The organism is Lachnotalea sp. AF33-28 (assembly GCF_003477885.1).
In the GTDB taxonomy this organism is placed as follows: Bacteria; Bacillota; Clostridia; order Lachnospirales; family Lachnospiraceae; genus AF33-28.
In genome coordinates this window covers 1-57,671 of the sequence record NZ_QUEE01000020.1, presented here as the reverse complement: position 1 = coordinate 57,671, position 57,671 = coordinate 1, and the positions used below count along the sequence as shown (strand labels likewise).

Annotated in this window: 53 protein-coding genes, 2 pseudogenes and 1 riboswitch (1 of these 56 running past the window's edge); of the genes and pseudogenes, 5 read left to right on the top strand and 50 right to left on the bottom strand. The window is 49.6% G+C overall.

Annotated elements, in window-relative coordinates; genetic code table 11:
* From DWZ56_RS21090 to DWZ56_RS21055, 8 genes are all read right to left on the bottom strand, one after another.
* A protein-coding gene (locus DWZ56_RS21090; protein ID WP_118558602.1) for a hypothetical protein crosses the window boundary here: on the bottom strand, window positions 1–239 show its 5' portion. 4 nt of this gene lie to the left of the window's left edge; the window shows 239 of its 243 coding nt (coding positions 1–239); the start codon lies at window positions 237–239; the stop codon falls past the left edge of the window.
* Between the two features lie 89 nt (window positions 240–328).
* Window positions 329–766, bottom strand: a complete 438-nt coding sequence (gene rimI, locus DWZ56_RS21085) for a ribosomal protein S18-alanine N-acetyltransferase (protein WP_118558601.1) — start codon at window positions 764–766, stop codon at window positions 329–331.
* Complete coding sequence (gene tsaB / locus DWZ56_RS21080) at window positions 763–1,485, bottom strand: tRNA (adenosine(37)-N6)-threonylcarbamoyltransferase complex dimerization subunit type 1 TsaB (protein WP_118558600.1); 723 nt, start codon at window positions 1,483–1,485, stop codon at window positions 763–765. Before tsaB ends, rimI begins: the two co-directional genes overlap by 4 nt.
* Before the next feature lies 1 nt (window position 1,486).
* Window positions 1,487–1,936: a tRNA (adenosine(37)-N6)-threonylcarbamoyltransferase complex ATPase subunit type 1 TsaE gene (gene tsaE / locus DWZ56_RS21075; RefSeq protein ID WP_118558599.1), complete on the bottom strand. Its 450-nt coding sequence runs from the start codon at window positions 1,934–1,936 to the stop codon at window positions 1,487–1,489.
* Window positions 1,933–2,421, bottom strand: a complete 489-nt coding sequence (locus DWZ56_RS21070) for a YcxB family protein (RefSeq protein WP_118558598.1) — start codon at window positions 2,419–2,421, stop codon at window positions 1,933–1,935. Before DWZ56_RS21070 ends, tsaE begins: the two co-directional genes overlap by 4 nt.
* Window positions 2,422–2,685: 264 nt before the next feature.
* The gene (locus tag DWZ56_RS21065) at window positions 2,686–3,318 is read right to left on the bottom strand and encodes an ECF transporter S component (protein ID WP_118558597.1); all 633 of its coding nucleotides are present in this window, start codon (window positions 3,316–3,318) and stop codon (window positions 2,686–2,688) included.
* Window positions 3,319–3,486: 168 nt separating this feature from the next.
* Window positions 3,487–3,604, bottom strand: a riboswitch (FMN riboswitch).
* A 60-nt stretch (window positions 3,605–3,664) separates the two neighbouring features.
* The gene (locus tag DWZ56_RS21060; protein WP_118558606.1) at window positions 3,665–5,062 is read right to left on the bottom strand and encodes an alpha-glucosidase/alpha-galactosidase; all 1,398 of its coding nucleotides are present in this window, start codon (window positions 5,060–5,062) and stop codon (window positions 3,665–3,667) included.
* A gap of 137 nt (window positions 5,063–5,199) precedes the next feature.
* Window positions 5,200–6,558 (bottom strand): MATE family efflux transporter, encoded by a 1,359-nt coding sequence (locus DWZ56_RS21055; protein ID WP_118558596.1) that lies wholly within the window; start codon window positions 6,556–6,558, stop codon window positions 5,200–5,202.
* A 249-nt stretch (window positions 6,559–6,807) separates the two neighbouring features.
* Here DWZ56_RS21055 and DWZ56_RS21050 point away from each other — a divergent pair, with 249 nt between their 5' ends.
* A complete protein-coding gene (locus tag DWZ56_RS21050; protein ID WP_118558595.1) occupies window positions 6,808–7,665 on the top strand; it encodes an AraC family transcriptional regulator in 858 nt (285 codons plus the stop codon).
* Between the two features lie 150 nt (window positions 7,666–7,815).
* On the opposite strand, the gene DWZ56_RS21045 is transcribed toward DWZ56_RS21050, so the two are convergent.
* The 8 genes from DWZ56_RS21045 to secA form a co-directional block, all read right to left on the bottom strand.
* Complete coding sequence (locus DWZ56_RS21045; protein ID WP_118558594.1) at window positions 7,816–8,145, bottom strand: phage holin family protein; 330 nt, start codon at window positions 8,143–8,145, stop codon at window positions 7,816–7,818.
* Between the two features lie 28 nt (window positions 8,146–8,173).
* Window positions 8,174–10,315 carry a Tex family protein gene (locus tag DWZ56_RS21040; protein WP_118558593.1) on the bottom strand — a complete coding sequence of 714 codons (2,142 nt, stop codon included), beginning with the start codon at window positions 10,313–10,315 and terminating at the stop codon, window positions 8,174–8,176.
* A 55-nt stretch (window positions 10,316–10,370) separates the two neighbouring features.
* Entirely contained in the window at window positions 10,371–10,802 is a 432-nt protein-coding gene (locus DWZ56_RS21035) for a DUF2752 domain-containing protein (RefSeq protein WP_118558592.1), read from the bottom strand.
* Window positions 10,803–10,808: 6 nt separating this feature from the next.
* Window positions 10,809–12,020, bottom strand: coding sequence for an aspartate kinase (locus DWZ56_RS21030; protein WP_118558591.1), 1,212 nt, complete (start codon window positions 12,018–12,020; stop codon window positions 10,809–10,811).
* A gap of 109 nt (window positions 12,021–12,129) precedes the next feature.
* Window positions 12,130–13,347, bottom strand: coding sequence for a homoserine dehydrogenase (locus tag DWZ56_RS21025; RefSeq protein ID WP_118558590.1), 1,218 nt, complete (start codon window positions 13,345–13,347; stop codon window positions 12,130–12,132).
* A gap of 4 nt (window positions 13,348–13,351) precedes the next feature.
* On the bottom strand, window positions 13,352–13,795 hold the full coding sequence (locus tag DWZ56_RS21020; protein WP_118558589.1) for an ACT domain-containing protein: 444 nt from the start codon (window positions 13,793–13,795) through the stop codon (window positions 13,352–13,354).
* A gap of 235 nt (window positions 13,796–14,030) precedes the next feature.
* Window positions 14,031–15,147, bottom strand: a protein-coding gene (gene prfB, locus DWZ56_RS21015; protein WP_118558588.1) for a peptide chain release factor 2 whose coding sequence is annotated in 2 segments (ribosomal slippage) — window positions 14,031–15,071 and window positions 15,073–15,147 — 1,116 coding nt in all. Because the reading frame shifts where the segments join, the coding sequence is not laid out codon by codon here.
* A 36-nt stretch (window positions 15,148–15,183) separates the two neighbouring features.
* Complete coding sequence (gene secA, locus DWZ56_RS21010) at window positions 15,184–17,748, bottom strand: preprotein translocase subunit SecA (protein ID WP_118558587.1); 2,565 nt, start codon at window positions 17,746–17,748, stop codon at window positions 15,184–15,186.
* A 1,144-nt stretch (window positions 17,749–18,892) separates the two neighbouring features.
* Here secA and hpf point away from each other — a divergent pair.
* Window positions 18,893–19,420, top strand: coding sequence for a ribosome hibernation-promoting factor, HPF/YfiA family (gene hpf, locus DWZ56_RS21005; protein WP_118558586.1), 528 nt, complete (start codon window positions 18,893–18,895; stop codon window positions 19,418–19,420).
* A gap of 75 nt (window positions 19,421–19,495) precedes the next feature.
* Here hpf and DWZ56_RS21000 read toward each other — a convergent pair whose 3' ends face one another.
* Both DWZ56_RS21000 and trxB read right to left on the bottom strand, forming a co-directional pair.
* A complete protein-coding gene (locus tag DWZ56_RS21000) occupies window positions 19,496–20,938 on the bottom strand; it encodes a C40 family peptidase (protein ID WP_158584684.1) in 1,443 nt (480 codons plus the stop codon).
* 200 nt (window positions 20,939–21,138) lie between these two features.
* Window positions 21,139–22,056 carry a thioredoxin-disulfide reductase gene (gene trxB / locus DWZ56_RS20995; protein WP_118558584.1) on the bottom strand — a complete coding sequence of 306 codons (918 nt, stop codon included), beginning with the start codon at window positions 22,054–22,056 and terminating at the stop codon, window positions 21,139–21,141.
* A gap of 336 nt (window positions 22,057–22,392) precedes the next feature.
* On the opposite strand from trxB, the gene ymfI reads away from it, so the two are divergent.
* Window positions 22,393–23,130, top strand: coding sequence for an elongation factor P 5-aminopentanone reductase (gene ymfI / locus DWZ56_RS20990; protein ID WP_118558583.1), 738 nt, complete (start codon window positions 22,393–22,395; stop codon window positions 23,128–23,130).
* Window positions 23,131–23,184: 54 nt separating this feature from the next.
* Here ymfI and DWZ56_RS20985 read toward each other — a convergent pair whose 3' ends face one another.
* From DWZ56_RS20985 to DWZ56_RS20960, 6 genes are all read right to left on the bottom strand, one after another.
* On the bottom strand, window positions 23,185–23,367 hold the full coding sequence (locus tag DWZ56_RS20985; RefSeq protein ID WP_118558582.1) for a DUF6472 family protein: 183 nt from the start codon (window positions 23,365–23,367) through the stop codon (window positions 23,185–23,187).
* 62 nt (window positions 23,368–23,429) lie between these two features.
* Window positions 23,430–26,840 (bottom strand): UvrD-helicase domain-containing protein, encoded by a 3,411-nt coding sequence (locus DWZ56_RS20980; protein ID WP_118558581.1) that lies wholly within the window; start codon window positions 26,838–26,840, stop codon window positions 23,430–23,432.
* A gap of 126 nt (window positions 26,841–26,966) precedes the next feature.
* The gene (locus DWZ56_RS20975; protein ID WP_118558580.1) at window positions 26,967–28,328 is read right to left on the bottom strand and encodes an MATE family efflux transporter; all 1,362 of its coding nucleotides are present in this window, start codon (window positions 28,326–28,328) and stop codon (window positions 26,967–26,969) included.
* Window positions 28,329–28,387: 59 nt separating this feature from the next.
* Window positions 28,388–28,654, bottom strand: coding sequence for a hypothetical protein (locus DWZ56_RS20970; RefSeq protein ID WP_118558579.1), 267 nt, complete (start codon window positions 28,652–28,654; stop codon window positions 28,388–28,390).
* Between the two features lie 243 nt (window positions 28,655–28,897).
* Window positions 28,898–30,025, bottom strand: coding sequence for a sensor histidine kinase (locus DWZ56_RS20965; protein WP_118558577.1), 1,128 nt, complete (start codon window positions 30,023–30,025; stop codon window positions 28,898–28,900).
* Complete coding sequence (locus DWZ56_RS20960) at window positions 30,022–30,705, bottom strand: response regulator transcription factor (protein ID WP_118558575.1); 684 nt, start codon at window positions 30,703–30,705, stop codon at window positions 30,022–30,024. The genes DWZ56_RS20965 and DWZ56_RS20960 overlap by 4 nt, the downstream gene beginning before the upstream one ends.
* A 152-nt stretch (window positions 30,706–30,857) precedes the next feature.
* Here DWZ56_RS20960 and DWZ56_RS20955 point away from each other — a divergent pair, with 152 nt between their 5' ends.
* The gene (locus DWZ56_RS20955; protein ID WP_158584683.1) at window positions 30,858–32,804 is read left to right on the top strand and encodes an ATP-binding cassette domain-containing protein; all 1,947 of its coding nucleotides are present in this window, start codon (window positions 30,858–30,860) and stop codon (window positions 32,802–32,804) included.
* A gap of 1 nt (window position 32,805) precedes the next feature.
* Window positions 32,806–34,599, top strand: coding sequence for an ABC transporter ATP-binding protein/permease (locus DWZ56_RS20950; protein WP_118558571.1), 1,794 nt, complete (start codon window positions 32,806–32,808; stop codon window positions 34,597–34,599).
* 89 nt (window positions 34,600–34,688) lie between these two features.
* Here the strand turns inward: DWZ56_RS20950 and DWZ56_RS20945 are convergent, their stop codons facing one another.
* From DWZ56_RS20945 to DWZ56_RS20815, 26 genes and pseudogenes are all read right to left on the bottom strand, one after another.
* Window positions 34,689–35,957, bottom strand: coding sequence for a cation:proton antiporter (locus DWZ56_RS20945; RefSeq protein WP_330424931.1), 1,269 nt, complete (start codon window positions 35,955–35,957; stop codon window positions 34,689–34,691).
* Window positions 35,954–36,568, bottom strand: coding sequence for a TetR/AcrR family transcriptional regulator (locus DWZ56_RS20940; protein WP_118558569.1), 615 nt, complete (start codon window positions 36,566–36,568; stop codon window positions 35,954–35,956). Before DWZ56_RS20940 ends, DWZ56_RS20945 begins: the two co-directional genes overlap by 4 nt.
* A 466-nt stretch (window positions 36,569–37,034) precedes the next feature.
* Window positions 37,035–37,664, bottom strand: a complete 630-nt coding sequence (locus tag DWZ56_RS20935; RefSeq protein ID WP_118558567.1) for an RloB family protein — start codon at window positions 37,662–37,664, stop codon at window positions 37,035–37,037.
* Window positions 37,661–38,830: an AAA family ATPase gene (locus DWZ56_RS20930; RefSeq protein WP_118558565.1), complete on the bottom strand. Its 1,170-nt coding sequence runs from the start codon at window positions 38,828–38,830 to the stop codon at window positions 37,661–37,663. Before DWZ56_RS20930 ends, DWZ56_RS20935 begins: the two co-directional genes overlap by 4 nt.
* A 247-nt stretch (window positions 38,831–39,077) precedes the next feature.
* Window positions 39,078–39,248, bottom strand: a complete 171-nt coding sequence (locus DWZ56_RS22810) for a hypothetical protein (protein ID WP_158584682.1) — start codon at window positions 39,246–39,248, stop codon at window positions 39,078–39,080.
* A gap of 46 nt (window positions 39,249–39,294) precedes the next feature.
* A pseudogene (locus DWZ56_RS20920) lies at window positions 39,295–39,711 on the bottom strand (DUF6017 domain-containing protein); the annotation flags it as partial.
* A 458-nt stretch (window positions 39,712–40,169) separates the two neighbouring features.
* Window positions 40,170–40,544 carry a hypothetical protein gene (locus DWZ56_RS20910; RefSeq protein WP_330424930.1) on the bottom strand — a complete coding sequence of 125 codons (375 nt, stop codon included), beginning with the start codon at window positions 40,542–40,544 and terminating at the stop codon, window positions 40,170–40,172.
* A 148-nt stretch (window positions 40,545–40,692) separates the two neighbouring features.
* Entirely contained in the window at window positions 40,693–41,418 is a 726-nt protein-coding gene (locus tag DWZ56_RS20905) for a DUF4405 domain-containing protein (RefSeq protein ID WP_118558559.1), read from the bottom strand.
* Window positions 41,419–41,446: 28 nt separating this feature from the next.
* A complete protein-coding gene (locus DWZ56_RS20900; RefSeq protein ID WP_118558557.1) occupies window positions 41,447–42,484 on the bottom strand; it encodes an aldo/keto reductase in 1,038 nt (345 codons plus the stop codon).
* A gap of 13 nt (window positions 42,485–42,497) precedes the next feature.
* Window positions 42,498–43,244 carry a carboxymuconolactone decarboxylase family protein gene (locus DWZ56_RS20895; RefSeq protein WP_118558556.1) on the bottom strand — a complete coding sequence of 249 codons (747 nt, stop codon included), beginning with the start codon at window positions 43,242–43,244 and terminating at the stop codon, window positions 42,498–42,500.
* Between the two features lie 349 nt (window positions 43,245–43,593).
* The gene (locus DWZ56_RS20890) at window positions 43,594–44,547 is read right to left on the bottom strand and encodes an aldo/keto reductase (protein WP_118558555.1); all 954 of its coding nucleotides are present in this window, start codon (window positions 44,545–44,547) and stop codon (window positions 43,594–43,596) included.
* Window positions 44,548–44,582: 35 nt separating this feature from the next.
* Window positions 44,583–46,031 (bottom strand): flavodoxin, encoded by a 1,449-nt coding sequence (locus DWZ56_RS20885; protein ID WP_118558554.1) that lies wholly within the window; start codon window positions 46,029–46,031, stop codon window positions 44,583–44,585.
* Between the two features lie 11 nt (window positions 46,032–46,042).
* Complete coding sequence (locus tag DWZ56_RS20880) at window positions 46,043–46,705, bottom strand: flavodoxin (RefSeq protein WP_118558552.1); 663 nt, start codon at window positions 46,703–46,705, stop codon at window positions 46,043–46,045.
* Between the two features lie 23 nt (window positions 46,706–46,728).
* Window positions 46,729–47,070, bottom strand: coding sequence for a flavodoxin (locus tag DWZ56_RS20875; RefSeq protein ID WP_118558551.1), 342 nt, complete (start codon window positions 47,068–47,070; stop codon window positions 46,729–46,731).
* The gene (locus DWZ56_RS20870) at window positions 47,003–47,374 is read right to left on the bottom strand and encodes a flavin reductase family protein (RefSeq protein ID WP_243095409.1); all 372 of its coding nucleotides are present in this window, start codon (window positions 47,372–47,374) and stop codon (window positions 47,003–47,005) included. The genes DWZ56_RS20875 and DWZ56_RS20870 overlap by 68 nt, the downstream gene beginning before the upstream one ends.
* Window positions 47,375–47,449: 75 nt before the next feature.
* A complete protein-coding gene (locus DWZ56_RS20865) occupies window positions 47,450–47,806 on the bottom strand; it encodes a MerR family transcriptional regulator (protein WP_118558549.1) in 357 nt (118 codons plus the stop codon).
* 101 nt (window positions 47,807–47,907) lie between these two features.
* Window positions 47,908–48,798 carry a LysR family transcriptional regulator gene (locus DWZ56_RS20860; protein ID WP_118558548.1) on the bottom strand — a complete coding sequence of 297 codons (891 nt, stop codon included), beginning with the start codon at window positions 48,796–48,798 and terminating at the stop codon, window positions 47,908–47,910.
* A 907-nt stretch (window positions 48,799–49,705) separates the two neighbouring features.
* On the bottom strand, window positions 49,706–49,981 hold the full coding sequence (locus DWZ56_RS20850) for a DUF2442 domain-containing protein (protein ID WP_118558547.1): 276 nt from the start codon (window positions 49,979–49,981) through the stop codon (window positions 49,706–49,708).
* 12 nt (window positions 49,982–49,993) lie between these two features.
* Window positions 49,994–50,254: a DUF4160 domain-containing protein gene (locus DWZ56_RS20845; RefSeq protein WP_118558545.1), complete on the bottom strand. Its 261-nt coding sequence runs from the start codon at window positions 50,252–50,254 to the stop codon at window positions 49,994–49,996.
* 146 nt (window positions 50,255–50,400) lie between these two features.
* The gene (gene rpsI, locus DWZ56_RS20840; protein WP_118558543.1) at window positions 50,401–50,793 is read right to left on the bottom strand and encodes a 30S ribosomal protein S9; all 393 of its coding nucleotides are present in this window, start codon (window positions 50,791–50,793) and stop codon (window positions 50,401–50,403) included.
* Between the two features lie 25 nt (window positions 50,794–50,818).
* Window positions 50,819–51,247, bottom strand: coding sequence for a 50S ribosomal protein L13 (gene rplM, locus DWZ56_RS20835; RefSeq protein ID WP_118558541.1), 429 nt, complete (start codon window positions 51,245–51,247; stop codon window positions 50,819–50,821).
* Between the two features lie 244 nt (window positions 51,248–51,491).
* Window positions 51,492–53,738, bottom strand: coding sequence for a helix-turn-helix domain-containing protein (locus DWZ56_RS20830; protein WP_158584681.1), 2,247 nt, complete (start codon window positions 53,736–53,738; stop codon window positions 51,492–51,494).
* Window positions 53,739–53,876: 138 nt separating this feature from the next.
* A pseudogene (locus tag DWZ56_RS23870) lies at window positions 53,877–54,089 on the bottom strand (hypothetical protein); the annotation flags it as partial.
* 15 nt (window positions 54,090–54,104) lie between these two features.
* Entirely contained in the window at window positions 54,105–55,949 is a 1,845-nt protein-coding gene (locus DWZ56_RS20825; RefSeq protein WP_330424933.1) for a family 78 glycoside hydrolase catalytic domain, read from the bottom strand.
* 123 nt (window positions 55,950–56,072) lie between these two features.
* The gene (locus DWZ56_RS20820) at window positions 56,073–57,008 is read right to left on the bottom strand and encodes a hypothetical protein (RefSeq protein ID WP_118558537.1); all 936 of its coding nucleotides are present in this window, start codon (window positions 57,006–57,008) and stop codon (window positions 56,073–56,075) included.
* Window positions 57,005–57,613, bottom strand: a complete 609-nt coding sequence (locus DWZ56_RS20815) for an extracellular solute-binding protein (RefSeq protein ID WP_118558536.1) — start codon at window positions 57,611–57,613, stop codon at window positions 57,005–57,007. The genes DWZ56_RS20820 and DWZ56_RS20815 overlap by 4 nt, the downstream gene beginning before the upstream one ends.
* Window positions 57,614–57,671 lie beyond the last annotated feature (58 nt).

Genomic DNA, 57,671 nt, shown 5'->3' with positions numbered 1-57,671 from the left:
ACCATCTCGGTCTGTGCGGTTACCGTCACCGGTATCTTAAACTGTTTTATAAACTCGTCATAGCATTCTTCGCAGAGGTCCAGACTGTGTATCTCTCCGTCTTTTTCGGAAAAATAGCCCCAAGTACAAGCTGCGGAAAATACCCCTTCCTTCACCATATCATCCTGAACCGTCATGACCCTGCCGCACTGATTGCAGATGATGGCCACCAGCTCACGATTTTCATTGTATGCCTTCATAACATATCCTCCATTCCCGCCTTGCAGCAGAATTCCTGTACAGATCTATTATAAAGGATGTCCCTCTTATGTTTCAATGGTAATTGTTCTCAAAGCTGGCTCTTCCTCATAATTATGGCATCCTCTGCCGGATTGCGGTAATAGTTTTTCCGGCGGCCTTCCGGCACAAAACCGTATTTCGTATAGAGCGCCAGGGCGGCCCGGTTATGCTCCCGCACTTCCAGCGTCACCGCGCGGATCTTCCTGCTGCCTAAGTAGCACAGCATCATTTCCATCAGCCCGGAGGCAACCCCTTTTTTCTGTTTCTCCGGCAAAACCGCAATCTTTAGGAGCTCCGCTTCATCCAATACCACCATCATACAAAAATATCCGACGATGAGACCGTCCTGTTCCGCCACATAACAGATATCCCTTCTGCCTTCCAGACAGTCCTTCCATATGTTAAAAGACCACGGATCAGTAAAAGCAGCCTGCTCCAGCGCGGCTACCTGTTCCAGATCCGCGCTCTCCATCCTGCGCACCGTCATTTTCCCACCGGGCCTTTCGCCGCCTCATTTCTTTTTGCGAGCTCCCGTTCCGCCTGGGACAGCCGCAGATAATCCGGCGTATGCTCCGCTGCGCTTTCAGTGCGGCCGGCCCGGTAATACATAGCTCCCAGCGCAGCTACGCTGGCCGCCCTCTGCCGGTTCATATGCGGCGGCGCCAGCCTAAAGTTTACGCGGCAGCTCTGACGGATCACATCCAGGCTCACAGGGACGCCGTCCCCAAGAAATACCACCGGTTCGCCCATTCTGCCCAGTTCATCCAGCAGTTCTCCCAAATCCGCCGCATACTGCGGCTTTAAAATCTCCATCCCGTCCTTCATGCGGTAAATTCCCGCATATACCTGTCCTCTGCGCGCATCCATCATAGGGCAGACCAGCCCCTCACATCCGTACATGTTATATGCCAGCGCATCCACCGTGGGGACGTGAATCAGAGGCTTATCCAAGGCAAGGCCCAGCCCTTTGGCCGTCGCCGCGCCGATCCTTAAGCCGGTAAACGATCCCGGACCTCCCGATACCGCTATTGCGTCCAGTTCGGACAGATCCAGTTCCACCATGGATGCCACCGTATCAATCATCGGCAGGAGCGTCTGGGAATGCGTCTTTTTATAGTTGACGGTGTATTCCGCTGTAATGAGTTCATCGGTGAGCAGCGCAACCGAAGCCACCATGGATGAGCTCTCTATGCCTAATATCTTCATCTTATCCTCTTTTCTTATCCGGAGACGCCTCTATTACTGTGATCCTGCGGTAATCAAAGCCTTTTTCCGGATCTTTCTCTATCGTGACCTCCCCCGCTCCCCCGGGAATGATCTCACGGATCAGTTCGGACCACTCGATCAGGCAGACTCCTTCGCCAAAGAAATAGTCCTCATAGCCGATTTCCTCCATCTCCTCCACATCCCCGATGCGGTAAACATCAAAATGATAAAGCGGCAGCCTGCCGCCCTCATAGATCTGCACGATCGTAAACGTCGGGCTGTTCACCGGTTCCTCTATCCCAAGTCCTGCCGCAAAGCCCTGCGTGAACACGGTCTTGCCCACGCCCAGATCCCCGTTTATACAGTATATCTCTCCGGCGCAGGCCGCCTGGCCCAGACGAAAACCCAGTTTTCCGGTCTCTTCCGGAGAATATGTCTCGATTATATTCATCTTTGTGCTGTCCCCCGTCCTGCGGTATGCTCTCCTATTAACGTCAGAAGTTCCTCTGCCCTGCCGTCCAGCTTCTCTGCCGGCAGTATATGGGCATGGATCTTATCCATATAAATCATGATATTGGACCCCGCCTTTTTTACCCGGGCGATGCTTTCCCATTTATAATCCACGTGCTGATCTCCCTGTGTAACTGAAAAACCGTCCTCTCCGAAAACGTATTCAAAGGGCTGCGCATAAGTCTTTGACTTCGCGGTTGCTTTGCACTTGGAATATACGCTGAACGGATGGATCAGCGTGTACATGCATCCGACCAGCAGCAGCGCCACCGTATAGGTCGTATTGACCGTGCCGTAGGTCAGCACCGCACCCACCAGCGCCGCGATACTGATCACCATCCCCAGCACTCCGCTGAAGGTATGGTAGATATGATACATATTAAAGCGAAACAGATCCTTCGCTTCCACCTGAATATCAAAACGCATGAAGCACCTCCGTAATCATCCGGCACATCATCTCTCAAATAACAACGAAGCACCGGTCTATGGACACTAATACCATGTCAGCAGGCTGACATAGCCCCTCTGGGAAGATGCGCATGATTTTCTATGGAAATTGTCTGCTTCGCGGACAGAAAATCAGCGCAGTATAATGCCTAACGACATTATACCAAAAAAGCAAAAAAAAGAAACCCCAAATTGCTGGGGCTTCAGAGTAGGATGCGCTGCTTTATCGGCAGCTGTAACTTGTCAGGAACGAAGAAGGATGGAGATGCGTTTATAGCAGAGCACCACAACCAGGCTGGTGAGAACACCTTTTATGATGTTAAAAGGGGCCACACAGAACAGCATAAACGTAAAGGTGCTGTTTACAAAGGGTATAATCTCCGTTCCGGCGCCTATGATCGCGTCTAACGGCATATGGAATGCCGTGGTATAGAAAGGCAGCATCACATAGGTATTGAGAATGACAGCCGCCAGCGCCATGGCCAGTGTACCGGTGCACAGACCGATCACCGCTCTTTTTTTAGTTTTATGGGTGCGGTAAATGATGCCGGCCGGCACGACCAACGCACAGCCCACGCAGAAATTAGCCAGCTCTCCCACAAAGGCCGTGGACGTCGGCTTGAGCAGCAGCTTTATTAAAATCTTTACCGTCTCGATCAGCACTCCGGCCACCGGCCCCATCATGAAGGTGCCGATCAGAACCGGAATCTCGCTTAGATCCAGTTCATAAAAGGACGGCGCCAGAAACGGCAGGGGAAACTCAAACAGCATGAGCACTGCTGCCAGAGCGCCGAACATGGCGATCAGCACCAGATTTTTCACCGTAAATGCGGATTTGATTTTCTTTGTCTGTGTTACACTTGATGTTTTTTCCATAATTGTCTCCTTCCCGCGCATTGTCTGCGCGCAGATAAAGGCCGGGGAACTGACGCGCCGCAGTGCGATCTAAGCGAAGCGCTTTTTTGTTAATCAGAATGTTGTTTTATCGAAAAAAATCCCGGGAAGACGTAGCTTCTCCGGGATTTTCAATCTAAAACTCACTGCGCTTATCTTCTTTCATCCAGACTATACTGTCGGCTTTGGAATCTCACCAAATCAACCGCTTATGCGGGTCGCGGGCTGTACCGCCGGTAGGGAATCACACCCTGCCCCGAAGATTATCTATCAATTTGACCCTATTATAGATCAAAGCTCCTGCATATGCAAGAGCTTTTTTCTTTACTTATTTCCATCCATCCGGCAAATAAGCCATCGTATTCTGTATCATCTCATCCACCAGTGTCCGGATCTGCTCCTCACTGCATCTTCCCTTAACCAGCGGATCGTTTTCAAATGCCTTTACCACCAGCTCTTTGTTGCAGGTAAGCGCCGCCTCCAGCACCGTCTCATGATTTTCCACATGGGGCGTAACCAGCTTAAGCACGCCGTCCGGCAGGGGGCCCGCAACGATCGGCTTGATGGAATCTCTGGAGAACACGGCATTGGTTTCCACCACCGCAGTTCTGGGCAGATTCGGGATCTGACCGTTCACATTGGGAATATTCACGTTGCTGATGATGCGGTCCAGACCGCAGATCGCCTTGATCAGCCGGATGCCCTCTTCCCCTGTATTTTTCAGCTCCACTTCTTCCTCACCGTTTAACAGCCTGCGGCTCTTATCCAGCCTTTCTTTCAGATCTTCTTTTCTCCAGGCAACCGTAGTCAGCCCGAATTTCCAGGACTCCACGGTTTCGGGATCTTTCAGATATTCTCCGCCCGGCATGAATTCCGCCAGATGGCGGTCTCCTGCTGCCGCAATCAGCCCATACCGTCTGAACAGGTCGAACTTCACGCGATGCGCACAGGCAAATGTAGAGTTAGCCCAGTTATCATCCCCAACCTGAAATCCGTTCTGGAAATGGCTGTCTATATAGTCGCGGTAAACCGGGAACAGGTCAATCCCTTTATAGGATGCCTGATCAAACCACGTGAAGTGGTTGATGCCCAGCACATTTACATGAATATCCTCACGTTTCACATCCTTAAGTCCCAGCGCTTCCTCACAGATGCCGGCCAGAAGCTTCTGGGTGCCGAACACCTCATGGCAGCAGCCGAAAGCCTTAATCTGCGGATATACATGGTAAAGGGTCTTTACACACAGGGTCATGGGATTTGTATAGTTGATGACCCACGCATCGGGAGCATACGCTTTAATCGCCTCCGCGATCTCCACAAACATGGGGATGGTGCGCAGCGCGCGGACCGTTCCGCCCGGACCTGCCGTATCGCCCACCGACTGATAGATGCCGTATTTCTCCGGCTGATGTACATCCGATTCCATCTCGTCAAAGGTTCCCGGCAGGATCGATATGATCACAAAATCCGTTCCGCTAAGCGCATCCTTCAACGTATCAGATGTCTTGTACGTCCATTTACCCACCACATCATCTCTGGTGCTTAGACGGTTTCCGATCTGCTCATTGACTCTGGCCGCATCCGGATCGATGTCGTAAAGGCGCACCGTACCGCTTAAATTCGGTTCCTTTGCCAGGTCGGTCATAAGCGTCCACGCCCATCCTCTGGAACCGCCGCCTATGTAAGCAATATTCAGGTCTGTGACCTTGTTGTCAGAATATTTCATGACTTCCTCCATTCTGTGCTCAATCACCGCACAGACCGGCCTATCTTCTCTGCCGGCCACTTGATTTATGCCCCTATTATATCCCATATCAGTTTCTTTTTCTTATGAAATATTGCCTGTTTTCATCGGAAGTAGCACTATATTGACTCATCCAGATAGAAGTTATGCCTGGATTTCCGATAGTAAATAAACGCCTCGGCCACAGCCGCAATCGCCCAGGTCAACGGATACCCGATAAACACAAAGCGGATGTCCCTGGTCAGCGGCACGGTCAGCGATATCCAGAGCATGCGGATAAAACAGAGGCTTGTGATGGAGATGATCATCGGCTTTACCGTATCCCCCATGCCCCGCACCACACCCAGATAAAGCTGATTGGCCACCAGAGCCACATAGCCGGGCAGCGCCATAATGCGGGCGATGATCGTTGCATACCTAAGGACCTCCGCGTCCCTGGTAAACAGCTGGGCAAACACGCCGATAAAGGTGAAATTCACCACACCGATGAACAGCGCATAGGAAACTCCCAGTATCACGCACTCCCGTACCCCTTTTCTGATCCGCTTCGCCTGCTTCGCCCCGTAATTCTGGCCGGTAAAGGTGGTCGCAGCCAGCGCCAGGCTGGTGATCGGGATCATCGTGAAATTGTCCACCTTCGCGTACACCCCGTAGCCCGCCATGGCGTCCGCTCCGAAACTGTTGATATTGCTCTGTACCACCACATTGGAAAGTGACACAATCGTGGACTGCAGGCCGGAAGGTATGCCCATATGCAGTATGCGCTTTAACATTTGGCGGTCGCAGCGCACCTCTTTTAAGTTCACATGATAGCTTTCCTTGCTCCTCACCAGCGTAAACATCACGCAGAAGCAGGACACAAACTGCGCAAATACTGTGGCGATCCCCACACCGGCCACCCCCATACGGAACACGACCACGAGGACCACATCCAGCACGATATTCACCAGGGAGGAAATGATCAAATAATACAGAGGTCTCCTGGAATCCCCGATGGACCTTAGAATGCCGGCCCCCATATTATAGATGATATTGAAAATGGATCCGAAGAAATAAATCCGAAGATAGGTGACGGAATTGGGAAGCACCTCCGGCGGCGTTCCCATCAGCTTTAAAATCCACGGTGTGAGCGCCACGCCGGCCACCGTCATGACCGCGCCGCCTATGGTACAGAACCACAGCGAGGTATGTATGCTGATCTTCATCTTATCCAGCCGTCCGCCTCCGTAATACTGCGCGATGACCACGCCCGCGCCGCTGGTCATACCGATAAAAAAGCCGATGATCAGATTGATCAGATTGCCGCTGGATCCCACCGCCGCCAGCGCTTCCTTCCCAACGAAATTGCCCACGATCACCGAATCGGTGGTATTATAGAGCTGCTGGAACAGATTGCCGATCAGCAGAGGGACCGAAAACCATATGATCTGTTTCCATATATTTCCCTTTGTCATCGTCTGCTCTTTATGATTTGCCATGTTTCTCCCTCGCTTCTTTCAGATACATCCTCGCACTGCCAGGCTGACCCAAGCCGGTTTCCGAGCTTATATGATACAATTATATCAAATCGCTATACGTGAATCTAAAACGATATTGACTTAAATCTTCCATTTATTCAAACTATATTGTACCTCTTATCATTTCCTGATACAATATAATCCGTAATTATGTGCCGTGTTTACAAACGCGGCTGTATTATAGAATATCCGGGGAAGGGGGGTCCGCTCATGAAAAGCACGGTATTCGAAGAGCATACGGATGGGCTGGCAATTGACCGCGTAATCAGAGATTATGAATTTACCATGACCACCAAGCATTTTCACACGGAATGCGAGATTTATTATCTGCTTAAGGGGGAACGTTATTATTTCATCGATAAGCAGACCTATCTGGTGAAACAGGGCAGCCTGGTATTTATCGACCGCAGACAGATCCATAAGACCAGCATGGCCGGTCAGTCCTATCATGACCGGATACTGCTGGAGATCGACGGGGAGAAAATTGCGCCTTTCACGCGGCTTTTGGGGCTGGATTTCTATCATTTTTTTGAAGCGCATTACGGGGTGCTGGAGTTGGATGCCGGCCAGCAGCGCTATGTGGAGGAGCTTCTCGCCTCCATCGTTGCGGAAATCCGGGAGAAGAAGGTGAATTACGAGGCGATGGTGAAGATGCAGGTGGCAAGCCTGCTGATTTATTCGCTCCGCTGTCTGAAAAATCAGACGTTTGCCCCGAAAGGCGAGGAAGCGCAGACAGCCAAGCACAGGAAGGTCCATGAGGTGGCAGATTATATCATTAATAATTCCGGCGGCTCCAAGTCCCTGGAAGATCTGGCAAAGCGTTTCTATGTGAGCAAATGCTATTTAAGCCGTATATTCAAAGAGGTCACCGGCTCAACAGTAAATGAATTCATAAATATACAGAAAATCAAGCAGGCCCAGCGCCTGCTTTCGGATACCGATCATAATATAACGGAAATTTCGGAAATGCTGGGTTATGAGAGCATCACATACTTCGAAAAGGTATTTAAAAAATATACGGAAACCTCCCCGTTAAAATACCGGAAACGTCAAAGGACAGGGCGCTGAAACTTAAAGCCCTGTCCTTCATTTATTCTTTGATGGAAAAGAATCCTGCTCGCGGGATTCTCCGCCTGCGGCGGGTCGCTTTAGCGACATGATTCCGCTGCGCCGCAGTGCGATCCTCGCGGAGCGTTTTGTTCAATAGGTCGTATTTTCCTATTGAATGAAAAGCGCGTCCCCGGCCGCGATCAGGACCGCGGCAATCAGGTATTGGCCGAAGCTCTCGAAATGGACGGATACCATCATCCTGTCCATAATACCGATGACCAGCGCGCTGACCACAAAACCGAAGAGCCCAAAGGTGATGCAGGTCAGCGGCAGGGACAATGCCTTTAATACCGGTTTGATGATCATATTCAGGACGACCAAAAGAAGCGCCGCCCAAATAATCGCCCAGCGGTCATCAAAAATCGCTCCCTTGCTGATATAATCCAGTATAAAGAATACGCCTGCGTTTATCACAAATTTTCCGGCCCATGCCTTCATAGTCCGCTCCTTTCCAATCCGGTGTCACTCACAGTTTCATGGTCAGCTGGATGCGCTTTTTGTTCAGATCCACGCTCATGACCTTCACTTCCACAATATCTCCCACGCTGACAGCCTCCAGCGGATGCTTGATGTATCGGTCGGTCATCTGTGAGATATGTACCAGCCCGTCCTGATGTACGCCGATATCCACAAATGCCCCGAAGTCGATCACGTTTCGAACGGTCCCCTTTAAGATCATGCCAGGGGTTAAGTCTTTCATGTCCAGCACATCGGTGCGCAGGATCGGCTTAGGCATCTCATCCCTGGGGTCTCTGGCCGGCTTCTCCAGTTCCTTCACGATATCGTTCAGCGTGATTTCACCGATTCCCAGCTCTGCGGCAGCCGCCGCCGGATTTATGAGTTTTTTGCCGATTCCTTTCAGGCCGCCCTGAAGGATGTCCTCGGTACGATAGCCCAGTTTTTTCAGCAGAGCTTCTGCAGCGGCATAGCTCTCGGGATGGACAGCCGTGGTATCCAGAGGATTTTTGCCGCCCTGGATGCGCATGAAGCCGGCGCACTGCTCGAACGCCTTCGGGCCGAGCTTCGCCACCTTAAGCAGCTGCCTGCGGTCGGTGAAACGGCCGTTTTCCTCCCGGTAGGCCACGATATTTCTGGCGATGACCTTGGTGATGCCGGAGATATATTCCAGCAGGGAGGCGGAAGCCGTGTTTAAATCCACACCCACCTTATTGACGCAGTCTTCCACCACGCCGGTCAGGGCCTCGCTTAATTTCTTCTGATTCATGTCATGCTGGTACTGGCCGACCCCGATGGACTTCGGATCGATCTTGACCAGCTCCGCCAGCGGGTCCTGCAGCCTCCTGGCTATGGAAACCGCGCTTCTCTGCCCCACATCAAAATTGGGAAACTCCTCCGTGGCCAGCTTGCTGGCGGAGTATACGGACGCTCCCGCTTCATTGACGATGATATACTGCACGCCCGCATTGATCTCTTTTAACAGATCCACGATGATCTGCTCGGATTCCCTGGAGGCCGTGCCGTTACCTACCGATATCAACGATACATTATATTTCTTAATCAGGTTTTTCAGAATCCTTTTTGATTCCTCCACCTTATTCTGAGGCGCTGTCGGATAGATTACGACCGTATCCAATACCTTGCCCGTGGCGTCCACCACAGCCAGCTTACAGCCCGTGCGGAAAGCAGGATCCCAGCCCAGCACCACGCGGCCGGTGATGGGCGGCTGCATCAGCAGCTGCTCCAGATTCTTGCCGAATACGCGTATGGCCCCGTCCTCCGCCTTCTCGGTCAGCTCATTGCGGATATCCCGCTCGATGGCAGGAGCGATGAGGCGGTCATAGCTGTCCGCAGCCGCTTCCTTAAGCGCAGGTTTGGTGTAAGGATTGTCATTTACAATGATTTTTTTCTCGAGATAGCGCAGAATGTCCTCCGCGGGCGCCTCGATCTTTACCGTCAGAATCTTCTCGGACTCCCCGCGGTTTAACGCGAGTATGCGGTGTCCCGCCGCTTTCTTTACCGGTTCCTGATAGTCATAGTACATCTCGTATACGGACTGTACATTCTCATCCTTTGCCGTAGATCTGATCAGCCCTCGGTCATAGGTAGCTTTGCGGATATACATGCGGATATCGGCCTCGTCTGAAATCTGCTCCGCCAGGATATCCTTGGCCCCGTCGATGGCTTCCTGGGCGGTACGTACTTCCTTATCCTCATCTATATAGGCCGCCGCGGTCTTTTCCAGCGGTTCCCTGGCCATCTGCAGCAGGATGTGGTCAGCCAGGGGCTGCAGGCCCTTTTCCCTCGCGATCGTAGCTCTGGTCCTCCTCTTGGGGCGGTACGGACGGTACAGATCTTCCACCACGACCAGAGTCATGGCCTCCCGAATCTGTTTTTCCAGCTCCGGCGTCAGTTTTCCCTGTTCGCGGATCGTGGAGAGGACCTGCTCCTTCTTTTCTTCCAGATTTCTAAGATATTTCAGGCGTTCGTCAAAATTTCTCAACACCTCATCGTTTAAAGATCCGGTGGCTTCCTTGCGGTACCTGGCGATAAACGGAATCGTATTGCCCTCATCGATCAGCTTGATTGTAGCCTCGACCTGGCTCTTTTTAATGTTCAGTTCTTCCTGCAGTACTTTTACAATGTCCATATTCGGTAATTTTATTTCCTTTCTATCTTAGTCCGCTCTCATACATTGTCCGCTCTCATATGGCCAGCAGATCTATATGAAAAATCAGCTTCAGCACATTTTTAAGCACAAAATTAGCGATGATAATCACCGCAGCCGCATACAGATACCATGGCCGGAATCTCATGCCTCTGATGCGTCCCTTTGTGAGCAGCGCAAGCGTCTGCGTCACCATAAACGGCAGGACGACCGCCAGGCCGTACAGCACGATGGGATGGCAGATCAGACTCTTTAAAAGCTTTCCGTGCAGCAGATAATAGACTGCCCTGCTCCCGCCGCAGCCCGGGCAGTAGAATCTCGTCAGGGTCAGAAGCGGACACGGTCCCACCAGAAATCTGCGCAGGGATTCCGGCAGCAGCGAAATAAAAAAGAAGCCGGCGGCGCCAATCACAATCGCCGCCAGCCCTATAAAGTACAAGGTCTGTTCCGTTGACAGTTTTCTTTTCATTACAGATTATAATTCTCCCAGATCGAAGGCGTCATGGACCGCTCTCATCGCGCGCTCCACATCCTCCTCCGCAATCAGCACCGTGATCCGGATCTCGGAGGTGGCGATCATCTTGATATTGACATAGACGCTGGAGAGCGCCTCAAACATCCTGGCTGCCACACCGGGATTGGATGTCATGCCCGCCCCGATGATGGAGAGTTTTGCCACGCCGTCTTCAAATTCCACATCGGACGCGGTAAAGGAAGCTTTGTTGGAATTGAGGATCTCCAAGGTCTCCTTAAGATCGTTCCTCGCAACGGTGAAGGAGATATCCTTCGTGCCGCCGCGTCCAACGGACTGCAGGATGATGTCCACATTGATCCCTCTCTTTGCCAGGTAATTGAACATCTTAAAGGCAATGCCGGGTTCGTCCTTCACACCGATGACCGAAACCCTGGCTGTATTTTTATCGGCAGCGACTCCGCTTACCAGCATCTTTTCCATCTTTGTTTCCTCCTTAACAACGGTTCCCTCCGCAGTATTCAGGCTGGATCGCACGATCAGCTGCACACCGTATTTCTTGGCCATTTCCACCGAACGGTTGTGGAGCACCTTTGCCCCCAGAGAGGCGAATTCCAGCATCTCATCATAGGTGACCTCTTCCATCTTCCTCGCATTGGGGACGATGCGAGGATCGGCCGTATATACGCCTTCCACATCTGTATAGATCTCACAGGAATCGGCTCCCAGCGCAGCAGCCAGCGCTACGGCGGTGGTATCGGAACCGCCCCTTCCCAGAGTGGTCATGTCATCTTTTTTATTAATGCCCTGAAAACCGGTGACCACTACGATCTTTCTGGCATCCAGCTCGTTGCGGATGCGCTCCGTATCAATCCTCTTGATGCGGGCACTGCCGTATGCGCTGGTGGTATGCATCGCAACCTGCGCCGCGTTGAGTGAGATGGCCGCAGCTCCCAGTGAGTGAAGCGCCATGGTCATCAGAGAAACGGATACCTGCTCCCCTGTTACAAGCAGCATATCCATCTCCCGTTTGGAGGCGTTGGGGTTGATTTCTGCAGCCTTGGCCAGCAGCTGATCCGTAGTCTTGCCCATGGCGGACAGGACCACCACCACATCATTGCCCTTATCATAATCCTCAATGCATCTTCTGGCCACATTGAATATTCTTTCTTTGTCAGCGACCGAACTACCGCCGAATTTTTTCACAATCAGCATTGTCTGTTTCCTTCCATTCCGGCTTCTATCTATCTGCCGTCAAACGCCTTTATAGGCGTCTGACAGCTACCTATACTTTACTTTATGACACCCGGTTAAGTCAACCACTTTAATTTGCTTCCACACGGATTCTTCCGCGGATTCCCTTCACCTTGGCCGCGGCCTCTTCAAAGGCATTCTCGGTCATCACGCCGGTTATGACGGCAAATTCGTCCATTTCGTCCAGTTCTATGTACTTCACCGGCCCGAAAGCATCCTCCACCATAGCTGCTTTGGCCGCCTTGCTGCCGGCAATGCGGACAAAGAAGCTCTTGCTGGAAGTGCCGATATCCGCGAGCTCCAGCTTATTTTCACTCCAGTTCGTCATTATGTTGCGGTTCATGTGCTTGGCTGCGTCCACCACATCCGCCACCACCGCGCTGGCTGTGGGCAGCTTGCCCGCGCCGGCTCCGTAGAACATCACGTTGCCGATCACATTGCCCTTCACCAGGATGCCGTTATATACATCGTTGACCGCGTACAGCGGATGGCCGCTGTCAATCATCACCGGGCAGACCATGGCGTAAAATTTGTCATCGATCCGTTTGCTGGTGGCGAACAGCTTCACCACCATGCCCAGCTTTTTGGCGTATTTAAAGTCCACATCGGATATCTTTGTGATGCCCTCAGTGTAAATGTCCTCATAATCCACCTGCATGCCATAGGCCAGGGAGGACAGGATGGCGATTTTCCTGCAGGCGTCATAGCCTTCCACATCAGCCTCAGGGTTGCGCTCAGCATACCCTAATTCCTGCGCTTCCTTCAGCACCAGGTCAAAGGAAAGCCCCTCCCTCTCCATCTTGGTCAGGATGAAGTTGGTGGTGCCGTTTAAGATTCCGGTGATCTCATAGATCTCATCCGCCGTCAGGGACTGGTTTAAGGGGCGGATGATCGGAATGCCCCCGCCCACGCTGGCCTCAAACAGGAAATTCAGCTCTTTGGATTTTGCCAGGGCTAAAAGCTCCGCGCCGTGAGCGGCCACCAGCTCCTTATTGGAAGTGGCCACGCTCTTGCCCGCAAGCAGCGCCTTCTTAACAAAGGTATAGGCCGGATTGGTCCCGCCCATGGTTTCCACCACAATCGCAACTTCCGGATCGTCCAGTATCACCTGCACGTCATGCACGATCTTCTCCTGAATCGGATCCCCCGGGAAGTCACGCAGATCCAGCACATATTTCACATTCAGAGGCTCTCCCACCCGGCCGGCGATGCTGCTGCCGTTTGTGTTAATCACCTCTACCACTCCGGAACCGATGGTTCCGTATCCCATTACCGCTATATTTATCATCGTCTCACTCCCTGGCTAATATTTTTACATAATGAATGCCGTCCAGATCCTCTATGTTGGAAATCATGTCGGTAACATTTTTTGTTGTCGGCAGCACATCCACGCTCAAGGTCAGGGATGCCATCCCATTAATCGGTATCGTCTGATGGATCGTTAAGATATTCGCATTATATTCCGCAATGGTCTTAAGCACATGGGAGAGGACGCCCGGTATATCGTCCATCTGCAGCACAAAGGTGATCGTCTTCCCTCTGGCCGTATCGTGAAACGGGAAGATATCCTCTTTATACTTATAGAAAGAGCTGCGGCTGATGCCAACCATCGCGGTCGCCTCCTGCACGGTCATCGCCTTCTCTGACTCCAGCAGCCGCTTAGCTTCCACCACCTTCAGCAGAACCTCGGGCACTGCCTTCCTTTTTACTACAAAATAACCATAATCCTCTGCCATAACATCCTCCAAAGCCGGCACACCTCATCTGTATGCCTATGAAACACATGTGTTTTTACTCGAAAGATATTATCATATTCGGCCTTTCTTTGCAACCACTTTTTATCCGCACCTTCGAAAATTGCAGCAGTTCAGGCGGAGCACCCGCTCTTGCACCGATTTCCCGTTGTCTCAACCGTTACGAAAAATCGTATACGGAGGTCCGTATACGATTTTTTCTGCCGTTTTATAGTTATTATTTCTTTTTGTTCAGGCTCTGCCATTTCAGATAGGCAGAAATAAACGGGTCCAGTCCGCCATCCAGCACCGCCTGCACATTGCCGCTCTCCGCGTTGGTCCTGTGATCCTTCACCATGGTGTAAGGCTGCAGCACATAGGAACGGATCTGGTTGCCCCAGCCGATTTCCTTAACATCACCGCGGATGTCGGACAGCTTTTCCGCGTTTTCCTGCTGCTTTAAGATGAACAGCTTGGCCTTTAACATCTGCATCGCCTTGTCCTTGTTCATATGCTGGGAGCGCTCATTCTGGCACTGCACCACGATGCCCGTAGGCAGATGAGTGATGCGGATTGCCGAAGAGGTCTTATTGATATGCTGGCCGCCTGCGCCGCTGGAGCGGTAGGTATCGATCCTTAAATCGTCATCGTTGATCTCAATATCCAGATCCTCTTCAATGTCCGGCATGACATCACAGGATACAAAGGAGGTCTGGCGCTTTCCCGCCGCGTTAAAGGGGGAGATGCGCACCAGGCGGTGCACCCCGCGTTCCGACTTCAGATAGCCGAAAGCGTTTTCTCCGTTGATCTGCACGGTGACGGACTTGATGCCGGCCTCTTCACCGTCCAGATAGTCCAGCACCTCGGTCGTATACCCCTTGCTGTCGGCCCACCGGCAGTACATCCGGTAGAGCATGCCGGCCCAGTCACAGGACTCCGTGCCTCCGGCCCCGGCGTGCAGCGTGAGTATTGCGTTATTTCTGTCGTACTCCTCCGACAAAAGAGTGCTGATCCTAAGCTCTTCCAGCTTATCGCTGAAGGCATTCAGCATCTCCTCTATCTCCGGGATCAGGGAGGCGTCATTTTCCTCATAGGCCATGTCCAGCATGACCTGCACATCCTCATATTCGGACTGCAGCTGATGAAAGCCGTCCACCGTATCCTTCAGATTTTTTAGTTCCTTTGTGATCCTGGTGGACTTTTCCGCGTCCGTCCAGAAATCGGGTTCTTCCATGTGTTTCTCTAATTCTGCGATCCGCTTTTCCTTGTCAGCCAGGTTAAAGTGAATCCCTCACTTCCAATAATGGTTTTTCTAACGTTGAAATCGTGTACTTGAACTGATCAAGTTCAACCATATTGTCACCTTCTCTCATTTTATTTTTTGTGCGGCTTTACAGGTTTCTGCCGCAGCACTGTTTGTACTTCTTGCCGGAACCGCAGGGGCACGGGTCGTTGGGATATACCTTTTTCTCCGTGTTCTTTACGGTTTTGGAAGAAGCCTCTTTATTGGTGCCGACCACCTTAGCCACCTCTTCCCTTTCCACCTTCTGTTTCGGGCGGACATGGAAGAGCAGACGGATGGTCTCTTCCTGAATGCTGGCCGTCATCACGTCAAACATCTCAAATCCGGCCATCTTGTATTCCACCAGCGGGTCTTTCTGGCCGTATGCCTGCAGGCCGATGCCCTGGCGCAGCTGGTCCATATCGTCGATATGATCCATCCATTTTCGGTCAATGGTCCTAAGCAGGAAAATGCGCTCGATCTCTCTCATGGTCTCGGCATCCGGGAATTCCGCTTCCTTCATCTCATACAGCTTGACCGCGGCTTCCTTGAGCATTTGTTTGAGCTTGCCCTTGTTCATCTTGGACAGTTGCTCATCGGTCAGCACCATGCGAAGCGGTATGTTCTGAAGCAGCAGCGAGGACAGCTCGTTCATATCCCATTCCTGGGGCGCCTGGTCATCGGAGATACACATATCCACGGTATTGTCCACCGTGTCTGTGATCATCTTGATAATCACATTGCGCATGTTCTCTCCGTTTAACACCCTTAAGCGCTCGGCATAGATGATCTCGCGCTGATCATTGTTCACCTGGTCATATTCCAGCAGATTCTTACGGATTCCGAAGTTGTTGTGCTCAATCTTTTCCTGAGCCCTGCGGATGGCCTTGGACAGCATCTTATGCTCGATCTCCTGATCATCCGGCACTCCCAGCGCGTTAAACATCGTCATCACACGCTCGGAACCGAACAGGCGCAGCAGATCGTCCTCCAGGGAGATAAAAAACTGGGATTCACCCGGATCCCCCTGACGGCCGGAACGGCCTCTTAACTGGTTATCGATCCGGCGGGACTCATGGCGCTCGGTGCCGATGATTTTTAATCCTCCTGCCGCCCTCGCTTCCTCATCCAGCTTGATATCGGTACCGCGGCCGGCCATGTTGGTGGCGATGGTCACGCTGCCGTGAATACCGGCCTTGGCAACGATCTCCGCCTCCTTCTCATGGAACTTGGCATTGAGCACCTCCGGAGAGATACCCTGTGCTTTAAAAAGCTTGCGCAGCACCTCCGTCGCCTCTATGGTAATGGTGCCCACCAGCACGGGCTGCCCCTTCTTATGGGCTTCCACAACTTCGCGCACCACCGCGTTGTATTTTTCTTTGACGGTTTTATACACCTTATCCTGTTTATCCACACGGATTACCGGCACGTTGGTGGGGATCTCCACCACATCCATGCCGTAGATATCACGGAATTCCTTTTCTTCGGTTAAAGCGGTACCGGTCATACCGGCCTTGCGCTCAAACTTGTTGAAGAAGTTCTGGAAGGTGATGGTCGCAATGGTCTTGCTCTCCCTCTTCACCTGCACGCCTTCCTTGGCCTCAATGGCCTGATGCAGGCCGTCGGAATATCTTCTTCCGGGCATGATACGACCGGTGAATTCATCCACGATGAAGATCTGGTCATCCTTTACCACATAGTCGTGGTCCTTATGCATCAGGTTGTTTGCACGCAGCGCCAGGATCATGTTATGCTGGATCTCTGAATTTTCCGGATCCGCCAGGTTATCGATATGGAAGTATTCCTCCACCCTGCGGATACCGTCTGCCGTCATGGTAACGACCTTATCCTTTTCATTTACAATGAAGTCGCCGTCCTCTTCCTGGATCTCGCCCATGATGATATCCATCTTGCTCATCTCGGGACGGTCGGCGCCTCTCCTCATCCTCTTGGCCAGCATATCGCATTGGTGATACAGTTCGGTGGATTTGCCGCTCTGGCCGGATATGATGAGCGGCGTCCTTGCCTCATCGATCAGTACGGAGTCCACCTCATCGATGATGCAGTACTTTAAGCCTCTAAGTACCAGCTGTTCTTTATAAAGGACCATATTGTCCCTTAAGTAATCAAATCCCAGTTCGTTGTTCGTCACATAGGTTATATCGCAGGCATAAGCGGCGCGGCGCTCTTCGCTGTTCATGCTGTTTAATACAACGCCCACGGTCAGGCCCAGAAATTCATGGATCTGGCCCATCCAGTTGGCATCACGTTCCGCCAGATAGTCGTTAACGGTAACGATATGCACGCCCTCGCCCTTTAAGGCATTTAAGTAAGCGGGAAGCGTGGATACCAGGGTCTTTCCTTCACCGGTCTTCATCTCGGCGATACGTCCCTGATGAAGGATGATGCCGCCGATCAGCTGCACCGGGTAATGCTCCATGCCCAGCACCCTTCTGCCGGCCTCTCTGACCACCGCAAACGCTTCGGGCAGTATATCATCCAAAGCGGCTCCGCCTGCCAGCCGTTCTTTAAACTCTTTGGTCTTTCCCTTTAACGCCTCATCCGACAGTTCCATCATCTGGGGCCTTAAGGAAATAATCTTATCCACGGTCGGCTGAATCAGCTTCAGCTCGCGTTCACTATAAGTTCCGAAGATTTTTTGTACTAATCCCATTTTTTACCTCATTTCAGAGCTGTTTTACGCATTTCCCCCGCTGTCATATAGTATCTTCTGTCCATGCGCCCAATATTCGATAGTTTATTGTAGCACTAACTGCCGTTTTATTCAAGTGGAGGCGTAAGAAAACGATATTGCAGCATCGTTGCTGTTCACAGTTACCGAAAAATTCCCGCGTAAGAGAGGGCAGGGTATGGTCCTCATTGGGACCCGCTCTCGCTCCGTGAAGCGCGCAGCGGTACTAATGCTGTAAAATACACAGCAATAAGTACCGGCGGGCTTCAAGGGATCCCTATGAGGACCATACCCTGCCCTCTCTTACGCTGCTTTATCGGTAGCGTGTGAACAGTAACGCAAAGTAACTTTACAGATTCGTCGCCGCTCTAAGTTGCTGTGAAATTGCCGAAAGCTTCCCATAAGTATTTACGTAAAAGCAGCGCGTAAGCTTCAACTGAGGTTTTTAGGTAATGATGATGAAGGCAGCAATAAGGGGGCGGAAGATAAACAGGCCTTAAGGTTAAATTTATGTGATTTTACATTATTTGATAATTAAGATGAAAATATTCCGGCGTTTTCAGAGCTTCATCCTCAGATTCAGCCATTTTATTAATGGGTGAATTTTTTGCCTTGGGGCAACAATTTATGCATTTTGCACAATTTTATAGACCACATTACATTTTTCGACAAATTTGAGGAATCATAAAATATGAGCCCGTCCACAGTTATCCACACCGACAGCTCGTCCTTTTTATCAGCAAAACAGATTTATACACCAACTTATCCACATTATCCACATTAATTTATCCAGATTATGTGGATTACTCTCCCCTATGGGAACAAAACATGCGTTTTGTGAATAAATCTGAATTTACACAATTTCGACAATTTGCGCTCTTTTTCTCTTGACAAAAACACGGCACTGAGCAGCGCTTCTCATTGAGATTCTGCGGATCATAATCCGATAAGAAATTTTTCAGATTTTGCTTATGATCTTGTCCTTGCTAAATCAGGATTTTATGTTATAATATGTATATACTACAGAGGGTACAAAACTTAAATATATTCTCAATTGTATCATCTGTACCCAAGAAAACAGAAAATTGTTTTCTTTTTCAAATTCACTCGGAAGGAGTTGACCCGTATGCGTTATGTCATTACAGGCAGAAACATCGATATCACGGAAGGATTGAAATCCGCCATCTATGAAAAGATCGGCAAGCTTGAGAGGTATTTTAATCCGGACACAGAAATTCAGGTGACTTTAAGCGTGGAAAAGGAACGTCAGAAGATTGAGGTCACCATTCCTGTAAAGGGAAATATCATCCGTTCAGAACAGGTCAGCAACGATATGTATGTTTCCATCGATCTGGTGGAGGAAATAATTGAGCGTCAGCTGAAGAGATACAAAAATAAACTGGTGGATTCGAAACAGAACGCCGTATCCTTTACTAAGGAATACGTGGACGAAGAATACGATGATCCGGAAGCGATCAAAATCGTAAGAACCAAGAAATTCGCCGTTAAGCCCATGGACCCCGAAGAGGCGTGTATCCAGATGGAACTGCTGGGACATAATTTCTTCGTATTCCGCAACGGGGATACGGATGAAGTGAATGTGGTGTATAAGAGGAAAAATAACACCTATGGGCTGATTGAGCCTGAGTTTTAAGCGCAAGTGAAGCGGACACACAGCTGAATTTTTCTATTTTAAAAACCTCCGGCGAAACGCCGGAGGTTTTTTCGTTTAGTTGATATATCTGCCATAGTGTACCGGAGATGCATAATCCACGCTGGAGACCTTCACGCCTGTGGCCTTATTGGCATTATGGATAATCTGTCCGCCGCCGATATAAATGCCCACATGATTGATGGTTCCCCTGGAATTGGCATAGAACACCAGGTCGCCGGGCGCTAAGCTGTCACGGCTGATGGATGTGGAGCCGCTGGCCTGGCTTCTGGAATCTCTCGGGATGGAGACGCCGAATTCCTTGAAGACAGACTGGGTGAAGCCGGAGCAGTCAGTGCCGGATGTCAGGCTGGTTCCCGCCCATACATACGGCAGGCCGATGAGCTGCTGTGCGCGCGCCACGATGGCATCCCTGGTAGCGTTGCCTGTGCTCTCCGTATTAACAGGAGCCTGGGGCTGTTCAGACTGTCCTTCGTTGGAAGCCGGAGGTGCCGGCTGTGCTGCGGCCTGCTGTGCCGCACGCTGGGCTTCCTCCCATTTGCGCTTCGCTTCTTTTGCTTCTCTTGCCTTGCGCTCTTCCTCTTCCTTCTGCTTTCTTTCTTCTTCTATAGAAATCGCTTTATTGAACTTAACGCTGATGTCCAGATACTGTCTGGCTACATAGCCGGACAGGCTGTCCTCTTCCGTATCGCCTTCATTTACGAGAATCTTGACGAATTCCTCACCGGCTTCGTTAATGATTCCTTCTTCCTGTACTATGTATGTCTCGCCTTCCGCCAACAGGGAAAGCGTACGGCTCTCGGTGCTGGGTTCTTCTCTCAACCGAAGTGTCTTCGCCGTGGTTTTGCCGAGGACAGTACCAACCTCCTTGGCAACGGCTTCCGCCTCTTCGCCTGTGACAAAGTATTCAGCCTTCATGAAGCCTTCCACACTGCCGGATTTAATCCGGTACCACGCTCCGCCTTCACCTTCCACGGTTTCAAGAATCGTCGCCGCGGATTTATTATAAATCTTTCCGACGATCTCTCCTTCGGTGCTGGCTGAATCACGGATATTGACATAATTCTTAACCTGATGCGTGATTGCGATATTCTCATAGGGGGAAGGTGCCGGGGTTTCGGCCGGCGTCTCAGCCTGTGTTTCTACAGGAGCCTCAGGAGCCGTTTCCACAGGGGCCTGCGGTTCAGTCTCCGCCGCTGCGGACGGTACCTCCGCAGCAGTCTCCGGCTGGCTTTCCGCCTGATTTCCGCTCACCGTACCTTCACCGGAGCTCTCGGACGGCGTTATATCATTTTCCAAAAATGTCTTTATCTCTTCTACCGGATTTAAACTGCTGGCATAATAATTGTTCAGCGGTATGGTGATTCCGGCAACTGCATTATCTATAGTTACAATCTGCCCTGCTCTGGCTGTAAAGCTCTCCAGATTAGCCGCGGAAAATGCGATCAATCCGCAGGCTGCCAGGGTTACTGCCACTCCTGTACTTTTTCTGTATTTCATCGGTACCTCCAAGCCTTTTATCGGGGGGATTCGGCGACCGCCGTTCATCTGCCCGCAGGGACAGATACAGCCTCACCATTTGTTACATTTTGATTTAAATGTTACAAATTTGTTACAATCTACGGATCAATTATAACAAAGCCCCTCTGGCTTGTCAACCGAAAATATAAGGCTGGAATAATGTGGCAGAGCCCGACAAATCAGTGATTCAGGTACTTCTCTATCGAAGTGATCGCATTGGCACCGTCCGATACAGCCGTAACAATCTGCCTAAGAGCCTTGGTACGGACATCACCGGCAGCAAAGATGCCGGGAACGCTTGTTATTCCTTCTTCCCCGGCCTTGATATAGCCCTGCGGATCCAGTTCCACAACCCCTTTGAATTCATCGCTGTTAGGAAGGATTCCAACCGCTACGAACACTCCGTCCACCGATACGTCTTTCTGCTCTTTTGTCTTTACATTTTTCACCGATATCGAATTTACATTATTTTCGCCCTTGATCTCCTCAACCACACTGTCCCAGAGGACTTCCACGTTCTCCATCGCGAACAGCTTTTCCTGCAGACTTTTTGCCGCCCTAAGCTCGTCCCTGCGGTGGATCAGATAGACCTTTTTGCACAGGCGCGCCAGAAAGATCGCATCCTCCACAGCCACGTCTCCGCCCCCTATGACGGCGGTCACCTTGTTGCGGAAAAAAGCGCCGTCGCAGGTTGCGCAATAGCTGACGCCCATGCCGGAAAACTGTTCCTCGCCGGGTGCTCCCAGTTTTCTGTGGGTAGCGCCTGTGGCGATTAGAACGGTCTTTCCTTCATAAGTTCCGTTCTCGCATACTACCTGATGAAGACCGTCTTTGCTTAGTATGGTCTGCACGGTATCTTCCTGAAAGCCGGCCCCCAGCTGCTGTGCATGTTCCCGGAATTTCATCGCCAGATCGAAACCGTTCATGCCCGGCAGCCCCGGGTAATTGTCCACTTCATAGGTATTGACCACCTGGCCGCCGCTCATCACGTTCTTTTCTATGGTAACCGCCTTCAGTTTCGCGCGCTCCGCGTAAATAGCCGCCGCAAGGCCGGCAGGACCGGAACCGATGATTACAAGATCGTATACTTCGCTCATATTATTCTACCTCGTTTCTTCGTGATAATGGATATTGCCCCTCCGATAGGGCTTTTGACCGCTTGTTCTGGTTTTTATTATATCATAATTTTCTGATAATATATATACCGCTCCTATTTATGTTTGTACCGCTTACATTTAGTGGTTACAGTTCACGGCCGCCGATAAAGCAGCGTATGACAGCCGTGTACATTAACGTTTCTGTTTACGGACAGTTCGTCAAAAGCGGATAAATGTGTTATACTATTCTCATAAGGCATGCTGTCGCAATAAATATTTTCAATTACATTACATTGGCCAAAGAAAACTGAGGTCCGAAAAACAGGAGGTATTTTTATGGGCAGAAAAACAGCACTGGTGACAGGCGCATCCCGGGGCATCGGCAAGGCGATCGCCCTGAAGTTTGCAAAGAAGGGCTACAATGTGGTGATAAACTGTGTAAATCCCGGACACGAAGACCTGCTGCTGCAGGTAAAAAAGGAGGTAGAATCCTATCAGGTTTCCTGCCTTCCCTATCTGGGGGATATGGGGGATTACGAAAAATGCTCCGAGCTTTTTATCTTAATTAAGAAGCAGTTCGGCGGCATCGATGTGCTGGTGAACAATGCCGGCGTGGCCTATGTGGGGCTGTTTCAGGACATGAAGCCGGAGGACTGGGACCGCGTGGTGCGCACTAACCTCACTAGCGTATTTAACTGCTGCAATCTCGCCATCCCCTATATGCTGCAGAAAGGGACCGGCAAGATTATCAATATCTCTTCCGTATGGGGGGTGGCCGGCGCTTCCTGTGAAGTGGCATATTCCGCCACCAAGGGCGGCATCAACGCTTTGACAAAGGCGCTTGCCAAGGAACTGGCCCCCAGCAACATCCAGGTCAATGCCATCGCCTGCGGCGCCATCGATACCGAGATGAACCGTTACCTTTCCGACGACGATCTGCTGCATCTGATCGATGAGATCCCGGCCGGAAGGCTGGGCCGGGCCGAGGAAGTGGCCGACCTGGCTTACCACCTGGCTTATAAGAGCTATTATCTGACCGGAGAAATCATCCGCCTCGACGGGGGCTGGATCTAGTGTTGAGTAAACCTGCCGCGGATCGCCTCCGGACGATCCGCGGTATTTTTTTCATTACATCTGCTTCCGGACGATTCTGTACTCGTCATTGTGCTGGAAATAGGGACAGTCCCGCATGCTGCCGCTCATAAACCTGGCCATCTCATCCTCATCCAGATTCACTTCGCACACATAGCACTCATAATCCTCATCATAGACATATCTCCCGCAATATTCACAGTTTGTTTTCTTTTCCATCTTCTATTTCTCCTGTATATTTCTTTCTAATGCCTGGGCGGCGGCGCGGCCTGCCCGCCGCATCACAGCAGATCAAACAGACTTAGCTGCTGCATCTGCTGCTCCGGCTTCTTTTTCCGCACATCCGCTTCCACACATCCTGTGCCCGCAAGGGCGTCCAAAAATGCAGAGCGCTCCGGACCTGTCAGCAGGACCAGCTCCTCTTTGGCCCTGGTCATGCCGACATAGAAGAGACGGCGCTCTTCTTCCGTATCCGTCTTTTTGTGTCCGGCCTTTAGCGGGATACAGTCTTTTTTTACCCCGCATAAAAATACGACGGGAAATTCCAGGCCTTTGGAGCCATGCAGCGTCATGAGGCGCACAGCGCCGGAAGTATAGATCTTGCCCGAACTGCGTTCCAGGTCTCCTTCTTCCCCTAACAGCAGAGTATCCAGAAATGCATCCATGCTTCGGTAAAGCACAGCGGCCTCTGCAAGGCGGTCCAGCGCTTCATTTTCTCCGGACGCCAATAAGCTGCGCCAACGCTCTATCAGAACGCGGGGTTTGGCTTTATCCCTTAGAGGAAGGAATTCCTCCAATAAAGAAAAGAAGCCAGTGAGTTCCGGGCGGGCCTGAAGGCGTTCCCGCAACGCAGCAAGCAGCCCGTCTCCCCAGGTCAGGCCCTGGGATACCGTTTCTGAAATCAGCGCGGCGACCGATTCCGCTTCATATTCATCGCACCCACAGCTTTGAGTCAGCACATAACAGGCTGAAGGCAGTTCCATCGGATTTCTTAAGAATCGGAAAAATGCCAGACACTCAAGCACCTGTGCATCCTCCAGATAATCTTCCTTACCGGTTATCATGCATGGGATGCTCTCCTGCCTTAAGCACTTCTCCAGGAGCTTCGCCTGCCTTCGGGTCCTGTATAGCACGGCGATCTCATGGAAGTCCCTGGGCTTATCCGTCTGAAAATATTCGTTTTCCGCATCCATCATATCCATACCCCCGGTCATCCGGTTGATCGCTTTCGCCACATAGACCGCCTCTGCAAGATCGCTTTCAGCGGTCATCACGCTCACCGCAGCGCCATCCGAAAGCTCGGGTGTCAAATACCTTATGTCTCCGGCATTCTGGTTGATCACGGCCAGGGCCGACTTCAATATCTGCGGCGTGGACCGGTAGTTCCTGGTCAGCCTGATGATACGCATATCCACATTTTCTCCGGCCAGCCGTGTAAAACAGGCAGCATCGGATCCGCGGAAACCGTAGATGGACTGGTCCGGATCGCCGATCACGAACAGATGCCCGCCGTTATTCCTCCATTCGGATATCAGACGGTACTGCACCTCATTGATATCCTGGAACTCGTCCACCAGCAGCCAGGGGGTATGAAAATCTGCATCCCCGCTATGGCTTAAGGCCCTTAACAGAATATCGTCAAAATCCATGAGGCCCATATCTTCAAGGTGCCGGTCATACGCCTCTCTTGCAAGGCTGCGGCCGGGCTGTCCGTCCTCACGTTCTGACGGGCCTGCCTTTTGGTCTGACATGGCGGCCGGTTGCTCCCTGTCAGGCTGCTCTGCGCTGTCAGTACCGCCGTCCGGTTCGTTTAACATGCTGTTTTTCATCAGGGAGATATCCAGAAGCAGCTGGCCGGGTGTCTCTTTCAGACCGAGCTCATTTATGGCCGCCTCTGCTGCCTTAAGTCTCTCCCGCTCTCCGGCCACCGGCAGATCCTCTCCCAGTGCCTGCAGGTGCTTTAAGCAGATCGAATGAAAGGTGCCTATGTTCATTCCGCGCAGTCTGCGTTTTCCTCCCAGTTCCTTTTCCAGGCGTTCCCGCATTTCTGCAGCCGCTTTATTGGTAAATGTGACTGCCGTAATATCCGCCGGCTTCACGCCCAATTCCCCGATCAGCCACAGGATGCGGGCGACCAGCGTCTTGGTTTTGCCGGTGCCCGGACCGGCGATCACCGCCACCATCTCCTCCCCGGCGGTCACTGCCTGGGCCTGTTCTGGATTTAAGCCATGGACAGCGCCGGATGCGGGCGGTTCTTCGGACTGATCTTTGCTTTTCGTAACCGGAAGATCCTCCAGCGTAACAGCCGCTTCCGCTTCCCAGCTCTCTTCTTTTCCGTTCTTTCCGTCAGAAACAGGATATGGCGGACAGGCAGGCATCTCGTCCGCAGGCGCCTGGCCGGCGGGCATGGGGATGCCCGCGAAGTCAAACAGACTGATCTGTCCGTAGAGCCCTTCTCTCTCTTCCTTATCTATAATCTGTATCTTTCCGTATTCGCCGTCATATCCCGGCGTCCTTCCGATTTCGCCTGCCCGCAGCCTCCGGATTCCCTCTTCCACACACAGCCCGGCACAATGGCGGATATCCTCTAACGGCACCTCCCGCAGAATGGAAAATTCCGATCCCAGTTCCTTTAACATATCCTGATAGATCGCATTCACCTGGGTTCCTGCCGCCGCATGCCCCGTGGACGCCCCGATCACTTCCGGCAGGGGCACCAGGTTTTCAAAAACTTTGGCATCGGATGGGCGGTACCCCTCTTCCCGGTCCGCCAGTTCTTCCACTCTGTGAAGCACGCCGACGGTAATCTTTCTCCCGCAGACGGGACATCTGCCACCGTATTCCCTCGTTTGGGCCGGTGTCAGCGCCAGGCCGCATTTGCGGTGGCCGTCAAAATGGTACTTTCCCTCTTCCGGATAAAACTCAATGGTGCCATGCAGACCGTTCCCCGTCTGTATCGCAGATGCCATGGAAGCATAGGAAAGCGGCATGTCAAATAAATTAGCTTCCCGGCCAAGTTTAGAGGGGGAATGGGCATCCGAATTGGAGATCAGCTGATATCCATCCAGCGCGGACAGCCTCCAGTTCATAGGCGGATCAGAGGAGAGACCCGTTTCCAGCGCATGGATATAAGGCGTCAGATCACCGAAACATTCCTCAACCGTATCAAAGCCGGAAAACGCGCCGAACAGGGAGAAATGCGGCGTCCATATATGTGCCGGAATAAAGACGGCCTCCGGGCAGGTATCCAGGGTGATTTCCAGCAGATCCCGGCTGTCCAGGCCCAGGATCGGCCTCCCGTCGGAATGAATATTGCCGATCGCCTCCAGCTTTGCCGAAAGCCTTCCCGCCGCCTCTAAGGACGGAAGCAAAATCACATTATGCACCTTGCGCACCCTGCCGTTTTTCTTATATATGGAGCTGATTTCTCCGGACACGACAAACCGCGGCTTCAGGGCGTCGGCTGTATATGCATCTTTCAGCTTAAGCTCCTCCTTGAGAGTATAGAAGCCCTCCTCCGCAGGGATCAGTTTTTCATTAAGCTCCTGCCTCCAGGCGGGATGGGTGAAATCACCGGTTCCAAGGATCTGGATGCCTTTTCTCCTGGACCAAAGATCCAGATTCTCCGGGTTGCCCTCCCGGCTGGTGGCCCGCGAATATCTGGAGTGTATATGCAAATCCGCTATGTACATGTAATCACCTTCTCATCTTTCTGCTGCTTCGCAGCATCGCAGTATATACTTTCTTTTTTTGCCATAATACCTATATATTACCATAATATCATTACATTTTCTATGAAAAAGAAGGCCCCTGATTTTCTAAAAATCAGAGACCTTCTTTTCCTCTCCCTGGCGGAGCCTCTTCCATTTTTTCGTCGCAAAAAAAGTCATCATCCCAAGCATGCCGCAGGTGAAGCTGATCGGATAGCATGCCATAATATAGGTTCCGCCTATTACATGGGCGATCAGATATGCCGACGGGATGCGGACCAGCCACAGCATCATGATATTGACGGCGGTCGGATATCTCACCTCACCGATCCCATTGACAAAGTTAAGCATCGAACTGAATACCGCGAAGGTCCATGTAAATGGCATAACCGTCACAACGTAGCGCTCGGCCATCTGGAGGACCCAGTCATCCTGTGTGAAAAAGCCGAGCAGCGGGCGGCAGAATACGGTCATAAGAACACCCGCGGCAGCCGTGAGAAGCCCGGAATAAAACGGGATCATTCTGGCCCCCCGGCGCAGTCTGTCGAATTGTCCGGCCCCTATGTTCTGTCCGGCAAAGGTTGTGGCCGAGGATGAGAATGAGCTGATCGCCACATTAGCCATGCCGGTCAGCCGTCCGCCCACCGCGCAGGCCGCGATAAACACCGCTCCCTGGGCGTTAATAAGCGTCTGCAGCAGTATATGGCCGATGGAATAAATCGAGTTATTAAGCCCCAAAGGAAGCCCAATCATGAGCACTCTTCTAAGGGTCTTTTTATCCAGGGCCCTGGGCAGGACCGTGATCTCCAGTGCAGGATATCTTTTTTTTATGTAAGCAATGCTGAAAAACCAGGAGCAGAACATCGCCGCAGCCGTGGCCAGCGCGGCTCCCGCCACATCCATCCGAAACACCGCCACAAAGACTAAGTCCAGCACAACATTGACAACGCAGGAGATGAACAGAAACAGCAGTGACGCCCTGCTGTCGCCCACGCCCCTTAGTATGCCTGCATTCATGTTATAGCCCAGATTGCCCAGTGTCCCCAGGAATATGATATTTAGATAGGATATGCAGTAATCCCACACATCCGGCGGCACATCCATGAATTTAAGCACCAGGGGACTGATAAACAGCCCCAGAACCGTCAGCGGTACCGCGCACATATATAAAAACGAAACGGATGTTGCAACCGTCTTTTTCATGCTTTCCGTATCGCCGCTGCCGGTATACTGCGCCACCAGTATGGATACGCCGGTTCCCAGCCCCATGAATATGCACAAAAGCAGTTCCACCGGCTGTCCGCTTGTCCCCACCGCCGCCAGTGACTGTGTGCCGCAGAAGTTTCCGATCACCAGCGTATCCACCGTATTATAGAGCTGCTGTAATATGTTACCGATGCAGATCGGAAGCGCGAACAGCACCACCGGACGCATGATTGATCCCCGTGTCATATCGATATTCTTCGTCATAATTGCCCCTTTTAGTTTCTGACCCGCTCGCGGGATTCTCCGCCTGCGGCGGATCGCTTTTATTCAATAAGTCGTATTTTCCTATTGAATAAGCCCCCCAGGAATATCCTGAAAGGCTTGGATTTATACAATCTATGGAATCCTTGATACGCAATTGCCTCCCGCATCCTGCGGCTGTTTGCCTTCAGATCAGATCTGTGGATCTTTAATGCATTGCTTTCCATAGTGAACAGAATCAACGAATGAGCTTCTTCTTCACCTTTTTTTATTTTTCCGAACTCTCTCTCCATCTGAGAATATATCTTCTCAAACTGATATTGCTGCATTTTTTCTCCTCCGTTTTTCAACAGGCTGTACACTCATTCACGTTAAACCATACATAGTTCTTCTGGTTTATTATACTTGACTTTGGTATGGATGTACATAGTATTTTTGCAATGGCCCTGAAAGAATTGAAAGAGAAATGCGCTCCAGGAAACGCTCCATCATGTAATTCTGTATCAAAATTTTCTCTAAACATGTCGTTGGTCAGGGTGTTGCCGTCAAAATCGGTGACAGTAAATGGATACTTATTTGGTGCTTAATCTGACGGTGAATACACTGCCTCTGTCAATTGCATCTTCCACAGTGATTGTTCCGCCGTGCTTGTCTACAATAGCCTTTACTATGGCAAGTCCCAATCCGGCGCCGCCCATCTGTCGGGAGCGGGACTTGTCTACCCGGTAGAACGGTTCGAAAATGAACCCTTTCTGCTCATTTGGAATGCCAGGGCCGTTGTCCGTGATTCGGATCGTGACGTATTCATTTTCTGTCTCCGCTGCGACAAGAACAACCCCTCCGGGAGTATTATATTTCACTGCATTTTCTATTAAATTAGAAAACGCACGGTGCAACAGCTTCGGATTTCCTATGGTAATACCATTTTGGGTATTCAGGCGTATCGTAATTTTACTCTCATCTGCCAACGGAGTCAGTTCATGGACTACCTCGTCCAGCAGCATTTGGAGATTAACAATCTGATTGCAGGACAGTTCGTCCAAATTGGTCAGCCCCAACAAGTCCTGAACCAAATCTATCATCCGTTCTGTTTGGCGGTTCACCAACTCCACCAGCTTTTCGTATTCTTCCGGTGTGTGGGCAGGACGTTTCTGAAACACATCCACCTTGGCTTTTAGAACAGTCAACGGGGTCCGCAGTTCATGAGCGGCACTTTGGGCAAATCGCTTTTGGGCAGAGAATGACTCATTCAGCTTTCGGTTCATATTATTAAAAGATTGAGTCAAGGATGAAATTTCATCATGACTCTTAGGAACCGGCAGTTCCTTGGACAGATTTTCGGCTGTACGGCTTTCCATCTCCTCACTTAACTTTTCCAGAGGATGCAGTGCTTTTCCAGTCACAAACCAAGTTGCGAAGCCTCCGCCAACCACAATAAGCAGCATATACAGCCAGCTTTGGGACACGAAAAGATTTCTGGCTTTTTGAGAGGTGGCTGAGGATGCAACGGGTATGAGCGGCATGGTTTCGGACGGAACACTGTCCCCTACGGTCATAGCCGGCTCCATGGTGATTGCCTCAATGGTGTCTGCCATGTTCCCAGCTGCTTGATTTAGCACAACGGTCAGGTAAAGACTGCAAGCCAGAAGCAGAGAGACGCTAATCAAGGTGATTCGAAACCGCAAAGAAAGCTTCTTCATACGGAATCCTCCTGCTTTATCAGGTAGTAACCCTCGCCAATCTTCGTCTGGATGATGTCTGTATTCAAAGCATTTCGCAGCTTCTTGCGCAGAGAGGCGATATGGACCCGTACCGCATTACTGAAACTGTCTGCCTCCATATCCCATACATGCTCCATCAGTTCCTCCTGACTGATAACCTTGCCGGGTTGGAGAAAGAAGTATTCCAACACCGCCAGTTCCTTCTTGGTTAAAGACAGCGGTTCATTATTTATAGTAACGGTTCGGGCTGATGTATCTAAAGCGATTGTTCCCCAGATCAGCACAGACTCACGTTGGGTAAAGCTCCGGCGCAAAAGATTTCGAACACGAGCCTCCAGTTCTTCAAAGTCGAACGGTTTTGCCAGATAATCGTTGGCCCCCTCATCCAGCCCAGTTACCTTATCAGATACAGTGCTTCGTGCGGAGAGAATTAGGATCTTGATGTCTTTGTCCTGCTTACGTACCTTTTTTAACACTTCCATCCCGTCCATACCGGGCAGATTCAAATCCAACACAATCAGATCATACGGTTCTACGCAGATCAACTCATAGGCTTCCAATCCATCAAAGCACTTATCTACAGCGTATCCATCCAATTCCAGCCCTTCAGCCAGAGTTTCGCACAGGTCTTGTTCGTCCTCTACAACTAAAATACGCATCCGCTTACCCTCCTTTCAGATTTTCATTATTTTATAGACAGTATAACATGTCCGCATAAAATCTGTGTTAAGAAAAAACACAGAGCTGCTTAACACGGATTTTATCTCCGTTCTGATACAATAGCCCCATCATGAAAAATAGCGGGGTATTTATGATGTTTGAATTACACAATATTACAAAGAAATTTGGAGCGGATTATGCTCTGCGAAATGTCACCTCTGAAATCGGTGAGGGATTAAACTTTTTGGTGGGTTCCTCCGGAAGCGGCAAAACCACTCTGCTGAAGATCATCAGCGGTATGGAACCTGAGTTTGAAGGAGAAGTTTTCTTTCAAGGAAACAGTATGAAAACAATGCCAGACGCAGAAAAGAGCGCATTGTACAACAATGTGTTCGGATTTGTGTGGCAGGATTTTAACCTTCTGGATGACCGGACGGTGCTGGAAAATGTTCTCCTTCCACGATATCTGAAGGATGATTTGGATGAAAAACGGGCAATACGTACCCTGCGGGAGCTGGGAATCGACGCTCTGGCAAATCAGAAGGCAGGCAAACTCTCCGGCGGTCAGAAACAGCGGGTAGCCATCGCCCGGGAACTGATGAAAGACCCCAAGGTCATTCTGGCTGATGAGCCCACCAGCGCATTGGATCAGGGAACGGCCAAAGAGATCATGGCAATCCTGCGTAAGCTTTCTAAAAAATGCACTGTTATCGTGGTCACCCATGACGTTTCTCTCATCGGGAAGGGTGATAAGGTCTATGAGTTGGATAAAGGAGAGCTTATTTCCCAGCCTGAGAAAGTTATCCAGAAAGTAAAGCCGGTTTCTGTCTCCAGCAAATCTCATCTGAATGGCAAAGGAGCATTCAGGCTGGCTTATACTTCCTTCCGTCGTCAGACTGGAAGGACGGTTGCATCGGTTTTGTCTCTCATCGCAGCATCTGTTTTACTGCTGACCTCGGTCAGCGGTGCCATCACAGGCAGCGGTGATTCCGTTTTTGACGAACTGTTTGCATCCTATGGAGAAAGTCTGCTGGACATCAGTCTGTACAGCAGTTTCATGAGCGCAGGTGGTTCCAACGGCGAGGAACTGGATGGTCCCAAAGCGGATGTAAGTCAAAATTTGGACGGTCTCTTCGAACGATACCGGGAGGACGAACGTGTGGAACATGTACTCTTTGCCCAGGCGTTTGGCAATATCCGGATTGGATTGGACGGTCAATCCTACAAAGTGGAAACCACCAATAATGCTCCTGTATTCCGCAAACTTGCAGCCGGTCAGCTGCCCATGGGCGATCGTCTGGAAATTGCTGTGCCGGAGGTGTTCGTAAAGAACATCGGTATGACCAATGAGGAAATTTTGGGCAAAGAAATTGAATTCTCCGGCACTGTATTTAACTGGGAAAGTGGTCAGCCGGTAGAAACACCCTTATCCTGTTCCGTAACTGTGGTAGGCGTGGTGGACAGCACCATGATTACCGAATACGGTGGACAGATCTATGAAACCCCTATAGGAGATTCATTTTTCTTCAGTCCCGCTGCCCTGGCCTCCATGCGTGAGGAGGCTGATATGGAAGCTCAGCCCGGTAACTTCTACATTCGTTGCAAGACACCTGCCGATGTGATCTCTGTGAAGGATGAGCTGAACGCAGAGGGCATTGTTCCTCTTGGCCGTTTTGAGTTGATTGAAGACATGGTGCGGATGAATCAGCAGACCGCCCATCAGTCCGGTACCGCCATGTGGGTCATAGGGTTGCTTGCGCTGGTTGTGGTATTGACTGGGGCAGTTCTCACCGGTGTCTTACGCCGCAGGGAGTTTGCAATCGAAAAAGCCAGTGGTTTTGCATCTGTACATTTGGCAGGAATGGTGGGAGCTGAGAGTCTTCTCCAATCTTCTATGGCGGCGATTCTGTTCCTGACGGCATCTCCATTGCTGAATCTGTGTACCGCTGCTCTTTGGTCTGCGGATATTTTGTCTGCAAAGCTGCTGGGAATTGGTGTACTGCTGTGCTTCCTGCTGGGCCTTATATCCCTTGCCGTCACAGCCGTGATTGCACACACCGTTAAACCACAAAACTGTCTGCGAACGGGGGATCGATAAAATGTTGAGAATTGAGCATGTTACAAAACACTTTGGTGAGACGGTCATACTGGAAGATGCCAGCTACGAGTTTCCCGGCCATGGTCTCGTGTGCCTGCTGGGGCCTTCCGGCAGCGGAAAAAGTACGTTGCTGAATCTGATTGCCGGATTTGACAGTGAATATGAGGGCACCATTCACGCATGTGGAGAAAACCTGTCTCGGATGAATGCCGATGGCCTTTGTGCCTACCGCCGTGATCAGGTTGGATTTGTATTTCAGAATTATCATCTTCTGCCGGGATTTTCTGTGCTTGAAAATGTACTAACACCTGCTGAACTAAACGCCCAGAGTCAGGAGGACAGCGAGCAGACAGCCCGTGAACTTCTGTCTCGCCTTGGAATGGCAGAGAAAGCTGGCCAAAGTGTTGAAACCCTCTCCGGAGGTCAAAAGCAGCGAGTGGCGATTGCCCGAGCTCTGATGGGTGATCCCCAGCTCATTTTAGCGGACGAACCTACCGGAGCGTTGGACAGAACTACCTCTAATGAGATTATGGCATTACTGAAGGAATTGTCGGCAGATCGCTTGGTCATCGTGATTACCCATGACTCAAAGGTCTGCGAATTTGCCGATGAGGTTCTGCATATTCAAGACAAAAAGATCGCAGCAAAACGGACGGCCATAGATCGCTTAGAACATCCCGCTGACGCACCAATCAAGTCTGGAACTGCGGTTCCCAGAAAACGGGCGGGTCAGAATTTCAAAGTGCATCTGAAACGGTATTTGACGGCATCTCTTGCTATCTCTATCGGACTCCTTGCATTTCTGTTCTCTCTCTCATTTGGAAATGTGATGGAGCGTGAGATCAAGAGCTTTCAGGCAAAAAATACTGCTTTCAATAACGGCTACATTAAAGGTGTGGACGATGGAACTGTTTTGGAGTTTTTGCAGAACGATGAAAGGATTGAAGATGCCTATTACCAGTACAAACTAGAAAATCTGATTCTTACCTTTAACGCTCATGCTGAACCGCTGTCTGAAAAACTGCCCATGCCCAAGTCCGGTGAGGCTCTGTCCTACGGCACTATGCCCCGTAAGGGAGAAAATGAGATTGCTATTACTCCCAGCCTTGCCAAGAAATTTACGGCAGACATTCAAAGCCTGTTGGGACAGACTGTAATCCTTTCCGCAAATGATAAAGATTACAGCTTGACAATCAGCGGCATTTATAACGCCGGGTATGATGATTTCTTTGTCAGCTCCGATGTTGAACAGCTGCTTTATCAAGGGTTGCCAAAACAGGACAACTACTCCATCAACTATGATGTGAAATCCTTTGAAGATGTCGTGTCAGTGAGTAATACGCTACAGCTGCGTGGCATTTCTGCCAAAAATGCCGCCGCTGAGGTCTATGCCTTCCAGCAGTCCTTCCGCAGCCTGGAACAGCTTTTTACCATCATCTCGGTTCTGACCCTGTTTCTGGCTCTGTTCCTGTGTGTTGTACTGCTGTTCAAACTGCAAAATACCCGCTATCAGGAGTTGGGACTCCTGTCCGCACTGGGTTTCAAGGCCAGTTATCTAAGTGGCATGATTCGATGGGAAAACTTGTATCTCTCTGCGTTCTCCGCTCTGGTCAGCGGCGTTCTGCTGGCAATTTCCGCTTTTGCCTGCCGTCTGCTGGATTTTCCGCTCGCACTTGGCATAGCACAAGTCCTTCTGTGTATCGGTGGAAGCTTTGCCGTTATTATTGCCATCAGCACGTTGGCAAGCGCAAAGCTGATCCGCACAGAACCGGCAGAAGCGCTGAAGCACGGGTGAATACTGCTGCAACGGAATGACAGCTCTTCTGCCAATTTTTCCCATCATATGTCCTCCGCACCATGCTGACGACTAATCGTGATAGTTGGTTACGAAGCTGCAGACTGTATCTGTACTTCATCTTTGACAGTTTCATCGTCCTTATTAAATTCACCTGCCCACTCAAAGCCTTTTTTAGCCATAACAAACGCAATGATTTCATTAATAACAGCAGCCGCAGCAATTGTTCCCTGAATAATTTGGGCACATTCCGGAGCAGGAGTACTTAAAACACCTACTGCAATGCCAGTAAAGACCAAGGATACGCCGGAATGAGGTAACAAAGTGAATCCAAGAAAATTACGAACGGTTTTCGGGGATTTGGTAACTGCCGCACCGAAAAAAGCGCCAAAATATTTACCACATGCACGGGAGAGAATATATACCGCTGTATACAATCCAGCTCCGAGAATCAAATGATAATCCAACGGTGCGCCCAAATTCAAGATGACAATTATCATCGCCACACCAAGAATTGGGTTGAAACCTTTCATGATCTGTTCCAGACGTTTTTCTGAGATCATATTCGAGAAAGTGGCGGAAAAAGCCATACCAATCAGCATGAAGTTTAGCACCGGTCGAGGCAGCAAACTATTGCACAGGAACCCAACGCCCGAAGCTATCAGAATTGTGATACCAAGCAGTGCTAATGTAGCCGGTGTGTTTCTCTCCTTTTTCAGAACAACGCCCGCCAGCAAACCGGTAACTACGCCAATGATCAAAGGCAAAAGCACCACCAGTGCAATCATATATGCCGGCAGATCTCCAGCAGATAAATTGCCTGCCACAATAGCAATTGTACTGAAGAACACAATACAGCCAACGATGTCATCCAGTGCTGCCATGGGGATCAAAGTCGAGGTAACCGGCCCCTTTGTTTTAAATTCCCTTACAATGGACAGGGCCGGAGCCGGAGCTGTTGCCAAAGCAATGCCGCCAAACAGGAACGCCAAATACAGAGGGATATCGGAAAGCCAGAACACGATGCCGAATACCAGTGACACAATTAAGAAAGTACCCAAAGACTGGGTTAATGTTGTGATAACTATCGCTCGTCCAGACTTTTTAATTTTATTCCAAACGAGCTCGGTACCAATCATTAAACCAACACCACATTCCAGAATATGCATGATACTCTGATACCACACGGTGTCCAAAAGTTCCTGATTAACCAGGGAAACCGCATGCGGACCTAAAATCATACCGGCAATCAACCATCCAAGAATGGAAGGTAACTTCAATTTAGAAACCAGTTTACCAGCAATAAAAGCCAAAACGATTGCAGCTAAAAGCCGCAAAATTAATACTGCCACTGTCATTTATCTATTCTCCCCTCTACTAAACCATATAACATAAAATTCAGCATTTTGGACAGCCATTTTTCATGGTCAGTCACTAAATTCTCAAAATCTTTACCTGCATACGCTGGACTGCCGAAATACCCATTGAACATCTCATGCAGGATTTCAAAATAATCAACTGCATCTTTTTCTGTTACACCTTCACGCATTTTCATTTTTGATAATGCCACTTGATAGATTCCACGATTGAACGAATCAAAATTTTTCCTCAGCTCTCGAATCTTTTCTCTTAGTGCCTGGGGAGGCTGCAACATGGCCTCAAAGAAGATTCTGGAATGATGAGGATGCTCCGAAAAATATTGAAACCTCATAGTCATATATTTTTCCAAATCATCTTGAACATCCTGTGCTTCCAAAAATTCAGTTACTTTGGAAAAACATCGAGAAACACATGCCAAATAAAGGTCATCTTTATCGACAAAATTATAATAAATTAAGCCTTTGGAAATTCCATTTTTGCTGCATATTGTGTTCAACGCTGAAGCGTCATACCCATTCGTTCCAAATTCTTCTATAGCTGCCTGAAGAATTCGTTCCCTTGTAAGCTCTGATTTTTCTTCTCGTTTCATTGAATCTCCCTTCATGTCATTAATCAGACCGATCAGTCTTAATTAGGATAGCATTTTCAGACCGGTTTGTCAATTTTTAAATTGTGGGTATTGCAGAATCAATCTGCATCAATCTACGGACGCAGAAAAACGGCGTGACCTTTCGGTCACGCCGTTTTTCTGTCCCTGTTCGTAGCCAAATAGTTACTTGTCACTATTAAGCCTTGATTTTCCGGGGTTTTTGAACCATCTTGATACGGTTTCGCACTAATATCATAATCCATATTAGTTCAAAAGTAAATTCCGAAAAAATCAGGTTTTCTTTCCTCAATTTAACAGACAGCGTCTGCTAAATTAAAATGCCAGTCACTGTCTGGCATTTTCGCAGCCTTATGAAAGACCTTATACTGTAATAAGAAAGCTGCCACTCAACGAATTTCAATCGCTGAAGGGACAGCTTCCTTCCATAATATACTATTAAAGTAATTTATGTTCTCTGACTATTCAAGAACTCAACCAGTTCATAGACCGTTGTTACCGGATTGCTGTCGCGGCAAATCACAGCAACTTGATCCCTGCTTAATCGCTCCACCCGTTCTTTTGCGTATTGAATGGCCTTGGCCTGATGTCCCTGCAATTCTTCAAAAACATCCACACTTTTTCCGTAATTCTCCAGATACCCTTTGCTCTTTAAGATGTCGATTACCGCAGCAGAATCCTTCAAATATCCATTCCGTTTCTCAAAATGGAGCAAATACCAATATTCAAAGGCCGGATTGGAATATGCGATTTTATACCCGTGCTTCTCTGCATACAAAACTGCCGCCTGAAGCTCCGAATCTCTATTATCATCGCAGTCAAATACACACCAAAGCTGATCTCCGTCTTTGGGATAATAGTCCGCTTGAGAAATCAAAGATTTTGCGTGTTTCACCAAATGCTCAGCTGCTTTGTGCTTTGATGAGATCGGTATAATATCCACCAGACAATTCCGTGAACGAAAATGTTTGAAATAAAGCGTTTCTGTTTCCTTTCCTTCACAGATGATATAGATGATCGGTTTACGCTTACGCCGTGCGACTTTATTTGGATTATACTCTTTTCTCATCTTACTCATCCGGCGTCACCTCCAATAAAAGGAATCGCACCAAAGCGCCCCTGGAGATACCCCTTACGCACATTTTCTCCTTTTCTTGGTGAGAAAGAAGCCAATGAGTAAAGCTCTGTTGCACAAGTCTTATCATTCTTTTCTGCAAACCAAATCTGATCCCTGCGGAAAAAGTTCAGGTCGAGCAGCATTGCATCATGTGTTGTAAAGATTAACTGCGCTCCCTTTGTATTGACGGTCTTATCCTGCACCATTTCAATCAACCGCCTGGTCAGGAGGGGATGAAGGCTATCTTCAATTTCATCAACGACCAAAAGTGCGCCATTTTCAAGTGCCTGCAACCATCCCCCAATTCGGGTGAAAAAGTGTTGTGTACCGGCAGACTCCTGCTCCATTAAAAGCTGGAAATATTCTGTTGTCCCATCCTCGTTAATGATCCGATGTGTCGTTGTAATAACCGGTGCTTTACCTGAACTATTCTTGATTGCAACATCGGTGATTCCAAGATCAGCAAGAAGCAGCTCCTTTAAGATACGTGCCTTTTTATCATCGCCACTGGCAATCTGAGCAACGGTTTCTGAGGTGGCCGGTTCTTCTTCCATCAACAAAGTCAACTTTTCAAGAAACCACTGATAAGCATTTTCCGTCTGAGGCAGATTCCAGTCATTGGAGGATACCAGATAAAGCTTATTGTCCGGTGTCCGGTTGCTTAGCGTCATTTGCTCATTGACATTTTCACGGAACTCAAATACGCCATCTTCTCTGGAAAAAATCAGAGCCTCCCGGCCATTGGGCCAATGAAAAAGATACTCTTTATAAATCTTTTTTGCATCAAAAGAGAAACCGTAAGTGTAACGAATCCCTTGATAAATAAACACGATCTCAAAGGTAGTCGGTTGCTTCATGCCACCAAATGGCTCCCACGGCAGCTTTTGTCCCTTAGATGCCTTCGCTGCATTGCCTACCACCATTTCTTTCATTGTCATCATCGCGTGCAGCACATTACTCTTTCCGGCAGCATTGGCACCGTAAATCGCAAGCGCAGGCAGCAAGGTCTTTTTTGCGTCAGGATGAAGCAGATATTCTTCAAATGACTTATCCTTGGAGGCCGCAAAACTGATTACGGCACTATTCTTTATCGACCTGTGATTTTCAACTGTAAACTGAATCAACATAAATGAATACCTCCTATGTTCAGTATTCGCCTTTTCAGCAACCATTATAACAGCTAAAAATGCTCAAGTCAATATTTACTGCTTTATTTTGCATTTTTTATGCAAAAAGCTCGAATAAATTTCTTTTCATCTCATTTTCTAATAAAATTCCTATCACCCACCAAGATAACACCACGCCGAATGTTTGTCTACAAATATATTTCATCTTCCTATTCCTTTTGTACTACCGTGATGTGCGAATGTAGCCCTAAAGGAAACAGTAAAAAATCTTTACCTTGTTGCACTCCTTAACCAGCACCGGGCAGACCGGTGAATATCCGGCGTCATACACCTGGCGGCAGTAGCTGACGGCATTCTCTGCATTCTCATACTGTCTGCTACTCCAAGGAGCTGTGATGTAAGCAAGAGGTCGTTTCATGGCAAAATCCTTTCTCCCGGCCTTTCCGGGCAGCAAAAACGGCTGTTTACCAGCCGCCTGCATACATATCGTGATTGACCTGTGAGGTGTAGTGGTTGTTGATCGTGGTGGGTGCATTGAACAGCACCGTCAGCAGATATTGCTTCATATTACGGATTTCCGTGGTGTTTTTCTTCAAGCTGTCCATGACAAACTCAATATGTGAGCTGTCCAGTTTTAAAAAGCGGGAACGGACCACCTCATGGGGAAAGTCGCTGCCAGCGATCCGGGTGATCTTGCGCTTGGCACAGACAGTCTCCACAATCAGCTCCACGATCTCCTCCAAATCCTCACAGTAGGTTCCAAACCGCTGTTTAAGAAAATCATATTCGATGTTTTCCAGAATCAAATCCTGGGGCTGTTCATAGATCACATACTCCATGTCACTGATACGTCCATAACGGTCGCGTAGCTGGTGACGCACTTACCCAGAACACGATAAGCGGCAGCAAGCTCCTCTGCAGGAGGAGGCCGGGAAGCCCTGTTACGACACTGTTCCAGATGGAGGCGATACGAATCGACTCATTCCCAAAGGCATACACAGCCAGCTCGATCATCATGAACGGCAGCATGACAAGGCCCGGCATATCGGAGAGAGCAAAGCTGCACAGAGGTCCGAGAGCACCAGAGACCAGTCCGGCATACGGACCCGCTAAAAGGCCTACCAAAATAATCGGCAGGTGCATGGGCAGGAAGGTCTCACCAAGAGCCGTCCCCAGACCGGATACCGCCCCATGGCGTGGAAAAGCTGGGGAACCGCGACTGCGCCGACGATTGCGACGATGGTTGCCAGCGTTTGTGTTTTGAGTGATAAACGGGATCTTTCCATTGTTTGAACCATTGTGTTACTCATTTCAATTTCCCCTTTATTTTCATTTTTGTTTACACAAGCAAATTCGTGATCCACCCGGTGAACAGGGCAAACACCATGACATAAGCCAGATATAAAAGAAACCGTTTCAATCCGAGCACGATTTTAACAGCGCCGAGGTTGGTGATTTTGGTAGCCGGACCTGTGATCATAAAGGCCGCCAGCCAGTCATCCTTGATACCGCTTTTGGAAAAAGAAGCGGCTATGCCCAAAACGCCCAACTTTCTGTCCCCAAGAGAACGAAACACAGTATGTATCCGGTCCTTGAGAAACACCGATGCCGCTGACCCCAGAAGCATACCGAGAATCCAGTATGGGAAGATCTGTTCCAGCTGAACGCTGAAATAATACCAGAGATACACCAGTTCACGCTGCAGTATTTCCATTATCCTGACCGCCTTTCCTCACATATTTTATAGAATCTTATAGGAGCCATCTTCTTTTTTCGGTAAGTAATAGAACTCGCTTTTGGCGTCATCATCGAAGATAGGCAGCATTTCACGCATATCGTGAGCGAGGGGATATTGCTCCATTTCACTCCGTTTTATCCAGAATACATTGCCTTCCGGTGAAGGGCATCTCCTTTTTGTGCTTAGCTCCGAACTTTCTCAAAATTTTCGAGCAAGAGTGGGCTAAAAAGATAAAGAGGCCCATCATAGCAAGATAGTCAAGATAGAACAACAGCTTGGATTCGCTGAAATCCATAAATACAAACTCTGTTTGCAGAAGCAGATAAGTAAGGAGATCACGCCTCACAAACACAAATATGCCATAGGCTGCAATCAGCACGCCTGCGAGGGCGGTGGAAACAGAGATAACTCTGGAGGGGTTCTTGAGATGCTTTTTTGCAAGTCCGATAAACATACTCCAGTGCATTCCCAGATGCAGGCTCATCAGCACAAAGCCCCAATAAGCGCCCAGGATGTGAAGCCGCCTTGCCGGGGCCATACCGCCATCGAAAGGGAGAAAGGCGAATACATGCCGCGACATCGTGATTCCGCTGTACATCTGCGCAAGCATGGCGATAAGCACCAGAGTATCCACGCAAAACTGGAAAACGCGCATGGGCGTGTACTTTCCTTTAAATAAAGTTTTATACCAGCCGGCATTCAGAATGTGATGTGCGATAAACAGCACCAGCATCCCACCGCCGATCCACTCGTGCGCTGCGTCTCCCCAAAATTGATAACCCATCAGGAGGAGCAATGCCAGAGTCATGAAGACATCTACTACAATTTTGATTGCAGCTTTTGGTTTCATTTTTTACCTCCTCAATTACCCTGAGTGCTTATATTTCCTGAGTGCCGGTAGACCAGACATGTTTTTCTCCTGCGGTGGCCGCAGTATTTTGTGCCATCACGCCTACCAACTTGTGGGGAATATAGGGCTCCTCGAGATAGGCTGTTTCTTCTTCCGTCAGCCTCAAATCCACTGCTTTGGCAGCCCCATCCATATGGTGCGGCTTCGTTGCTCCGACCACCGGGGCGGTGACCTTTTGCAGTAACCACGCCAGAGAAATCTCCGTCATGGAAACACCGCGCTTCTCTGCCAGCTCGGCCACCCGGGCGATAATCACGCCGTCCTGCTGGGCGGTGGCGTCGTATTTGAACCGGGCGTAGCTGTCCTCTTGCAGACGCTTTGAGGTTTCGCCTGGGTGCTTTGCGAGTCGTCCGCCCGCCAGGGCACTATAGGGAGTCATGGCGATATTGTCCGCCTGGCAGAGCGGCGCCATCTCTCTTTCTTCTTCGCGGAAGATCAGGTTGTAGTGGCCCTGTATGGAAACAAACTCCGCAAAGCAGTTTGCCTTGGCCAGTGCGTTTGCTTTGGCAAGCTGCCACGCAAAGCAGTTGGAGATGCCAATATACCGTACCTTTCCGGCTTTCACCATATTGTTGAGCCCTTCGAGGATCTCATAAATAGGCGTTTGATAGTCCCACATGTGGTAGATATACAAATCCACATAATCCATTCCCAAGTTTTGAAGGCTTTTATCGAGCAACCGTTCAATATGCTGCTGCCCGGTGATGCCCTTCTCAATTTCCTCCGCTGTACGAGGAATAAACTTGGTGGCGACAATTACCTCGTCCCGCTTCGCAAAGTCTTTGAGGGCTCGGCCAAGATACTGCTCACTGGTGCCGCTCTGGTAGCCGATGGCCGTATCAAAAAAGTTGACGCCCAGCGCCAAACCTTGCTGAATGATCTCGCGGGAGTGCTCTTCGTCGATGGTCCAGCTGTGCTGCCCATTGTTCGGATTGCCAAACCCCATGCAGCCCATGCATATGCGGGATACTTCTAAATCTGAATTTCCAAGCTTTGTGTACTGCATTTTGCACCCTCTTTCATTCTGTCCTTTCAGTATAAAGTTCATGATTCTCAACCGGCTCCAGCCACTCGTTGCTGGTGTTTTCTCCGGGGCATTCCACCGCGAGATGGGTAAACCAGCTGTCCGCCGCCGCGCCGTGCCAGTGCTTCACCCCTGCGGGGATCTCGACAACATCGCCCTGGGTAAGCGCCTGCGGCTCTTTGCCCCACTCCTGGTACCAGCCGCGGCCCTCGGTGCATAGCAGCAGCTGCCCGCCGCCCTTTTCGGCATGATGGACGTGCCAGTTGTTGCGGCAGCCTGGTTCAAAGGTGACATTGGCAATGGAAACGCCGGTTGTCGTCAGCATCTTCAGATAGCTCTTTCCGATGAAATATTGGGCGTAGGCGTCGTTAGGCTCTCCCAGCCCAAACAATCCGCCGCTGGCCGCATCGGCTGCGGTTTCTTCACCCCAGATTTTCTTTGCCATGCGGAAGGCAGCCCAGGCTTTGGGCCAACCCGCGTAAAACGCCGCTTGTGTCAGGATTTCCGCGATCTCTTCTTTCGTGATACCATTCTTTTTGGCTGTCATCAGATGGTACTGAAAAGACGAATCGGTAAGCCCCTGCGCCATCAGCGACACCACCGTGACGAGGGAGCGGTCCCGCAGCAAGAGTTTTTCTTCCCGGCTCCACACCTCACCAAAAAGGACATCATCGTTGAGCTGCGCAAATTTGGGGGCAAAATCGCCCAGGTCTCTTCGACCCGCCGTTTGTTTTACTGCCATTTGTGTTTCCTCCATTTCTTTATTCGTAAGGGATTTCTATTTTTCTGCGGGTTTCATACAACTCCCAGAATGTTTCCGCGATCTTTTCAGACGCAAAATGTGTTTCAGGGGAAATGCCGCCTTTAAGCTGCCCTGATCCGATGCGTCAGCCGGGGATACAAATGTTTCGATTCCTTTTTCTATGAAAGCCTTTTTATATCCATCTCCGTGAAGCCTTTCACCAGTGCTTGCTTTTGTTCTTTTGTCAGCTTTGCAGCTTCAAATGTAATAACCGGCATTGTTGTATCCTCCAATTCTTATTAAAAAAGGGAGAGGCGGGCAAAAGCTGCCGCTTCTCCCTTCAGCAAAATTACGCCATAGGATTTTCCCAGGAGCCTCTGGTGTCCACATTCGCTTCTTTAGCCAGAGTCTCCAGCTGCGCCATCTCCTCTGCGGTCAGGGAAACGCCGGTCGCCTTGGCCGCGTCGGTCACCTGGGAAGGTTTTGTCACGCCGATAATGGGCCGGGTGCCCATGGCAATCGCCCAGGCAATGGCGACCTGCGGCGCACCCACGCCGTGCTGTTCGCCGATTTCACGCATAGCGGCGATCAGCTTTTCGATCTGCGGCAGAATGGGATTGTAGGTGTCGCCGCGCTGGCTGCCTTCTGGAAGCGGGTGCTGCGTATCATACTTACCGCTGAGCGCCCCCTGCTCCAATACCATGTATGCGTAGAAATCGATGCCGTTTTCCTTGCAGTAATCGAGAATGCCGCCGTCCTCGGAGGAACGGTAGAGCAGGCTGAAATGATTCTGAACCGCGGAAAGGTGAACTCCCTCTTTGCTGAGGATTTCCTCGGCGCGCTTAATTTGGGCCAGGTTGTGGTTGGACACGCCCACCTGCTTCACTTTACCGCTTTTGACCAGAGAAACCAGGCCGGGGGTCCATTTTTCCACATCGGCGGGGTTGTGAATCCAGTAAACGTCGATGGAGTCGGCTCCCAGGCGTTTCAGGCTGGCGTCGCACATAGCCGCCACAGGGTCTGCCTCATTCCCGGCGATCTGCGGGGTGAATTTGGTGGAGAGGAGCACGTCCTCGCGGGAATAGGTCTTGGCGAACGCGCCCAGGATATCCTCTGAAGCGCCCATGCCGTAAACGGTGGCGGTATCCCAGAGGTTGAGGCCCGCTTCCATAGCGGCGTCAAAGACTTCTTTCAGCTCCGTCTCACCCAGATGATTGCCAAACACCCGATCGCCGCCGACAGCGCCGACGCCCCAGGACCAGGTACCCAGTGCGATTTTTGGAAATTTATGATTGTTATTCACAAGAAATTCTCCTTTACTATTTTGATGGTTTTTAATTAGTTACCTGCAATTCCGTTGGCGGACAGCCAGTCGCTCACATCGCCCGGCATACTGCTTCCACCGGAATAGTGGATGCTCAGCGCCTCGCCAATCCTTGCGTCGGGAACCAGTTTGGTGATGGCCGTCAGGCACTGACCAAACTCCCCGCCGCCGTGGGAGCAAAACGGAATGATGGTTTTGCCTGAAAAATCATATTCTTCCAGGAACGAGGCAATTGGCATGGGGATAGAGGCCCACCAATTGGGGTATCCAAGCAGAATAGTGTCATACTGCTCCATGTTCTCTACATGATTTTGAAGCTCCGGGCGCGCCTGTGCATTCTGATCCCGTTGCGCCTCCTCCAGCACCGTATTGTAGTCGCTGGAGTAGGGATTTACCAAAGTGATCTCGAACAGGTCTGCACCAGTTTGCGCCTGGATTTCTTCGGCGACGCCCCGGGTATTGCCGCCCCAGGAGAAGTAGGTGATCAGAACCTTGCCACCCGATCCGCCTGCTTGTTGTGCCCCAATGCCAGACACGCTGCCGGTACCAGCCGCGGCGTTGCGCACCAGGCGGATACCAAGATTAAAGCTGCCCTTCTCCTGCTCCATGGTGGCACGGTAGGCCGACCGCAGGTTTTTGGCAAAGTCGTTCCATCCGCCGCCCCGGTAGACACGAAGCGCGCCGCTCTCCGGCCCCGTGGGATCAGTCTGCTCCTCGGCGGGGTAGGCCCCGTAGTAGTCCCAAACCCATTCCGCCACGTTGCCGTACATATCATATAGGCCGTTGGGGCTCGGGTCGAAACTGCCCACGGCGACGGTGGTCTGGCGGTATTCGCCCGGTTGTACCTCCAGATTGCCCTGGGAAAAGTAATTGTCCTCGATCATATAGGGATAATGGCCGTAAAAATTTGTGTTCTCCGCACTGGGGGAGTTTTCAATATAGAAAGGGGTCGTTGTGCCTGCACGGCAGGCATATTCCCACTCTGCTTCGGTGGGCAGTCGGTAGCCGTTTGCACTGCGGTCCCAGCTGACACTCTGGCCGTCTACGGTGTAAGCTGGGGTCAGGCTCTCCTGTTCGCTGCGGGCATTGCAGTAGGCGATGGCGTCCAGCCAGCTCACACTCTCCACAGGAAGGGTATCGCCCTGAAAGTTACTGGGGTTTTCATTCATGACGGCCTGGTACTCGCTTTGCGTCAGTTCGTACTGGCTGATATAGAAGTCGCTGACCGTCACGGTGTGCTGCGCCTCATCCTCGCTGCGCCACGCTTCGTCCTCCGGGCTGCCCATTTGAAAACTGCCGCCCTCGATCAAAACAAAATTTTCAGGCACTTCTGTTTTGTCAGCTTCCGAAGCTGTTGGCGTGCTGGAGACAGGATCACTGTTTCCGCTGCTTTCAGCTTGACTGCATGCCGTCAGGGAAAAGGCCAAAAGCAGTGATAAAATAAGTGTCAGGCATCGTTTCATTTGAGCGCCTCCTATTCAGATAAGCCCAAGCCGCTGAGCCATTCTGTTACCGCGCTGCCGGGGTTTGCCGCCTGCGAACTGCCCAGGGACAATCCATCTGCAATGGTAGCGTCTGGCTCCAGGGTTTTCATTGTGTTGATGCTGCCCGAAAACCCGCTTCCGCCGCTGGTCACAAAAGGGGCGACCGTCTTGCCGGACAGGTCATACGCATCGAAAAAGGAGTAGAGGATCATCGGCATATCGCCCCACCAGTTGGGGAAGCCCACATAGACCACGTCATATTGGTCGAGATTTTCAATGCTGCCGGAGATAGCCGGGCGGGCGTCGTTTTGCTTCTCCTCCTGTGCGATATCCAGAAGCGCGTCGTAGTCATCGGTATAGGGGGTCGCCGGAGTGATCTCAAATACATCCGCGCCGGTCTGGGCCACAATCTCGTTTGCTACCGACTCGGTATTGCCGGACCAGGAGAAGTACACGACCAGGGCCTTTGCCGCGGAGTCCTCCGGTTCGGAAGAAGGCGTTTCAAAAGGTGCCTGTGAAGATTCGGAGGTGGGTTCACTGCTCTGCGGTGCGGAGGAGGAAGGATCCTCACTCTGGGATGCATTTTGGTTGGAACAAGCCGCCATCGTGAACAGCAGGGCAAGCGTTATCATCAGGGTCATTACTTTTTTCATGGTTAAGCTCCTCTCATTTGTTTTTAATCTAATTGATTTTGTTTGATCCAAGCGGCAATCTCCTGTTCGGCGCCACGCCCGCCGCCCCCATGGGTGGTAAACGGCAGGATCGTTTTGCCGTCAAGGTCGTTTTCGCTGAGAAAGATCATGACGGGTGGGGCCATCGTTCCCCACCAGATGGGGCTGCCCAGGTAGACCGTATCGTAGGAATTGAGGTCCACATTGTCCTTTTTAATGGTTGGATGATAGCCATGGCGGATTTCATCCTTCGCCTGATCCACCACCGTGTTGTAATTCTCAGAATAGGGCGTTTCGGGTATGATCTCCAGCAGGTCCGCTCCGGTCTGGGCGGAACTCCTTGCCAAAGCTCATGCACTTGCCGATGATGTCTCCTGTGCGGAGATATTCATAGGTGGGCATCTCGAACAGCACCGGTTTTAACGTGTGGTAGGCGAACACCGCCGATTTGTCGGTTTTGTTGCCGCTGCTGCAGCCTACATAGTCCGCCTTTTTCAGCATTGACTCGTCCACGATGCTGACGGTGAGCGCCTTGGTCTCTTTAATACCTTGGTTGATGTAATGGGGCTTTGCCAGGCTGACCAGGATGCGGTCATGCCCGATGATGCCCAGATGCCCCACCAGCACATAGTTGGGTTTGCCGTCCACCATGGTCCGACCACCGCCAAAGGGGTGGGATACAGCGCCAGCCCGGTTCCAATATTCTTTTTCATGATGATTCCCTCCTTAATCAGCTTTTCTTGCTCTCTGCATATTGAATTTGAGATAATCTAGGCGATCCAATTGCTTTTGTTTAAAATGGATTTCGTCCAGCGTATTGTCACGTTTTTTTGCTATCATGCGCATGCGTTCTGCTTTCGTGGATTCCCCCTGCAACATAAGCTGCATGTAAAGACTTACTTCCTCATTATCGAAGCCAAGGTCATGCAGCGTCATGATCATGCTCAGCCGTTTGATATCCTCCTCGTCATACTGCCAAGCGCCCATGACCTTTTTTACCTCGCCGCACAATCCCCAGCTTTCGTATTCTTTGAGGATCTCGATGGGGATACTGTACCGCTCACTTGCCTCATGGATCGTCATGCTTTCACTCCTTTGTGAATCTTTATATAGAAAGAAAAAATATAGGTGCTCCTTTTCGGAACACCTATATTTTATATCGTTCGAATAGTTATGTCTAATGCTTAGTTATTATTGTCAGTTATGTCTTTTTTGTATTTCTTTGCAATCTCAAGAAATGCAGTGGCTGCAGGGGAATAAATCTGATCTTTCTTCCAGATAAGCACGGAGCTGGATTCCAACGCTGGAGAGAGGGGGATAAAGTGAAGATAATCATAGGAACAGTCAAGCTCAATGCCAAGAACCGTACCAATCCCGTCTTTTGCAAACATGGCTTCGTTGTATAACAGATTTCCAGTCGCCACGATGTCCAGTTGCCGGTAATACTCTCCAAACCATTTGCCTAATTCGCTCAGTGCAAATTCATTTGCACTGGCAATCAAAGGAATTCCTACCAAATCTTTCGGCCCCACCGTTTCTTTTTTCGCCAGAATGGAATCCGTCCGCACCCAAATGCCCCATCGCTCTTTCATCGGGGCAGACAGGAAATCATATTTGCGAATATCGATGGGTTCCAATACCAAGCCAAAATCCAGAAGGCCCCGTTCGATCCGCTCGCGGATATTATCCGCATCGCCGCTGTAGACCCGATAACGCAGTTGAGGATATCGCTTGCGGCATAGGGCAATGATCTGGGATAAAAAGCGCGTGTTCTGAAACTCCCCGCTGCCAATGGTAATTTCACCGGTGAGGGTTTCCTCACTGTGAATGAAATCCCGCTTGGTTTTATCTGCCAGCGTCAGGAGTTCTTCCGCTCTTCGCTTCAGAAGCATGCCGTCCTCTGTTAAATTGATATTGTGATTGCTTCTGGTGAACAGCTTGATGCCCAATTCCTCCTCCAGCTGTGCGATCTGCCGCGACAGTGTGGGCTGAGTCACATGGAGCAATTGGGATGCTCTTGTCATATTTTCTTCTCTGGCCACCATCAGAAAGTAATTTAATACACGCAGTTCCATTATTCATCCGCCCTTTCAGTATTTCCATTATAGCGGATTTTTTATGCCAAATCAACATATCTAATGATTAGATATTCTTTTTATCTTGTAAACATCCACTCTTATTGATTACCTCGCAAATAAACTTATTTTTGATATGTAAGCTTCCAAAATTTGGGATCCCGTATTATTCATTATCAATATGCCGGTATACCATACCCGTAAATCTCATAGTACCCCAGCGGATAGCTTTTCTGCCTGCAGGAATCGCCGGAATTGCCTTCGACCGTGTCAAGTATCAGATAAATAGCGTCTATCTTATCCCAACCGTCAAGTCCTTTCCTCCATCTGTTTTCACAGGCTTCTTCGGTACTACGACTTGAACTGACTTCTGTATGCTAAGCCATGCCTTACAGCATGGGTTACTAAGGAGTGAATATTCTATCACTCTGCAAAGCGTACCATACAGACCTCCCCAGTTAAGGTGCGTAATCTTTCCCTCCACCTATCTGCCACATTTACCCAGTATACCTTCGGATAGTTATGGGGCTTCAGTTTGTCCAGCAACCTTACCCGATATACTAAGCCTTATATGTGATTTCTGTCCGTCAGACCAGAGGTTTACCGTCCGGCTTCCTTCAGATTCCACCTCACGATGGACACCCTTGCCATTGGCTGTAAGTTTCCCACTATCAGGGCACTTTGCGGACTTACACCGATTAGATTACGCCCATGCTGGGCGAACTAGAAAAACCCCGGAAACCGCATGGTTCCGCGGTTTTTGACCTGTTTTGATTCGGTTTGTCCAGGCAATTATCGTTTGGTGAACTCCGTACACCGGAAATACGATGTTTTTAAGCAATTTGTCAGTTACGTGTTAGTTACCCATATACGTTCATATATGCGCACACTGTTTCCAAACCATATATTATGCTATCTTTTCCACCGCCATCGGTAATTCATACAGTGTGTCCGGGTCAATATCCAGACATGCCTTATTATCGCGGTTCTTACCAATGTCCCATGCAAGAGTATCATTCATTACTGTACAGGTATCTATAAAAATATCAATATCACGCAACGAACGAAATGCCTCTTTCTCAATCATTTTGGACATATCATAATGTACAATTTTCCCATCTTCAAAATATACATAAACAGAGTAATCTTTCATGGGTATTACTTGCACTACCTTTGGAAACATACTGCTACCTCCTTAAACTAATGGATTAATTCTGTTCATCGGCTTTCCATCTTTGGATAGTTCCCAATTCTGCATCAATTCATCCTGATGCAAAACACACCATGCCAAAATCAGCTTTAACTGCTTTGACGGCAGGGCGCCTTTTATTACTCTTACTCCATCTATTTCAACTATTGCTTTATTTCCATTATACTCTGCATGAAAATGAGGCGGATTATGGTCATCATAATACATCGTCACCCTGATTCCATAAAATAATGATATCTCCGGCATTTTATTCTCCTCCTGTTTCACTCTTTACTATATAAAGTTTACTTTATATAAACTTAACTATATATAGTATACCATATTTATTGCATCAAAAAAACCCACAAACTTGACATTTGTGGGTTTTCCAAACATAAATAATATATAATTGATTATCTCTTGCTGAACTGCGGCGCACGACGTGCTGCCTTGAGACCATATTTCTTTCTTTCTTTCATACGAGGGTCTCTGGTCAGGAAGCCTGCTTTCTTTAACGCGGGACGGTATTCCGCATCTGCCTGAAGCAGAGCTCTGGAGATGCCGTGTCTTACAGCACCCGCCTGTCCTGTAAATCCGCCTCCATGTACGTTCACCAGAACGTCAAATTTATCAGCAGTCTCTGTTAAAACCAGAGGCTGGCGAACAACAACCTTCAGAGTCTCCAGACCGAAATACTCGTCCAGGCTCCTCTTGTTGACTGTAATATTACCTGTGCCAGGTACTAAATAAACTCTTGCAATACTCTTTTTTCTTCTGCCAGTTCCGTAAAATTTTGTGTTAGCCACTGTGATTTCCTCCTTTCAGACCTAATTAAAATTCCAGCGCTTCCGGTTTCTGAGCCTGCTGCTCATGATCCGGTCCTGCATATACATGGAGTTTCTTTATCATGGATCTTCCCAAAGGTCCCTTCGGAAGCATACCCTTAACGGCTAATTCAATCACTTTTTCAGGTTTCTTAGCCATCAGCTCTCTCAATGTGGTCTCTTTCATACCGCCCACATAGTCGGAGTGGTTATAATAGATCTTCTGATCCAGCTTTTTGCCGGTCACTTCGATCTTATCAGCATTAACAACGATTACATAATCACCTGTGTCGATATGCGGAGTGAATGTAGGCTTGTTCTTTCCTCTTAATACTTTAGCGATCTCGGAAGATAAGCGGCCTAATGTATGTCCTGTAGCATCAACTACATACCATTTTCTTTCAATTGTTGATGGGCTAGCCATAAAACTTTTCATTGGTTGACCTCCTTAATTATTCTCAATAGAATTTACTGACAAATTCTCTATGAAAAAATGCTCCTCCGGGGCTTTGGTATCGCATTCTTTACCAGATGAATAAGGCTGTCACTCGCCGTAACAGCCTTTTTATTATAGTACACTTGCCGGGGTGTGTCAACGGCTTTTTCCTGATTTTCTTTGTTTTTTTGTAGATTTTTCCGCATGCCTGCTCGCAGACAAAGCCTCGGCAGCCTCGTTCAGCCTATACTTCCCGGTTCACTTTTCTGTAATTTCCCGGGGACATATAATAGTAACGTGTAAATTTTCTGGTAAAACTGGCTGAATCCGAATATCCCACCATTTCCACAATTCGGATGATACTATAATCCGTGCTCTTTAAAAGGGCTGCTGCCTTTTCCAGGCGTTTTCGGGTTATATAATCAATAAAATTTTCGCCTTCACATACCTTAAAAATGCGGCTGAGATAGGAACCGGTTATATCGAACTCATCGGCCACAAAAGCGAGTGACATCTCCTGCCTGTCATAATTTTCATCAATGAACGTCATAATATTCTGCATTCTTGTCTCGCTCAAAGCCGCTTTCTTCGCTGCCTGAGACTGTATTTCCATCTGGCAGTAGGACTGAAGCTGATCGCAGAACTCTCCCACATCCGTATAATGCAGGAAGCGTTCTCCCCCGTTTTCTTTTACGCTCTGGGAAATCGCAAACAGGCTTATAAAAATCCGGTGCATCACAAACTGCAGCACGGTATCGGAATGGGACTGCGCCACATACAGCAGCTCCTGATGCAGCTCATCCACTGCTGCGTCAAGATCTTCTGCCGTTCCCTTAAGCAGGGCCTGTTTTAGTTTCGCTTCTCCTGCAAGAGGTTTCCAATACAGTTCCTCATTGCGGTTAGTTGGGATTGAGGAAAAACGGCAGACGGTTTCTTCCGAACCTTCTACAGCAATAATCGCCTCAATCAGAGAAAATTTCAGGCTTTCCACTGACCGGTAGACATTTCCGATACCTATACGCAGATAATCTGCAGCATCCCCTATGGAATTGATTATTTCTTCCGCAAACATGGGGATTTCCTCTTCCTGCCCGGGACAGGCCAAAAATGCGTAATAATCCTTATATATCATATCCGTCAGATAAAACCCTTCCCTGGCTATATCGGAAAGTACCTTCCCTATCAGGTCTGTATACCCTTTCGGATGGTCCTTGTTCATCTTGATCACAATGGCTGCCATATATCCGTCTTCCAGCGAGATATCCAGGCTGACAAGCTGGTTTTTGACCGTATCCGCATTCAGATCCAGATTGCCCCTAAGAAGTCTCTTTACTATCTCCATTCGTCCGATATGGCGTGTGGCATCCAGCTGTTCCTCGATATCGCTTTGTTCCGCCATCAATTCCCGGATAAAATCATTTAGATATAAAAGCTCATTCTTTTTCTGCTTTTTCTCCTGTTTCTTATCAAACAGGCTGTACAGGCGCTGGATGGGCAGATAATTATATACCGACAGCACGATACTCAATAAAACAGTCAGCGCCAGCAGGCTGACCGCCACCAGTATGATCATCGGCAGCTGCAGAAGAATAATGTTCTGTGACACGGACTTTTTTTCTACCACATCGATCAAATACCAGCCGTTAACATCCGATTGCACCGCTTTTCCTATAAAGGTACTGGAACCGAATCTCACTTCATAATATCCTTCCCCCGCCTCCCGGTACCGATGCAGCTGCTCCAGAGCAGTCTTCACCGTTTCCTCCTGTTTCAGATGCCGGTATCCATCCGGGAACCCCAGATACACTGGCTGCATCGCGCCAGTGCACAGAAGGATAATATGACTGTTCTTCCCGCTGTCCGTTTCATCTTTAAACTGCGCCTCCATTCCGTCCCGGTAAAAACCGATCAAAGCGCCATAGGGCTGGCCGCTGATCCTTTCCAGCGGATATGTGATGACACAGTAACGGCTGGAGTTGGGTCCAAGCACATACTGTCCTTCCAATGTAGTGCCGAAGTATTCCCTTGATTCAATAAGCGCACGCAGATCTGAGTCTGTATATTCACCTGCGGCACGGTAGGATTTGGATAAAAAGATATCGATATCCACCGCCCCCTTTGTCGTATAGAGCTTTTCAGACTCGTTAAGGTATATGGCCAGTTCATCCAAATACTGTGATCCTTTTGAATAGTAGCTGAGTTTCTCGGTAGCCTGGTGAAAATCATAACTTGAATTGGTCAGATGATAGGGCGTAAGCTCCAGATCAAAAGATATCTGCATGGAGGTGGCTTTAAATGAGCTCATAAGCTCCTCGATTTCTCTTAAATGCTCCATAGAAGTATATTCAATTGTACTTAGATACTGTTGCGTATAATTTTTCTGTATCAGCATCCAGTATACTGACGTGGCTATTATGATAGGCAGAAAAATCACCAGAAAGTTGATCCTGATATATTTCCTAAGCAGCTCCGACCGAAACGTCCTTCTCACACAATTTCCTCCCCGCCCTTTGCTGCCCATCCCCGATCCGGGTTACGGCATCTGTCCGGCACCGTAATTATAACATTGGTACCGGACAGGCGTACAGCTTATTTTTATGGTCATTTTTATGATGTATTGGTCTTTTTTTTATCTGCAGATAAAGGTATAACGTCCCGGAGCCAGGCACATCCTAATACCGTCATCCACCCTTTCCATCTGCAGACTGCTTTTATCCTCATGGCTTATCTGCACTTTGACCAGTTTATGATGGAGAAGCTTCAGGCAGGCCTTAGAACCGGGCGGAATAAGAAAATGATAGTGCACCTCGTTGTCTTTATACTCCCAGCAGGATTCTATGCGGCCGCAGGCGGATTCCTATGCAGCGTTTAAAAATCCCAGTCTTCGATCCGGAGTAGGATTCAGATCAAACTCACGGAAACCTGCCCCTGCATACGTCGGTGAAATACCGGCTCCATATCGGTACAGCCATTCCATCACTGATCCGTAGGCATAATGGTTCAATGAATTCATGTGCCGATCCTGCAGTTTTCCATCCTCTCCGACAGAGTTCCACCGCTCCCATATGGTGGTGCTCCCCATTCGGACAGCATAGAGCCAGCTCGGATAATCTTCGTGCAGCAGCACTGTATATGCCAGTTCTCCTGCTCCCGCCAACGTCAGCGCCGGAAGCAGAAAATATGTCCCCACAAAGCCGGTTTCCAAATGATCATTGTTTCTATGCAGCTTTTCAACCAGTCTCTCCGCCACATACTCTCTCATTCCCTCCGGATAAAGTTTAAGCACTAACGCTATGGAGAGCCCTGTCTGAGTATCCGCCAGGATTCGGTCCTGTCCGTAGTATTTATCTGTAAATGCCTTTTTGATTTCCTTGGCGAGCGCTTTATAATACGCTTCATCCGCCTTATAGCCAAGCGCTTCTGCTGCCAGTCCGGTGACGGATGCGTCAATGTAATAATAAGCGGACGCCACAAAGCAGACATCCGTCGCTCCAAAGGGTGAATCCAGATTCTCCCTGTTATCCAGGGCCAGCCAGTCCCCATAATGAAAGCCCGTTGTCCACAGATGGCGGTTTCCGTTCTTCCGGTCCACATCGGTTATGTAATCCGTCCAGGCCTTCATGGCTTTATAGTGGCGCTCTAACATATACAAATCCCCGTAATGCAGATATAGATTCCACGGAATTATGACAGCGGCATCCGACCAGGGCGATACGCCATAGGTATTATTTCCGTATTGGTCCTTGCATGTCATATACTTGGGAAGCGGTACGACCGTCGGCACCGCCCCATGAGCGGCCTTCTGCTCCAGCCATAGATCCGTCATAAACTTGTCATAAAATGCCTGACAGTCCATGTTAAAGGACGCAGTCCCCGAAAATATCTGGGCATCTCCCGTCCATCCCATCCGTTCATCCCGCTGCGGACAGTCCGTTGGCACATCCAGAAAATTGTCCCGCTGGCTCCAGAGTACATTGGAAAACAGTTTGTTAATTCCGGTCCGTTCCGATCCGTCGGAGCAGTAGAGGAATTCTGCCCTGGCAGTCCGGTAGTTTTCATTGAAAAAGCATCCGTCCTGCAGGATTTCCCCGAACCTAAGCCGGAGCCATTGACCCGAGGCCAGAGTGGAAGGAAACTCCACCCATCCGGTCACCTCCTGGCCAAAATCCAGTACCGTTTCACCTGCCGGAGTATGCAGCACTGCCACAGGTGACAGCCTTTCCTTTATACGGACCGGAGGATTTTTCCTCGCTCTTAAGCCTTTTACAGGCAAGCTCAATTGTTCTGCCGGCCACCATCGTTTCTGTCTGATTCTCGCATCAAAAATTTCTCCGTCATAAATGCTGCTTGCGGTTACATTCCCATAAGAAGCTTCCCATTTAGGACCGGTTCCAATCACCTGTTCTCTCCCGTCCTCATAAGTCATAATAATTTCGGCCAGAAACAGCATTCGGTCTCCGTAGATATTCTCATGGAATCCGTCATATCCGAATCTTCCTTTATACCACCCCGGTCCCATCTCCACCACAACTTCATTTTCACCGGTGCGCAGCAGGCTTTCCGCCTCCCAGACCTGGTACTGAGTCCATAGATCGTAAGAATAATAGCCCGGCGACAGATATTCTTCTCCGGCTTTCCCACCATTTATATAGATCTCATAGATTCCGCAGGCCGCTGCATAGATCCGCGCGCTTTTGGGCAGATCCTCCAGATAAAAGCAGCACCGGAATACCGGATGCAGTATCCCATCCTTTCTGCATTCATTCTGTTAAAGCGCTTTAAAAAGGGACCGTTACCATTGAACGGCCCCTCTTACGGGCATCTTCTATTCCTGTGTTTTTGCCCAGCGGTCATATGCCGCCTGATGGATTTCCAGCATTCTGTCCAGATTTCTTGTCTTCAGACCCTCGCGAAAGGTATCAAACTGATCCAGCGGCAGTTCACCCGTAATGATTTTGGTAACCATCTCATCGGTATAGCTCTCAATATCTGTTGTGATAAGTGCCAGCTCATCCGCCTCTTCTGCCGTATACTTGATTGTACTGGGCCATCCCACCTTATAATAATCCGCATAATGGTTGATTATATTTTCCGTCAGGTACTGCTGAGGTGCATCCGACCGTGCTTCGCTGTATGTCCGGTACATCGGGAAATAACCGTAATCCGGGTGCACTTCCGCATAAGCGAAATTACTGTAGTTGTCGTACTCGTCTTCCGGATAACTGGTGTGTGTCTGAAGAGTCTTTTCATCCAGCCACTCATAGGTATATCCGCAGTCTGCTCTCTTAGGATTGCTGCCCAGGGGATAACCGATCCCCGTAGATAAAGCAGCCTCAAACGTGAAGAGCCAGTCCAGGATTTCCATCAGTTTCTCAGGATCTGCGCAGTTCTTTGTAATCATAAAATTGCCGCATTGGTTTACATCTTTAGCCGGCCACATCTGTGTGTCATTATAATCGGAAACCATCGGATCCAGACCGTCATATTCCCTCCAGATCGTCTCGTCCGGCTGATTTACCCAGCAGGCATAATAGCAGTAGGCACCGTAAAGATGATTGGTGTTCTTGGCATTGGACTGGTCTTCAGTCTGAGTGAAGTACTCCGGATCCAGAAGGCCTTCCGCATACAGTTTATTCATATATTCCAGGAAATGCTTATAATTATCCTCTGCCGGAACCCATGCGGCCCGCCCGTCAATCGTTTCCACATCCCTGCAGGTAAAACCGAAGGCAGCCAGAATGGGATAGAAGATATCGATCATGTCCGGGACCTGATTGTAATACCCGCCCAGACCGTATTGATGTAAAACCGGTTCAACGCCAATTCCCTGGTCTGCATATCCGCGCCGCATATGGAATAGATTTTACCGTCTGTCTGCGTAATCGCCGCCTTTAGAGCCGGTGTTTCCGCCAGGGCAGCCCAAATATTCGGCGTCGTATCCTCGCTTATGTAATCCTTAAGATCCAGCAGATACCCTTCCGTACCATAGGTGACAATATCGGCCGGTGTGAGTGAATTGAGAAAAAAATCCGGCAGTTCATCGGACGCGAACATAAGCGGCAGTTTATCGTTCCATACGTCATTCGATATCATCTCCACCTGTATGTCCACATCAAAGCGCTTCTCGATCTCCTTAATGATCCAGTAGTCATTCCAATCTCCCTGGTATGCGGAACTGTGTACGGTCAGTTTAAAGCTTTCCGTCCCTCCGGACTGCACAGATTCCTCTGTCTTTTTTTCATCTGTACCTGCTGTGTCCTCCTTTCCAGTGCTCTCACCGGAAACATTGCCGGAACACCCGGCCATAGATGTACCCAGCAGCATCACGGCTAAAACCAATGCCAGCATTCTTTTTGCTCTTTTCATAAGAGACCTCCTCGTATAATAAGTTTGTAAGCAAGAAATATCGCTTATGAACTTATTC

What these genes read in the sequence shown, in the direction of transcription:
- DWZ56_RS20850 (WP_118558547.1), bottom strand. Translation starts at nt 49,981, where the DNA reads ATGTTTCCAAAGGTAGTGCAAGTAATACCCATGAAAGATTACTCTGTT.
- DWZ56_RS21045 (WP_118558594.1), bottom strand. Translation starts at nt 8,145, where the DNA reads ATGAAGGCATGGGCCGGAAAATTTGTGATAAACGCAGGCGTATTCTTT.
- DWZ56_RS20945 (WP_330424931.1), bottom strand. Translation starts at nt 35,957, where the DNA reads ATGACAGTGGCAGTATTAATTTTGCGGCTTTTAGCTGCAATCGTTTTG.
- DWZ56_RS20910 (WP_330424930.1), bottom strand. Translation starts at nt 40,544, where the DNA reads ATGGAAATACTGCAGCGTGAACTGGTGTATCTCTGGTATTATTTCAGC.
- DWZ56_RS21050 (WP_118558595.1), top strand. Translation starts at nt 6,808, where the DNA reads ATGAAAAGCACGGTATTCGAAGAGCATACGGATGGGCTGGCAATTGAC.
- DWZ56_RS21055 (WP_118558596.1), bottom strand. Translation starts at nt 6,558, where the DNA reads ATGGCAAATCATAAAGAGCAGACGATGACAAAGGGAAATATATGGAAA.
- DWZ56_RS20885 (WP_118558554.1), bottom strand. Translation starts at nt 46,031, where the DNA reads ATGAAACGATGCCTGACACTTATTTTATCACTGCTTTTGGCCTTTTCC.
- DWZ56_RS20865 (WP_118558549.1), bottom strand. Translation starts at nt 47,806, where the DNA reads ATGACGATCCATGAGGCAAGTGAGCGGTACAGTATCCCCATCGAGATC.
- DWZ56_RS20980 (WP_118558581.1), bottom strand. Translation starts at nt 26,840, where the DNA reads ATGTACATAGCGGATTTGCATATACACTCCAGATATTCGCGGGCCACC.
- DWZ56_RS20985 (WP_118558582.1), bottom strand. Translation starts at nt 23,367, where the DNA reads ATGGAAAAGAAAACAAACTGTGAATATTGCGGGAGATATGTCTATGAT.
- DWZ56_RS21000 (WP_158584684.1), bottom strand. Translation starts at nt 20,938, where the DNA reads ATGAAATACAGAAAAAGTACAGGAGTGGCAGTAACCCTGGCAGCCTGC.
- DWZ56_RS20880 (WP_118558552.1), bottom strand. Translation starts at nt 46,705, where the DNA reads ATGAAAAAAGTAATGACCCTGATGATAACGCTTGCCCTGCTGTTCACG.
- DWZ56_RS20815 (WP_118558536.1), bottom strand. Translation starts at nt 57,613, where the DNA reads ATGAAAAGAGCAAAAAGAATGCTGGCATTGGTTTTAGCCGTGATGCTG.
- DWZ56_RS20955 (WP_158584683.1), top strand. Translation starts at nt 30,858, where the DNA reads ATGATGTTTGAATTACACAATATTACAAAGAAATTTGGAGCGGATTAT.
- secA (WP_118558587.1), bottom strand. Translation starts at nt 17,748, where the DNA reads ATGGGATTAGTACAAAAAATCTTCGGAACTTATAGTGAACGCGAGCTG.
- DWZ56_RS21025 (WP_118558590.1), bottom strand. Translation starts at nt 13,347, where the DNA reads ATGATAAATATAGCGGTAATGGGATACGGAACCATCGGTTCCGGAGTG.
- DWZ56_RS20860 (WP_118558548.1), bottom strand. Translation starts at nt 48,798, where the DNA reads ATGGAACTGCGTGTATTAAATTACTTTCTGATGGTGGCCAGAGAAGAA.
- rplM (WP_118558541.1), bottom strand. Translation starts at nt 51,247, where the DNA reads ATGAAAAGTTTTATGGCTAGCCCATCAACAATTGAAAGAAAATGGTAT.
- DWZ56_RS20950 (WP_118558571.1), top strand. Translation starts at nt 32,806, where the DNA reads ATGTTGAGAATTGAGCATGTTACAAAACACTTTGGTGAGACGGTCATA.
- DWZ56_RS22810 (WP_158584682.1), bottom strand. Translation starts at nt 39,248, where the DNA reads ATGAAACGACCTCTTGCTTACATCACAGCTCCTTGGAGTAGCAGACAG.
- DWZ56_RS20900 (WP_118558557.1), bottom strand. Translation starts at nt 42,484, where the DNA reads ATGCAGTACACAAAGCTTGGAAATTCAGATTTAGAAGTATCCCGCATA.
- DWZ56_RS21060 (WP_118558606.1), bottom strand. Translation starts at nt 5,062, where the DNA reads ATGAAATATTCTGACAACAAGGTCACAGACCTGAATATTGCTTACATA.
- DWZ56_RS20960 (WP_118558575.1), bottom strand. Translation starts at nt 30,705, where the DNA reads ATGCGTATTTTAGTTGTAGAGGACGAACAAGACCTGTGCGAAACTCTG.
- DWZ56_RS21035 (WP_118558592.1), bottom strand. Translation starts at nt 10,802, where the DNA reads ATGAAAAGAAAACTGTCAACGGAACAGACCTTGTACTTTATAGGGCTG.
- DWZ56_RS20895 (WP_118558556.1), bottom strand. Translation starts at nt 43,244, where the DNA reads ATGGCAGTAAAACAAACGGCGGGTCGAAGAGACCTGGGCGATTTTGCC.
- tsaE (WP_118558599.1), bottom strand. Translation starts at nt 1,936, where the DNA reads ATGAATATAATCGAGACATATTCTCCGGAAGAGACCGGAAAACTGGGT.
- DWZ56_RS20935 (WP_118558567.1), bottom strand. Translation starts at nt 37,664, where the DNA reads ATGAGTAAGATGAGAAAAGAGTATAATCCAAATAAAGTCGCACGGCGT.
- DWZ56_RS20975 (WP_118558580.1), bottom strand. Translation starts at nt 28,328, where the DNA reads ATGACGAAGAATATCGATATGACACGGGGATCAATCATGCGTCCGGTG.
- DWZ56_RS20820 (WP_118558537.1), bottom strand. Translation starts at nt 57,008, where the DNA reads ATGATCGATATCTTCTATCCCATTCTGGCTGCCTTCGGTTTTACCTGC.
- DWZ56_RS21020 (WP_118558589.1), bottom strand. Translation starts at nt 13,795, where the DNA reads ATGGCAGAGGATTATGGTTATTTTGTAGTAAAAAGGAAGGCAGTGCCC.
- DWZ56_RS20940 (WP_118558569.1), bottom strand. Translation starts at nt 36,568, where the DNA reads ATGAAACGAGAAGAAAAATCAGAGCTTACAAGGGAACGAATTCTTCAG.
- ymfI (WP_118558583.1), top strand. Translation starts at nt 22,393, where the DNA reads ATGGGCAGAAAAACAGCACTGGTGACAGGCGCATCCCGGGGCATCGGC.
- DWZ56_RS20870 (WP_243095409.1), bottom strand. Translation starts at nt 47,374, where the DNA reads ATGGTGGACGGCAAACCCAACTATGTGCTGGTGGGGCATCTGGGCATC.
- DWZ56_RS21030 (WP_118558591.1), bottom strand. Translation starts at nt 12,020, where the DNA reads ATGCTGATTGTGAAAAAATTCGGCGGTAGTTCGGTCGCTGACAAAGAA.
- tsaB (WP_118558600.1), bottom strand. Translation starts at nt 1,485, where the DNA reads ATGAAGATATTAGGCATAGAGAGCTCATCCATGGTGGCTTCGGTTGCG.
- DWZ56_RS20965 (WP_118558577.1), bottom strand. Translation starts at nt 30,025, where the DNA reads ATGAAGAAGCTTTCTTTGCGGTTTCGAATCACCTTGATTAGCGTCTCT.
- DWZ56_RS20905 (WP_118558559.1), bottom strand. Translation starts at nt 41,418, where the DNA reads ATGAAACCAAAAGCTGCAATCAAAATTGTAGTAGATGTCTTCATGACT.
- DWZ56_RS20930 (WP_118558565.1), bottom strand. Translation starts at nt 38,830, where the DNA reads ATGTTGATTCAGTTTACAGTTGAAAATCACAGGTCGATAAAGAATAGT.
- hpf (WP_118558586.1), top strand. Translation starts at nt 18,893, where the DNA reads ATGCGTTATGTCATTACAGGCAGAAACATCGATATCACGGAAGGATTG.
- DWZ56_RS21065 (WP_118558597.1), bottom strand. Translation starts at nt 3,318, where the DNA reads ATGGAAAAAACATCAAGTGTAACACAGACAAAGAAAATCAAATCCGCA.
- DWZ56_RS21070 (WP_118558598.1), bottom strand. Translation starts at nt 2,421, where the DNA reads ATGCGTTTTGATATTCAGGTGGAAGCGAAGGATCTGTTTCGCTTTAAT.
- DWZ56_RS21040 (WP_118558593.1), bottom strand. Translation starts at nt 10,315, where the DNA reads ATGGACATTGTAAAAGTACTGCAGGAAGAACTGAACATTAAAAAGAGC.
- DWZ56_RS20845 (WP_118558545.1), bottom strand. Translation starts at nt 50,254, where the DNA reads ATGCCGGAGATATCATTATTTTATGGAATCAGGGTGACGATGTATTAT.
- DWZ56_RS20970 (WP_118558579.1), bottom strand. Translation starts at nt 28,654, where the DNA reads ATGCAGCAATATCAGTTTGAGAAGATATATTCTCAGATGGAGAGAGAG.
- rimI (WP_118558601.1), bottom strand. Translation starts at nt 766, where the DNA reads ATGACGGTGCGCAGGATGGAGAGCGCGGATCTGGAACAGGTAGCCGCG.
- trxB (WP_118558584.1), bottom strand. Translation starts at nt 22,056, where the DNA reads ATGAGCGAAGTATACGATCTTGTAATCATCGGTTCCGGTCCTGCCGGC.